Origin of the sequence: Janthinobacterium sp. SUN073, from assembly GCF_030397665.1 — a bacterium.
Classification (GTDB): domain Bacteria; phylum Pseudomonadota; class Gammaproteobacteria; order Burkholderiales; family Burkholderiaceae_D; genus Janthinobacterium.
Genome location: NZ_JAPUBT010000007.1, coordinates 1 through 57,671, shown reverse-complemented (window position 1 = coordinate 57,671; position 57,671 = coordinate 1). Strand labels below are relative to the sequence as shown.

The 57,671-nt window shown below is 57.4% G+C and carries 47 protein-coding genes (1 of these 47 running past the window's edge); 14 read left to right on the top strand and 33 right to left on the bottom strand.

Annotation, left to right across the window (positions count from 1 at the left end):
- The 10 genes from atpA to mnmG form a co-directional block, all read right to left on the bottom strand.
- Window positions 1-1,014 carry the 5' portion of a F0F1 ATP synthase subunit alpha gene (gene atpA, locus O0882_RS18855; RefSeq protein ID WP_071080007.1) on the bottom strand. Its footprint begins 528 nt before the window's first position, so 1,014 of the gene's 1,542 nt are visible here — the first part of the coding sequence; it begins with the start codon at window positions 1,012-1,014; its stop codon lies beyond the left edge, outside the window.
- 78 nt (window positions 1,015-1,092) lie between these two features.
- Window positions 1,093-1,638 (bottom strand): F0F1 ATP synthase subunit delta, encoded by a 546-nt coding sequence (locus O0882_RS18850; protein ID WP_010393786.1) that lies wholly within the window; start codon window positions 1,636-1,638, stop codon window positions 1,093-1,095.
- Window positions 1,639-1,640: 2 nt separating this feature from the next.
- Window positions 1,641-2,111, bottom strand: a complete 471-nt coding sequence (locus O0882_RS18845) for a F0F1 ATP synthase subunit B (RefSeq protein WP_034752697.1) — start codon at window positions 2,109-2,111, stop codon at window positions 1,641-1,643.
- Between the two features lie 43 nt (window positions 2,112-2,154).
- On the bottom strand, window positions 2,155-2,433 hold the full coding sequence (gene atpE, locus O0882_RS18840; RefSeq protein WP_034752695.1) for a F0F1 ATP synthase subunit C: 279 nt from the start codon (window positions 2,431-2,433) through the stop codon (window positions 2,155-2,157).
- A gap of 59 nt (window positions 2,434-2,492) precedes the next feature.
- Complete coding sequence (gene atpB / locus O0882_RS18835) at window positions 2,493-3,302, bottom strand: F0F1 ATP synthase subunit A (RefSeq protein WP_289950428.1); 810 nt, start codon at window positions 3,300-3,302, stop codon at window positions 2,493-2,495.
- A gap of 51 nt (window positions 3,303-3,353) precedes the next feature.
- Window positions 3,354-3,722 carry an ATP synthase subunit I gene (locus tag O0882_RS18830; protein WP_289950426.1) on the bottom strand — a complete coding sequence of 123 codons (369 nt, stop codon included), beginning with the start codon at window positions 3,720-3,722 and terminating at the stop codon, window positions 3,354-3,356.
- A gap of 269 nt (window positions 3,723-3,991) precedes the next feature.
- Window positions 3,992-4,876 carry a ParB/RepB/Spo0J family partition protein gene (locus O0882_RS18825; RefSeq protein ID WP_071080012.1) on the bottom strand — a complete coding sequence of 295 codons (885 nt, stop codon included), beginning with the start codon at window positions 4,874-4,876 and terminating at the stop codon, window positions 3,992-3,994.
- A gap of 130 nt (window positions 4,877-5,006) precedes the next feature.
- A complete protein-coding gene (locus O0882_RS18820) occupies window positions 5,007-5,777 on the bottom strand; it encodes an AAA family ATPase (protein WP_071080013.1) in 771 nt (256 codons plus the stop codon).
- Window positions 5,778-5,945: 168 nt separating this feature from the next.
- On the bottom strand, window positions 5,946-6,590 hold the full coding sequence (gene rsmG / locus O0882_RS18815; RefSeq protein WP_289950423.1) for a 16S rRNA (guanine(527)-N(7))-methyltransferase RsmG: 645 nt from the start codon (window positions 6,588-6,590) through the stop codon (window positions 5,946-5,948).
- Window positions 6,587-8,524: a tRNA uridine-5-carboxymethylaminomethyl(34) synthesis enzyme MnmG gene (gene mnmG / locus O0882_RS18810; RefSeq protein ID WP_289950421.1), complete on the bottom strand. Its 1,938-nt coding sequence runs from the start codon at window positions 8,522-8,524 to the stop codon at window positions 6,587-6,589. Before mnmG ends, rsmG begins: the two co-directional genes overlap by 4 nt.
- 316 nt (window positions 8,525-8,840) lie before the next feature.
- Here mnmG and sugE point away from each other — a divergent pair, with 316 nt between their 5' ends.
- The 3 genes from sugE to O0882_RS18795 all read left to right on the top strand — a co-directional run bounded on the left by sugE (window position 8,841) and on the right by O0882_RS18795 (window position 10,764).
- The gene (gene sugE, locus O0882_RS18805) at window positions 8,841-9,161 is read left to right on the top strand and encodes a quaternary ammonium compound efflux SMR transporter SugE (protein WP_289950420.1); all 321 of its coding nucleotides are present in this window, start codon (window positions 8,841-8,843) and stop codon (window positions 9,159-9,161) included.
- Between the two features lie 11 nt (window positions 9,162-9,172).
- The gene (locus O0882_RS18800; protein ID WP_289950419.1) at window positions 9,173-9,532 is read left to right on the top strand and encodes an NADH-quinone oxidoreductase subunit A; all 360 of its coding nucleotides are present in this window, start codon (window positions 9,173-9,175) and stop codon (window positions 9,530-9,532) included.
- 74 nt (window positions 9,533-9,606) lie between these two features.
- Window positions 9,607-10,764 (top strand): iron-containing alcohol dehydrogenase, encoded by a 1,158-nt coding sequence (locus O0882_RS18795; RefSeq protein ID WP_289950418.1) that lies wholly within the window; start codon window positions 9,607-9,609, stop codon window positions 10,762-10,764.
- Between the two features lie 3 nt (window positions 10,765-10,767).
- On the opposite strand, the gene O0882_RS18790 is transcribed toward O0882_RS18795, so the two are convergent.
- The 7 genes from O0882_RS18790 to O0882_RS18760 all read right to left on the bottom strand — a co-directional run bounded on the left by O0882_RS18790 (window position 10,768) and on the right by O0882_RS18760 (window position 19,502).
- Window positions 10,768-12,837, bottom strand: a complete 2,070-nt coding sequence (locus O0882_RS18790; RefSeq protein ID WP_289950417.1) for a 3-hydroxybutyrate oligomer hydrolase family protein — start codon at window positions 12,835-12,837, stop codon at window positions 10,768-10,770.
- Window positions 12,838-12,913: 76 nt separating this feature from the next.
- Complete coding sequence (locus O0882_RS18785; RefSeq protein ID WP_099761176.1) at window positions 12,914-13,894, bottom strand: branched-chain amino acid ABC transporter permease; 981 nt, start codon at window positions 13,892-13,894, stop codon at window positions 12,914-12,916.
- A 31-nt stretch (window positions 13,895-13,925) separates the two neighbouring features.
- Window positions 13,926-14,810 carry a branched-chain amino acid ABC transporter permease gene (locus tag O0882_RS18780; RefSeq protein ID WP_219134119.1) on the bottom strand — a complete coding sequence of 295 codons (885 nt, stop codon included), beginning with the start codon at window positions 14,808-14,810 and terminating at the stop codon, window positions 13,926-13,928.
- 161 nt (window positions 14,811-14,971) lie between these two features.
- Window positions 14,972-16,180 carry an ABC transporter substrate-binding protein gene (locus tag O0882_RS18775; protein WP_289950415.1) on the bottom strand — a complete coding sequence of 403 codons (1,209 nt, stop codon included), beginning with the start codon at window positions 16,178-16,180 and terminating at the stop codon, window positions 14,972-14,974.
- A gap of 70 nt (window positions 16,181-16,250) precedes the next feature.
- Window positions 16,251-16,973, bottom strand: a complete 723-nt coding sequence (locus O0882_RS18770) for an ABC transporter ATP-binding protein (protein WP_219134121.1) — start codon at window positions 16,971-16,973, stop codon at window positions 16,251-16,253.
- Entirely contained in the window at window positions 16,973-17,743 is a 771-nt protein-coding gene (locus O0882_RS18765; RefSeq protein WP_100875064.1) for an ABC transporter ATP-binding protein, read from the bottom strand. Before O0882_RS18765 ends, O0882_RS18770 begins: the two co-directional genes overlap by 1 nt.
- 133 nt (window positions 17,744-17,876) lie before the next feature.
- Window positions 17,877-19,502 (bottom strand): GMC family oxidoreductase N-terminal domain-containing protein, encoded by a 1,626-nt coding sequence (locus tag O0882_RS18760; protein ID WP_289950408.1) that lies wholly within the window; start codon window positions 19,500-19,502, stop codon window positions 17,877-17,879.
- 1,460 nt (window positions 19,503-20,962) lie between these two features.
- Between O0882_RS18760 and O0882_RS18755 the strand changes: the two genes are divergently transcribed.
- Window positions 20,963-21,739 (top strand): 5'-methylthioadenosine/adenosylhomocysteine nucleosidase, encoded by a 777-nt coding sequence (locus O0882_RS18755; protein WP_289950406.1) that lies wholly within the window; start codon window positions 20,963-20,965, stop codon window positions 21,737-21,739.
- Between the two features lie 75 nt (window positions 21,740-21,814).
- Here O0882_RS18755 and putA read toward each other — a convergent pair whose 3' ends face one another.
- Entirely contained in the window at window positions 21,815-25,468 is a 3,654-nt protein-coding gene (putA, locus tag O0882_RS18750) for a trifunctional transcriptional regulator/proline dehydrogenase/L-glutamate gamma-semialdehyde dehydrogenase (protein WP_289950403.1), read from the bottom strand.
- A 208-nt stretch (window positions 25,469-25,676) separates the two neighbouring features.
- Between putA and O0882_RS18745 the strand changes: the two genes are divergently transcribed.
- On the top strand, window positions 25,677-26,132 hold the full coding sequence (locus O0882_RS18745; RefSeq protein WP_010393827.1) for an Lrp/AsnC ligand binding domain-containing protein: 456 nt from the start codon (window positions 25,677-25,679) through the stop codon (window positions 26,130-26,132).
- A gap of 203 nt (window positions 26,133-26,335) precedes the next feature.
- Window positions 26,336-27,895: a methyl-accepting chemotaxis protein gene (locus O0882_RS18740; RefSeq protein WP_289950400.1), complete on the top strand. Its 1,560-nt coding sequence runs from the start codon at window positions 26,336-26,338 to the stop codon at window positions 27,893-27,895.
- A gap of 50 nt (window positions 27,896-27,945) precedes the next feature.
- Here the strand turns inward: O0882_RS18740 and O0882_RS18735 are convergent, their stop codons facing one another.
- Window positions 27,946-28,926 carry a LysR family transcriptional regulator gene (locus tag O0882_RS18735; RefSeq protein WP_034752642.1) on the bottom strand — a complete coding sequence of 327 codons (981 nt, stop codon included), beginning with the start codon at window positions 28,924-28,926 and terminating at the stop codon, window positions 27,946-27,948.
- Window positions 28,927-29,118: 192 nt separating this feature from the next.
- Here O0882_RS18735 and O0882_RS18730 point away from each other — a divergent pair, with 192 nt between their 5' ends.
- Window positions 29,119-29,424 (top strand): hypothetical protein, encoded by a 306-nt coding sequence (locus O0882_RS18730; protein WP_070218913.1) that lies wholly within the window; start codon window positions 29,119-29,121, stop codon window positions 29,422-29,424.
- Window positions 29,425-29,498: 74 nt separating this feature from the next.
- Here the strand turns inward: O0882_RS18730 and O0882_RS18725 are convergent, their stop codons facing one another.
- From O0882_RS18725 to O0882_RS18705, 5 genes are all read right to left on the bottom strand, one after another.
- Window positions 29,499-30,095, bottom strand: coding sequence for a chalcone isomerase family protein (locus O0882_RS18725; protein WP_289950396.1), 597 nt, complete (start codon window positions 30,093-30,095; stop codon window positions 29,499-29,501).
- A gap of 101 nt (window positions 30,096-30,196) precedes the next feature.
- Entirely contained in the window at window positions 30,197-30,460 is a 264-nt protein-coding gene (locus tag O0882_RS18720) for a YfhL family 4Fe-4S dicluster ferredoxin (protein ID WP_070303217.1), read from the bottom strand.
- Window positions 30,461-30,474: 14 nt separating this feature from the next.
- A complete protein-coding gene (coaD, locus tag O0882_RS18715) occupies window positions 30,475-30,972 on the bottom strand; it encodes a pantetheine-phosphate adenylyltransferase (RefSeq protein WP_034752633.1) in 498 nt (165 codons plus the stop codon).
- A gap of 100 nt (window positions 30,973-31,072) precedes the next feature.
- Window positions 31,073-31,732: a 16S rRNA (guanine(966)-N(2))-methyltransferase RsmD gene (rsmD, locus tag O0882_RS18710; RefSeq protein ID WP_289950393.1), complete on the bottom strand. Its 660-nt coding sequence runs from the start codon at window positions 31,730-31,732 to the stop codon at window positions 31,073-31,075.
- A 69-nt stretch (window positions 31,733-31,801) separates the two neighbouring features.
- Window positions 31,802-32,707, bottom strand: a complete 906-nt coding sequence (locus O0882_RS18705; protein WP_289950391.1) for a DUF6279 family lipoprotein — start codon at window positions 32,705-32,707, stop codon at window positions 31,802-31,804.
- Window positions 32,708-32,732: 25 nt separating this feature from the next.
- Between O0882_RS18705 and glmU the strand changes: the two genes are divergently transcribed.
- Entirely contained in the window at window positions 32,733-34,109 is a 1,377-nt protein-coding gene (glmU, locus tag O0882_RS18700) for a bifunctional UDP-N-acetylglucosamine diphosphorylase/glucosamine-1-phosphate N-acetyltransferase GlmU (RefSeq protein ID WP_289950389.1), read from the top strand.
- A 527-nt stretch (window positions 34,110-34,636) separates the two neighbouring features.
- On the opposite strand, the gene O0882_RS18695 is transcribed toward glmU, so the two are convergent.
- Complete coding sequence (locus O0882_RS18695) at window positions 34,637-36,643, bottom strand: sensor histidine kinase (protein ID WP_289950388.1); 2,007 nt, start codon at window positions 36,641-36,643, stop codon at window positions 34,637-34,639.
- Between O0882_RS18695 and O0882_RS18690 the strand changes: the two genes are divergently transcribed.
- Window positions 36,599-36,802 (top strand): hypothetical protein, encoded by a 204-nt coding sequence (locus O0882_RS18690; protein ID WP_289950386.1) that lies wholly within the window; start codon window positions 36,599-36,601, stop codon window positions 36,800-36,802. The genes O0882_RS18695 and O0882_RS18690 overlap by 45 nt on opposite strands.
- A gap of 463 nt (window positions 36,803-37,265) precedes the next feature.
- Here the strand turns inward: O0882_RS18690 and O0882_RS18685 are convergent, their stop codons facing one another.
- Complete coding sequence (locus tag O0882_RS18685; RefSeq protein ID WP_289950384.1) at window positions 37,266-37,739, bottom strand: Lrp/AsnC family transcriptional regulator; 474 nt, start codon at window positions 37,737-37,739, stop codon at window positions 37,266-37,268.
- Between the two features lie 161 nt (window positions 37,740-37,900).
- Here O0882_RS18685 and glmS point away from each other — a divergent pair, with 161 nt between their 5' ends.
- Together glmS and O0882_RS18675 are read left to right on the top strand one after the other, a co-directional pair.
- Entirely contained in the window at window positions 37,901-39,730 is a 1,830-nt protein-coding gene (gene glmS / locus O0882_RS18680) for a glutamine--fructose-6-phosphate transaminase (isomerizing) (RefSeq protein WP_289950383.1), read from the top strand.
- Window positions 39,731-40,249: 519 nt separating this feature from the next.
- Window positions 40,250-42,115, top strand: a complete 1,866-nt coding sequence (locus tag O0882_RS18675) for a DUF262 domain-containing protein (RefSeq protein WP_289950381.1) — start codon at window positions 40,250-40,252, stop codon at window positions 42,113-42,115.
- 200 nt (window positions 42,116-42,315) lie between these two features.
- Here O0882_RS18675 and O0882_RS18670 read toward each other — a convergent pair whose 3' ends face one another.
- Together O0882_RS18670 and O0882_RS18665 are read right to left on the bottom strand one after the other, a co-directional pair.
- Window positions 42,316-44,916 (bottom strand): phospholipase D-like domain-containing protein, encoded by a 2,601-nt coding sequence (locus tag O0882_RS18670; protein ID WP_289950378.1) that lies wholly within the window; start codon window positions 44,914-44,916, stop codon window positions 42,316-42,318.
- Window positions 44,913-46,535, bottom strand: a complete 1,623-nt coding sequence (locus O0882_RS18665; protein WP_289950376.1) for a hypothetical protein — start codon at window positions 46,533-46,535, stop codon at window positions 44,913-44,915. Before O0882_RS18665 ends, O0882_RS18670 begins: the two co-directional genes overlap by 4 nt.
- A 700-nt stretch (window positions 46,536-47,235) precedes the next feature.
- Between O0882_RS18665 and O0882_RS18660 the strand changes: the two genes are divergently transcribed.
- Window positions 47,236-49,002, top strand: a complete 1,767-nt coding sequence (locus tag O0882_RS18660) for a TnsD family Tn7-like transposition protein (RefSeq protein WP_289950374.1) — start codon at window positions 47,236-47,238, stop codon at window positions 49,000-49,002.
- 170 nt (window positions 49,003-49,172) lie between these two features.
- Here the strand turns inward: O0882_RS18660 and O0882_RS18655 are convergent, their stop codons facing one another.
- The gene (locus O0882_RS18655) at window positions 49,173-49,664 is read right to left on the bottom strand and encodes a helix-turn-helix transcriptional regulator (RefSeq protein ID WP_096232893.1); all 492 of its coding nucleotides are present in this window, start codon (window positions 49,662-49,664) and stop codon (window positions 49,173-49,175) included.
- A 417-nt stretch (window positions 49,665-50,081) separates the two neighbouring features.
- On the opposite strand from O0882_RS18655, the gene O0882_RS18650 reads away from it, so the two are divergent.
- Both O0882_RS18650 and O0882_RS18645 read left to right on the top strand, forming a co-directional pair.
- Entirely contained in the window at window positions 50,082-50,309 is a 228-nt protein-coding gene (locus tag O0882_RS18650; RefSeq protein WP_289950368.1) for a helix-turn-helix transcriptional regulator, read from the top strand.
- A 141-nt stretch (window positions 50,310-50,450) separates the two neighbouring features.
- Window positions 50,451-51,830 (top strand): TniQ family protein, encoded by a 1,380-nt coding sequence (locus O0882_RS18645; protein WP_289950366.1) that lies wholly within the window; start codon window positions 50,451-50,453, stop codon window positions 51,828-51,830.
- On the opposite strand, the gene O0882_RS18640 is transcribed toward O0882_RS18645, so the two are convergent.
- The 4 genes from O0882_RS18640 to O0882_RS18625 all read right to left on the bottom strand — a co-directional run.
- Window positions 51,827-53,083 (bottom strand): AAA family ATPase, encoded by a 1,257-nt coding sequence (locus O0882_RS18640; RefSeq protein ID WP_289950364.1) that lies wholly within the window; start codon window positions 53,081-53,083, stop codon window positions 51,827-51,829. The genes O0882_RS18645 and O0882_RS18640 overlap by 4 nt on opposite strands.
- Window positions 53,080-55,143, bottom strand: coding sequence for a transposase (locus O0882_RS18635; RefSeq protein WP_289950363.1), 2,064 nt, complete (start codon window positions 55,141-55,143; stop codon window positions 53,080-53,082). Before O0882_RS18635 ends, O0882_RS18640 begins: the two co-directional genes overlap by 4 nt.
- A gap of 152 nt (window positions 55,144-55,295) precedes the next feature.
- A complete protein-coding gene (locus O0882_RS18630; RefSeq protein ID WP_289950361.1) occupies window positions 55,296-56,195 on the bottom strand; it encodes a TnsA endonuclease N-terminal domain-containing protein in 900 nt (299 codons plus the stop codon).
- 1,304 nt (window positions 56,196-57,499) lie between these two features.
- The coding region (locus tag O0882_RS18625; RefSeq protein ID WP_289950838.1) for an IS3 family transposase at window positions 57,500-57,671 on the bottom strand (172 nt) is incomplete at its 5' end.

Below are 57,671 nucleotides of genomic sequence, written 5' to 3'. Positions count from 1 at the left end.
GGACACGTCGCCAGCTTGCGTTTCAATGATCGGCAGTGCCGTCAGGGAACCGGTCTTGCCTTTGACGGCGCCGTCGGTGAACTTCTCGACGTAGTCGGCATTCACGCGTGCTGCGCGTTCCAGCAGGCGGCTGTGCAGGTAGAACACGTCGCCTGGGTACGCTTCGCGACCTGGTGGACGGCGCAGCAGCAGCGAGATTTGACGGTATGCAACAGCTTGTTTGGACAGATCATCGTAGACGATCAGTGCATCTTCACCGCGGTCACGGAAGTATTCGCCCATGGCGCAACCGGAGTACGGCGAGATGTATTGCATGGCGGCCGATTCCGAAGCGGAAGCGGCGACAACGATGGTGTATTCCATCGCGCCGTGCTGTTCCAGCGAGCGCACGATGTTCTTGATCGACGAGGCTTTTTGGCCAATCGCGACGTAGATACATTTCATGCCCTGGCCTTTTTGATTGATGATCGCATCAATCGCCACAGCCGACTTGCCGGTTTGACGGTCGCCGATGATCAGTTCGCGCTGGCCGCGGCCAACTGGAACCATCGCATCGATCGACTTCAGGCCGGTTTGCATTGGTTGCGAAACGGACTCACGGGCGATCACGCCCGGAGCGATTTTTTCAATCGCGGCCGTCAGTTTCGTGTCGATGGCGCCTTTGCCGTCGATTGGCTGACCCAGCGCGTTGACAACGCGGCCGAGCAGCTCAGGACCAATTGGCACTTCCAGAATGCGGCCGGTGCATTTCACCGTGTCGCCTTCGGAGATGTGCTCGTAGGCACCCAGAATCACGGAACCGACGGAGTCGCGTTCCAGATTCATTGCCAGGCCAAACGTGTTGCCTGGGAATTCCAGCATCTCGCCTTGCATCACGTCCGACAAACCGTGGATGCGGCAGATACCGTCGGCGACGGAAATAACCGTGCCTTGATTACGCACTTCAGCGCCGCCGTCAAGACCTTGGATCCGGCTCTTGATCAACTCGCTGATTTCAGATGGGTTGAGTTGCATACTAACTCCTAAAAGTGTTTCTCTCAGCTTGCGCGAGGGGTAAGGGTCTGTCTTAGCTGGCCTGCCGAAGCGCGTGTCTTACGACACCAGTGCAGCGTGCAGTTGCTGCAGCTTGGCGCGCACCGAGGTATCGAGCACTTGGTCGCCAACAACCACGCGCACGCCGCCGAGCAGCGATGGATCCACTGTGACGGCAGGGTTGAGCTTACGACTGAATTTCTTTTCCAGCGTTGCGACCAGCTCGGCCGTTTGGCCTTCGCTCAGATCGAAAGCGCTCGTGATCTCGGCGTCAGCCGCACCTTCCAGACCATTTTTCAAGGTATGGAATTGCGCGCCGATTTCCGGCAGCAGGCTGATGCGGCCATTTTCGATCAACAACGTGACGAAGTTTTTGACTTCTTCATTGAGCGGCGATTTCAACAACGACAGGATGGTGGCGGCGACGTCGCTTTCCGAAACTTTCGGATTGCGCGCGTACGCCTGTACCTCGGGGTGGCTACCGATCTGTGCCAGTTCGGACACCAGTTCGGACCACGCCGCGAGGTTGCTTGACTCCTTACCAGCTTGGGCTACGCGGAACAAAGCTTCCGCGTAGGGACGGGCGACGGTTGCGAGTTCTGCCATGATTACAGCTCGACAGCAAGACGCTGCAACATTTCGGCGTGAGCCGTAGCGTTGACTTCACGCTTCAAGATCTGCTCGGCACCCTTGACAGCCAGGTCAGCCACCTGAGCGCGCAATTGTTCGCGTGCTTTCGACAGTTGCTGTTCGGCGTCCGACTGGGCTTGCGCAATGATACGCGCAGCTTCAGCTTGTGCATTTTGCTTGATCTCTTCAGCAACCAGCTGCGCGCGCTTTTCAGCGTCCGCAACGCGTTGCGACGCTTCTTCACGTGCACTGTTCAATGCCTCTTGCGCACGCTTTTCAGCGACAGCCATCGAAGCCTGACCTTGATCGGCCGCAGCCAATCCATCCGCGATTCGTTTGGCACGCTCATCCAACGCATTATTCAGCGCTGGAAATACGAACTTCATCGAGAACCAGACCAACACCGCGAAGGTGATCATCTGGCCGATGAGCGACATATTGATGTCCATACCTTTGCTCCTAACTAAAAGTTTCTCCTAGGGTTGGAGCGAATTACTGAGCAACAGCCGTCAGAGCGGACAGGAACGGGTTAGCGAACGTGTACAGCAGAGCAACACCAACGCCGATCATCGAGATAGCATCCAGCAGACCAGCGATAACGAACAGTTTGGTTTGCAATTGTGGCATCAGTTCTGGTTGACGTGCCGAAGCTTCCAGGAATTTGCCACCCAAGATAGCGAAGCCCAGAGCGGTGCCGATTGCGGCCAGGCCGATGATGATTGCTGCTGCCAGAACGGTCATGCTTTGTACTTGTGCGATCAGAGCTTGCATAAAATTCTCCTAAATTTAAAAACGAAAGATACTAAAAAAACAAAATATAAAGTTGCTGATTAATGTTTCTCAACCGCAAGGCTCAGATACACAACCGTCAACGCCATAAACACAAAAGCTTGCAAAGTTACAATCAAGATATGGAAAATTGCCCATGGACCACCCAACGCCCACTGTGCCCACCAAGGCAACAACGCGATCAAGATGAAAATCAGTTCGCCGGCATACATATTGCCGAACAGTCGCAGCGACAGGGAGATCAGTTTTGCAACCAGCTCAACCATTTGCAGCAAGAAATTGACAGGTGCCAGGGCGATCGTGGCGACCAGGCCATTCGCATGGAATGGTGCCGTGAACAGTTCCTTGATCCAGCCGCCCAGGCCCTTGGCCTTGATCGAGAAGGCGATCACGCACAGCACGACCGACAGCGACATGGCGAAGGTGTGGTTGACGTCGGCGGTCGGCACGGCGCGCAGTTTATGCACGCCAAACCAGCTCATAATCTTCGGCAACAGGTCGACCGGCAGGAAGTCCATCGCGTTGAGCAGCCAGACCCACACAAAAATAGTGATGGCCAGCGGCGCGATGACCTTGCTTTTCGCGTGGAAGGCCCCATTAATAGTGTCATTGACGATTTCCATGACCATTTCGACGAAGTTTTGCAACTTGCCAGGGACACCAGCCGTCGCGCGGCGCGACGCCATATAGAAAACAGCCAGGAAAACGAAGCCCAGAATGGCCGAAATCCAGAATGTATCCAGATTGATCATGCCGTCGGCACTTCTCAGGTGGGCCAGATGGTGACTGATGTATTCGGTGGCGTTGGCCGGGGCAGCATAGCCCGCTTCAATAGCGTGTTCTGTGGTCATAATGAATTTAGATTTGTCGTTTCAGAGCACAACAGGCCCCAAAACCAATGATTAAACAGCGAGCAATGAAAACCAGTATGCTAAGGTTGCCACCGCGAAACCCAAGATCAGCCATAACCAGGCGGCCGACTGAAACAACACCAGTGCTAATATAAACAGCACCGCTGTGATAAATATTTTCATCACTTCTGCGCGCAAATGCGCCCGGAATGCCTTATTGGCGTCGCTAGAACCGCGAACGACCAGCAGGGCATACACCAGGCTACCGATGACTGCGATAGCACCGCCGTATGCGGCGGACCAGCCTCTGACACTGCCACCGAAAAACAGGGTGACTGTGGCAAAGCTGATAGCGATTGCTAACTGCAATGCAACTACTTTGTAGACGGGTTTGGCAATACTTTGTTGTGAATCACTCAATTGCCAGGTTCCCAGAAAAATCTACACACGCAAAGACACGGGATTATAGTTGGCTTTGATCTATAGAGTCAAACGTTGCTGCACCGCAGCAGGGCGATTGCTGCGTGAAACTGACGCTTTACCGACTATTCGCCGCCATTTGCACCACTATATGGCAAAGTCGCTTGTCTGGCCGCTTCCAGCCGTGTTATCAAGGAATTACGTGGTGCATCTGGAAAGCATGGCCGGATTGTCCACACCGCACTCCCCATGTCTTTGCAGCTTGCTATTTAACCACGCAAGCGGGTCAACAAGCCATCGAGCACGTCAAGATCGGCAAAATCGATCACCAATTGGCCACGGCCTTTGTTGCCCATTTTGAACACCACGGGCGTGGCCAGCGCGTCGGACAACTCTTCTTCCAGGCGCGCGATGTCGCCGGACTTTTCCTTTTGCCGCGGCTCGACCGGGTTGGCCGCTTCCTCGACCGTGCGGGTGACGAGCTTTTCCGTTTCGCGCACCGACAGGCGCTTGGCCACCACCTGGTTGGCCAAGGTGATCTGGCTGGCCGCATCGACCGCCAGCAAGGCGCGCGCATGGCCCATGTCGATATCGCCGGCCATCAGCATGGTCTGCACGGGACTGGCCAGGTTCATCAGACGCAGCAGGTTCGACACCGCGCTGCGCGAGCGTCCCAGCGCAGTGGCCGCTTGCTCATGCGTAAAATTGAAGTCGGCGATCAGGCGGTGAATCCCCTGTGCCTCTTCCAGGGGATTCAAGTCTTCGCGCTGGATATTCTCGATCAGCGCCATGGCGGCGGCGGCCAGGTCGTCCACATCGCGCACCAGCACCGGCACTTCCGTCAGGCCGGCCAGCTGCGAGGCGCGGAAACGGCGTTCACCGGCAATGATTTCATATTTGACAAGTCCGCTCAGGGTGTCTTGCCCGATCGGGCGCACCAGGATCGGCTGCATCAGTCCTTGCGCCTTGATCGAGGCGGCCAGTTCATTCAAGGCCCCTTCGTCCATGCGCGTGCGCGGCTGGTATTTGCCGGCTTGCATTTGCGACACGGGCAAGCTGGAGGGTTGATGCGTGTCCGGGCTGGCAAAGTCGCCGCCGCCACCCAGGAGGGCGTCGAGTCCGCGACCCAGTCCTTTTAATTTTTTCGTAGCCATGCTGTCCTAACTAACTAAGGGGTCAGACCCTCCGGGTCCGACCCCAGTATTTTTCTTGGGGTTGGCAGTTTTTTAGCCCAACCGCTAAAGCCGGGGTCAGACCCAAAGGGTCCGACCCCGATACTGCTGTTTACATATGTTTGATGCGCTCGACCATCTCGGCGCCGAAGGCGATATACGCCTGGGCACCTTTCGAGCTGGGGTCGAAGGTCACGCCGGGCAAACCGTACGATGGCGCTTCGGCCAGGCGGACATTGCGCGGGATGATGGTCTTGAAGACCTTGTCGCCGAAATGCTGTTCCAGCTGGGCCGATACCTGTTGCGATAATGTCATGCGCGGATCGAACATCACGCGCAAGAGACCAATGATCTTCAAGTCCGGGTTCAGGTTGGCATGCACCTTCTTGATGGTGTTGACCAGGTCGGACAAGCCTTCCAGCGCGTAGTACTCGCACTGCATCGGGATGATCACGCCATGCGCGGCGCACAGGCCGTTCAGGGTCAGCATCGATAATGCCGGTGGGCAATCAACGAGGATGAAGTCGTATTCGCCGTCCACTTCGGCCAGCGCATCCTTCAGGCGGCGTTCGCGGTTGTCCAGTTCGACCATCTCCACTTCGGCGCCGGCCAGTTCGCGGTTCGACGGCAGGACATCGAAGCGCCCCGCTTCCGAACGCTGGCGTGCCGTCTTGACATCGGACTCACCCAGCATGACTTCATAGGTCGACGCCTTCAGGCCGGCCTTGTTGATGCCGGCGCCCATGGTCGCATTGCCTTGCGGGTCGAGGTCGACCAGCAGCACGCGCTGGTTCAACTTGGCCAGACCGGCGGAGAGGTTGACGCTTGTTGTGGTTTTACCAACACCACCCTTTTGATTTGCTACACAAAAAATTTTGGCCATGTATCTTCTAGTTGTAAAGAGATGCAAACTTCATCGTGCGCTCCGGCACCCGACCGAAACGATTTATACTATTTATTTCATTTATACGATATAAATCGTTTATACGGTTTATATCATTTATACCGTATAAACTGTTTATATGATTTATACCGTTTAATTGTTTGGCCTTTACATTCTTGCTATAAAGACCAGATGACGCTCTGCATTTAGCCCTGGCACCTGGATTGCGCGTAATTGGGTCACTTTCCAGTCTGCCGGCAGTCGCTCACGCTCGTCTGGCGGTGCCACCCCTTTCAAGGCGATGAATTGCCCGCCCTCGGCCAGCACGTGGTGCGACCAGTTGACGAAGTCGGACAGGTCGGCAAAGGCGCGCGAGGTGATCACGTCGAATTTCTGCGGCACTTCCAGCTGTTCCACGCGCTTGGTGTACACGGTGACGTTGCTCAAGCCCAGTTCCGCTTTCACTTGCGTCAAAAATGCCGTCTTTTTATGCACCGTGTCGATCATCGACACCTTCACATCGGGCCGCGCGATGGCCAGCACCATGCCCGGCAAGCCGCCACCGGCGCCCACGTCGAGCACGTTTTTGGCATCCGCGAACGCGGGCACGGCGGCCAGCGAATCGAGCACGTGCAGGGTCAGCATCTGCATCGGATCGCGCACCGACGTCAGGTTGTACACGCTATTCCATTTGGCCAGCAAGGCCAGGTAATCGAGCAGTTTTTCCGTCTGATCCGCGCTCAGGTCCAGCCCCAGCGCGGCGATGCCTTCATTCAAAATGGGGGCCAGTGCGGCCCGGTCAAACTGCTTCATTCAACAACCTCGTCCTTTAAAGTGGTGGTCTGCGCGGCACCGAAGCCGCGCTTTTTCAAATGCACCAAGAGCAGCGAAATCGCCGCTGGCGTCACGCCTGAAATGCGCGAGGCCTGGCCCAGGGTTTCCGGGCGTTGCTTGTCGAGTTTTTGCCGCACTTCGACCGACAGCGCGCCGATATCGAGGTAGTTGAAACCGGCCGGCAAGGCCAGGTTTTCATAGTGTTCGTGGCGCTCGATTTCCTTGCTCTGGCGCTCGATGTAGCCCGCATATTTGAGCTGGATTTCCACCTGCTCGCGCACGGCGGGGTCCTGCACGCCGGGGCCGGCCAGGGCCTGGCCTTCGATGCCCGTCATGCTCATCAGCGTGTCGTAGGCGACGTTCGGACGGCACAGCAAGTCCGCCAGCGAATACTCGCGCTCGATGGCCTGGCCGACGATGCGTTCCGATTCGGCGGCCGCCAGGATGCGCGGATTGACCCACGTGGAACGCAGGCGCTGCAGTTCCAGCGCCACCGCTTCGCGCTTGGTTTCGAACGCTTGCCATTGGGCGTCGCCCACGCAACCGAGGGTGCGGCCGATTTCCGTCAGGCGCATGTCGGCATTGTCTTCGCGCAGGCTCAGGCGGTACTCGGCGCGGCTGGTGAACATGCGGTACGGTTCCTGCACGCCCTGGGTGATCAGGTCGTCGACCAGCACGCCCAGATACGCCTCGGAGCGGCCCGGTACCCAGGCTTCCTTGTCCTGCGTCAGCAGGGCCGCATTCAGGCCCGCCAGCATGCCTTGCGCAGCCGCTTCTTCGTAGCCCGTGGTGCCGTTGATCTGGCCGGCGAAGAACAGGCCAGCCACGGCCTTGGTTTCCAGCGAGGCTTTCAAGCCGCGCGGGTCGAAATAGTCGTATTCGATGGCATAGCCGGGACGCAGGATGTGGGCGTTTTCCATGCCCTTCATCGATTGCACCAGGGCGATCTGCACGTCGAACGGCAGGCTGGTGGAAATGCCGTTCGGATAGAACTCATGCGTCGTCAAGCCTTCCGGCTCGAGGAAGATCTGGTGCGATTCCTTGCCCGCGAAACGGTGGATCTTGTCTTCGATGGAGGGGCAATAGCGGGGACCCACGCCCTCGATGATGCCCGTGTACATGGGGCTGCGGTCGAGGCCGGCGCGGATGATGTCGTGCGTCTGGCTATTCGTATGCGTGACCCAGCACGGCACCTGGCGCGGGTGCATGGCCGTGTTGCCCATGACGGAAAAGACGGGCACGGGATCGAGGTCGCCTGCCTGTTCTTGCATCACGGAAAAGTCAATCGTGCGGCCATCGATGCGCGGCGGCGTGCCCGTTTTCAAGCGGCCCTGCGGCAGTTTCAATTCCTTCAAACGGGCGGACAGCGAAATGGCGGGCGGGTCGCCGGCGCGGCCGGCCGAGTAATTATTCAAGCCCACGTGGATCTTGCCGTCGAGGAAAGTGCCGGCCGTCAGCACCACGGCGCGCGACAGGAACTTCAGGCCGATCTGCGTCACGGCACCGATGACCCGGTCGCCTTCGACGATCAGGTCATCCACCGCTTGCTGGAACAGCCACAAATTCGGCTGGTTTTCCAGGCGCGTACGGATGGCGGCCTTGTATAAAATACGGTCGGCCTGGGCGCGCGTGGCGCGGACTGCCGGGCCTTTCGAGGAGTTCAGGATGCGGAACTGGATGCCGGACTCGTCGGTGGCAATCGCCATCGCGCCGCCCATGGCATCGACCTCCTTGACCAGGTGGCCCTTGCCGATGCCACCGATGGAGGGGTTGCACGACATCTGGCCCAGTGTCTCAATATTATGCGTGAGCAATAGCGTCTTCTGCCCCATGCGGGCGGAAGCGAGGGCCGCCTCGGTACCGGCGTGACCACCACCGACAACGATGACGTCGAATTCTGTAGGAAATAACATGATAAATAGGTAACAGTGCAAGTAAAAATGCGGGAAGAGAGCTCCGATTATAGAGTCTTTTTGCGAGCGCAACCTTCCTCGGGCCAATTTTTGCTTAATTTTTACTCAGCATGGGCGAGTCAACGGGGATTTCTGTTTCACGTGGAACACTTACCGGACTCGCGATGGGGCTGCAGCGGCGAGCAATGTTTGCTACAATTGCCGCATCGTCCGTATCCGTGGTCACGCCAGTGGCCATAGTGACGATCATCCAGGAGGACGGCCTCCCCCATCATGGGCACACACCGGGACGGCCCGCTCTGTATAAGGAGCCGCCATGGCCTGGATACTGTTACTTATTGCCGGCATGCTTGAAGTCGTGTGGGCATACTCGATGAAACTCTCCGAGGGTTTCACCAGACTCACTCCCTCCGTGATTACCGTGGTCATGATGATCGCCAGCTTCGGCTTGCTGTCGTTCGCCATGCGCACCCTGCCGCTGGGCACGGCCTATACGATCTGGACCGGCATCGGCGCCGTCGGCGCCTTTATCGTCGGCGTCGTCTTTCTGGGCGAGCAACTCAACACCATGCGGGTGTGCGCCGCCGTCCTCATTGTGTGCGGCATCGTGCTGATGAAACTGTCATCCAGCCACTGAGAGGAATCCCCATGCTCCTCGAAAACTATTTTCCCGTCCTGCTGTTCATTCTGATCGGCATCCTGGTCGGCATCGTGCCCATGCTGCTGGGGCGCGTGCTCGGTCCGCACAAACCCGATCCGCAAAAACTGTCCCCGTACGAATGCGGCTTCGAAGCGTTCGGCGACGCCCGCATGAAATTCGACATCCGCTTCTACCTGGTCGCCATCCTCTTCATCCTGTTCGATATCGAGGTGATCTTCCTGATGCCGTGGGCGGCCAACGTGAACGAACTCGGCTTGCCCGGCTTCTGGGCCGTCATGGGTTTCTTGAGCATCCTGGCCATCGGCCTGGCATATGAATGGAAACGCGGCGCGCTGGAGTGGGAATAGCGTTCCACGTGAAACATGCGCACGGCGGGAAAGCGGAGTAAGCTTGGCTACTGTCCTCACTGTCAGGAGTCTGCATGTCCGCCTTCCAGTTCCGCACCGTGCCGCATCTGATCGTTGAACCAGGCGCCGCCACCCAACTGGGCACGCACATCGCCCATCACTTCCCCACGGTGCGCCGCGCCCTGCTCGTCACCGACGCGGGCTTCCTGCGTACGGGCCTGGCCGATGCTCCCCTGCACAGCCTGCTGGCGGCGGGTATCGAAGCGCACGTCTTTGCCGACGTGCAAGCCGATCCCTCGGAAGCCATCGTGCTGGCCGGCGTGGCCCACGCGCAGATGTTTCACGTGGAACTGATTATCGGCCTCGGTGGCGGCAGCTCGCTGGACGTGGCCAAGCTGATCGCCGTGCTGGCGCCGGGCCACCAGGAACTGGCGCAACTGTATGGCATCGGCAATGTGCATGGCCAGCGCCTGCCACTGGTGCAATTGCCGACCACGGCCGGCACGGGCTCGGAAGTGACGCACATCGCCATCGTCACCACGGGCACCACCAGCAAGATGGGTGTGGTCGCGCCGCAACTGTATGCGGACCTGGCCATCCTCGACGCCAGCCTGACCCTGGGCTTGCCACCCGCCGTGACGGCCGCCACCGGCATCGATGCCATGGTGCATGCGATCGAAGCGTACACCAGCCGCCTGCAGAAAAATCCCCTGTCCGACATGCTGGCCACCCAGGCGCTGTCGCTGCTCTCCAGCAACCTGGTCACCGCCTGCCGCGATGGCAGCAACTTGCCGGCGCGCCAGGCCATGCTGCTCGGTGCCATGCTGGCCGGCCAGGCGTTTGCCAATGCACCCGTGGCCGCCGTGCATGCGCTCGCCTATCCCATCGGGGGACTGTTTCACGTGCCACATGGCTTGTCGAATGCGCTGGTGCTACCGCACGTGTTGCGGTTCAATCTGTCCCACGCGGCACCGCAGTATGCGCAACTGGCGGCCGTCGTGCAGCCCGGCATTGTGGGCAGCGAGGAAGCGCGGGCCGTGGCCCTGATCGACGCCATGCAGGCGCTGACGCACGCCACCGGTATCGCGCGTACCCTGCGCGAGGTGGGCATCGCGGCCAGCGATCTGGATAGGCTGGCCGACGACGCCATGCTGCAGACGCGCTTGCTGGGCAACAATCCGCGCGTCGTCACGCGCGAGGATGCCCGCGCCATCTATGCGGCCGCGCTATGACACTCAGTCGGGCACATCCACCACCGTCCCCGTCACACTGATCGCGTTGCCGGCCGCTGGCGTCGACGCTATCGCCGGCACGTTGACAGTCGTGATCAAGGTTGACGCATCGGCGCGCGTCACCGTGCGCACCACCTGCGATGGCGGCAAGGCTTGCTTGGCAGACAAATGCGCATACATGGCATCGAGCGCCCGGTTCAGGTACACGTGTAGCGGCACGATCAGTGTCGGCAAGGCGCTGCTGAAGGAATCGAAGTGGTTGGCATGGGTCACCTCGATATAGCGCAGTTTGCTATTGCTCCCTTCCACTGCGGCGTTCAGGCCAAGATAGGCGCGCGAAGCGTGATTGACGGGAATCAGAGTATCGCTGCGGCCGTGCACGATGATGGCCGGCTTGCCGTTCAGTTTGCCGCTGGCCGCGACCTCGGCCATGCCTGCCCGCACGCGCACGCTCTGCCCTGCCAAAGTGCCTTCCAGGTTGGCACCGCTGATGGCATCGCGCCCCGTCGCCAGGCTGCGCAGGCACAGGAAGCCATCGAGCGACTGGTCCGCCAGGCTGGTCGAGGGTGACACGCCGGCCGTGTAGCCCTTGGCGCCGCCCACGCTGTTCTCGTACACGACACTGCCGAGGATGCCGTTTTGCGCGGCAAAGCTGGCCGCCTTTTGCGCCGAGGTGAACGCGATGGGGTTGCCGCCGCCATCCGTCTGCGCAAACGTGAAACCGCACACCTTGTCCGTCACGGAAAATTTTCCGTAGGCATACGCGTACGTGACGGCCACCAGGATATTCGTGCCCGCGTGCGCCGCCTGCAGGGGATCGGAATCGACCAGCCAGCCATACGCGCGCAAACGCTGCTTCGCATCCGCCTGCTGCGCCGCCAGGTCCGCGCCATTCAGCAAGCCTTTCGCCACCAGCGCCGTACAGCGTCCCGCATTGCCCGCCACGGAAGCGATGCATGGCTGGTACAGCGCCGCATAGGTGGCGTAGTCGAACAACGCACGCCCCGGTGCATTCACTACCACCCCACCCTGGCGCACGCTGTAGGCACTCGACGCCGCCGGCTGGACTTGTGGCTCGCTGGCGGCCACGCCGCTGATCAAGCCTTGCGTATCCTGTTCCGCCGCCAACAGGGCCGAGCCGGCGCCGTTGGAAATGCTCGAGGCGATCGTGATGGTGTTCTTCGGCGTCAGGCGCACGATGCGCGAACTGCCATCGCGGGCCAGCACGCCATAGCGCTCGTTCAAGACGTAATACGCCATCTCGACCGCCTGCAAGGTCACCTTGCCCCAGTCCTTCTCCGGGTTCTGCTGCGAGTGTGCATGCTTGAAGGCGATGCGGTTCGGTTTGGCCCCGCCCCAGGCGAGGCGATCCGCATCGCTCAAGTCCGGTGCGAAGAGCGCGTTCTTGCCGGCGGCCACCCTGCCCGCGCGCACGCCGTTCTGCAGATTGACGCTGTCGTCTTCAAACACATACAGGCCCGTGCCGGAACCCTTGTCCGCATACGCCACGGCGCAGCCCTTTTTCAAACCCCATTCGCCCGAACTGCCGATGGCGCCGTAGATGCCGCGCGAGCCGCTCGATGTGCCCGTGACGATGCAGGCACGGTCCGGGTCGAAGCTGGCCGGCACCTGCACCATCAAGGTGACATTCTTCCTGCCCGTACCATCATCGGCATAGGCGATGTATTCGCTGCCCGCCACCAGACCCTCGCCCGTGCCCACGTTTCCGGACGCATCCACGTTCGGTCCGTACAGGGTGCCATAGCCGCTGTTGGCGGCAATGTCGAGCACGGCGCGGTAGTTGGCGTAGATCGCATTGCGGCGCAGTTCGAGCGGCGTCGGCTGCTCCGTATTCGCATACGCGGGCGTGGCGCCCGCCAGCCCCGTCTTGCCCAGGCCGGCCGTGAGTAAATCATTCGTCTTGCCATCGTAGTCGGCGCGCGTGATGGTACCCAGGTAGCCGGGCATCTGGTTCAGCTCTTCCGGTGCATGGTTGCTGCCGCAGGCTGCCAACGCCAGCAGGGTGCACAGGCTCATGCCAGTCGTGCCCGCGCGCGTGATCGTCATTTGCATGGTGGTTCTCTCCGTTGAGGTAACAGTGGACGCACAATGAAAAACGCCGGACGAATCGTCCGGCGTTGCTTGAAAATCAGACAGCGGCTTTGGCTGGCCTGCCGCCGAAGCGCGCGATGGCTTCGCCGACAATGCCGCGCCGGAACAGCAGCACGCAGATGACGAAAATCACGCCCGTGACCATGCCCACCGATTCGCCCAAGGTGCCGAACCACTCGATGCCCGTGTGCGTAGCCAGATAGGTGCCGACATCGCCCAGCTTGTTTTCCAGCGCGATGATCAGCACGGCACCGAGGATGGGACCGGACAAGGTGCCCATGCCGCCCACCAGGGTCATCAGCACGACCAGGCCCGACATGCCCCAGTACACATCGGTGAGGGTTTCAAAGCCCAGCACCAGCGTCTTGGTGGCACCGGCCAAGGCGGCCAGCGAAGCGGACAGCACAATGGCCATCAGCTTGTACTTGTTGACGTCGTAACCGAGCGAGATGGCGCGCGGTTCGTTTTCCTTGATGGCCTTGAGGACCTGGCCGAACGGCGAGTGGATGGTGCGCACGATCAGGGCGAAGCCGGCGATGAAGATGGCCAGCACGAAGTAATACAGTACGGTGTCATTGCCCAGGTCTATCATGCCCAGCAAGGTTCCACGTGGAACACCCTGCAAGCCATCTTCGCCGCCCGTGAACGGCAGCCGCAAGGCGAGGAAGTACACCATCTGCGCCAGGGCCAGGGTGATCATCGTAAAGTAAATGCCCTGGCGGCGGATCGCCAGACCACCAATCACCAGGCCCAGCAAGGCACCCGTGGCGACGCCGGCCAGCAAGCCCAGTTCCGTTGGCCAGCCCCAGGTGCGCAGCGCGTAGCCGGTGACATAGCCGGCGCCGCCGAAGAAGGCCGCATGGCCAAATGACAGCAAGCCCGTGTAGCCGATCAGCAAGTTAAAGGCACAGGCAAACAGGGCAAAGCACAGCAACTTCATCAGGAAGACGGGATAGCCGTAAAACGGGGCCGCCAACGCCAGCAGCAGGGCAATGGCGTAGCCTACATTCTTATTCATCGTGGTAGCTCCAATACATGACTGATGAGGATTACTTTTCTTTGCCGAACAGGCCGGCGGGACGCAGCAGCAGCACGATGACCATCACCACGAAGACCACGGTGGCTGAGCCTTCCGGGTAGAACACGCGGGTCAGGCCCTCGATCACGCCCAGGCCCAGGCCCGTCAGGATGGAGCCCATGATGGAACCCATGCCGCCGATCACCACCACGGCAAACACGACGATGATCAGGTTCGAGCCCATCAGCGGCGAGACCTGGATGATCGGTGCCGCCAGCACGCCGGCGAAACCGGCCAGCGCCACGCCGAAGCCAAACGTCAAGGTCACCATCAGCGGCACGTTGATGCCGAACGCTTCCACCAGTTTCGGGTTTTCCGTGCCGGCCCGCAGGTAGGCCCCTAATTTGGTTTTTTCGATGACGAACCAGGTCGCCAGGCAGACGGAGAGCGAGGCGATCACCACCCAGGCGCGGTAGTTCGGCAGGGTCATGAAGCCCAGGTCCGTCGCGCCGGCCAGCGCTTCAGGCACGGCATACGGCTGGCCCGAGACGCCATAGAAGGAGCGAAACACGCCTTCCATGATCAGGGTAATGCCGAAGGTCAGCAGCAAGCCGTACAAATGGTCAAGCTTGTACAACCAGCGCAACATGGTCTTTTCGATCAGGATGCCGACCAGGCCGACGAGAATCGGGGCGATGACCAGCATGGCCCAGTAATTGATGTCGAAATAGCTGAGGCCCATCCAGGCCAGGAAGGCGCCCATCATGTACATGGCGCCGTGCGAGAAATTAATAACGTTGAGCAAGCCGAAGATGACGGCCAGACCGAGGGACAACATGGCATAGAACGAGCCGTTGACGAGACCCAGCAGCAGCTGGCTCATCATCGCTTGTATTGGAACGCCGAAAATTTCCATGGCATCACAGTATAAAAAGCACCGCCGGGTAGCGGTGTGGTATCAAGGGAAACGCGCCGCCGCAAACAAGTGCGGCGGCGCAAGGCGAACCCTGCGAGCGAAGCGCGTGCAGGACAGAGCGCCCGCGCGGCGGCGGGCACTCTATGGATGTTGCTACAGCCTTACTTCCACAGCGAACACTTCGATTCAGCCTTGGTCACATACGCTTGCGCACCGGGCACGGTGGCAACCACCTTGTAGTAATCCCATGGGTATTTCGACTCGGACGGTTTCTTCACTTCCATCAAATACATATCGTGCACCATGCGGCCATCGGGGCGCACTTCGCCATTCTGGGTAAACATGTCGTTGATCTTGGTCTTTTTCAGATACGCCATGACTTTCTCGGTGTCATCCGTGCCGATCGCCTTGACGGCTTTCAGGTAGTTTGCCGCGGCCGAATAGTCGGCCGCCTGCAGCATCGACGGTTCCTTCTTCATCTTGGCAAAATAGCGTTTCGACCAGGCGCGCGTTTCCGCATTCAAGTCCCAGTACCAGCCATCGGTCAGGTACATACCTTGCGTCAGGTTCAGGCCCAGCGAATGGATGTCGTTGATGAAGATCAGCAGACCGGCCAGCTTCATCGATTTCGTCAAGCCGAACTCGTTGGCCGCCTTGATGCTGTTGATGGCGTCGCCACCCGCATTGGCCAGGCCCAGGATTTGCGGCTTGGCTGCCTGCGCCTGCAGCAGGAAGGAAGAGAAATCCGAGGCGCCCAGCGGATGCTTGACGCTGCCCAGCACCTTGCCGCCGGCCGCCTTGACGACCTCGGCCGTGTCTTTTTCCAGCGAATGGCCAAACGCGTAATCGGCCGTCATGAAATACCAGCTCTTGCCGCCCTGCTTGACGATGGTGCCGCCCGTCCCGCGCGCCAGCGCTACCGTGTCGTAGGCGTAATGCACGGTGTAAGGTGTGCATTCTTCATTCGTCAGGCGCGAAGAGCCAGCGCCGATGGCAATGAAGATTTTTTTCTTTTCCGCCGCCACCTTGGCCATGGCCAGGCTGGCGCCGGAATTGGTGCCGCCGATCAGCATGTCGACGCCTTGCTGGTCGAACCATTCACGCGCCTTCGAAGCGGCGATGTCGGCCTTGTTTTGATGGTCGGCGGAAATGAATTCCACCTTTTTGCCGGCCAGTACCACGCCGGCATCGGCGATCGCCATCTTGATGGCTTCCGCGCCACCGAGGCCGTCGACGTCGGAATACACGCCCGACATGTCGGAAATAAAACCGATCTTGATGGTGTCGCCCGATACCTGGGCGTGCGCGGCAGCGGAAAAGCCCAGGGCGCAAAGAGTGGCGGTGGCAATGGCGATAGCGTTACGTTTCATAGTGTCTCCGTTGGGATTATTGTTTGCTATTTAAACGATTGCTCGACGACGATACAGAACTACATGGGCATTACACGCCAAGCAGCTCGGTCAATACCGGCATCTTGGCTTCCAGTTCGGATGCAGCAAAAGTCTCGACGATCTGACCGTGCTCCATCACATAAAACCGGTCTGCCAGCGGTGCGGCAAACCGGAAATTCTGTTCCACCATCACAATGGTGTATCCCTTCGCTTTCAGGGTGGTGATCATGCGCGCCAGCCCTTGCACGATGACGGGCGCCAGGCCTTCGGAAATTTCATCGAGCAGCAGCAGGCGCGCGCCCGTGCGCAGGATGCGCGCCACGGCCAGCATCTGCTGTTCCCCGCCCGACAATCGCGTGCCCTGGCTGTGGCGGCGTTCCTGCAAATTCGGGAACATGGCGTAGATTTCCTCGACCGACATGCCCTTTTCGCCGCTGGCCAGGGTCGGCGGCAGCATCAGGTTTTCCTCCGTCGACAGCGAGGAAAAAATGCCGCGCTCTTCAGGACAATAGCCGATGCCCAGGTGGGCGATTTTGTGCGTGGGCAAACCTATCGCTTCGACGCCATTGACTTTGATGGAACCCGTGCGCGCCCCCGTCAGCCCCATGATGGCGCGCAAGGTGGTCGTGCGGCCGGCGCCGTTGCGGCCCAGCAAAGTCACCACTTCGCCCTGCTCCACTTTCAAATTCACGTCATGCAAGATGTGCGATTCGCCATACCAGGTGTGCAGTTGTGCAATTTCCAGCGCGGGTGCCTTGTTGCTAGCGGTCATCAATGTGCCCCTTCCAGTTCGGCGTGGGTGGTGCCCATGTACGCTTCCATCACTTGCGGATTGCGCGACACTTCCGCGTAACTGCCTTCGGCCAGCATGGCGCCGCGCTGCAGGACGGAAATCTTGTCGCAGATGCCAGAGACCACACTCATATTGTGTTCCACCATCAAAATGGTGCGGCCGACCGAGACTTTCTTGATCAGTTCGGTGACGCGGTGCACGTCTTCGTGACCCATGCCCTGGGTCGGCTCGTCGAGCAGCATCATTTCCGGCTCCATCGCCAGGGTGGTGGCAATTTCCAGCGCCCGCTTGCGTCCGTACGGCATGTCAACCGTGATGGTGTCGGCAAACTCCGTCAGGTCGACTTCGGCCAGCAAAGCCATGGCGCGGTCATTGAGCTGGTTCAAGGCACGTTCGCTTTGCCAGAAGTGGAACGAGGTACCCAGTTGGCGCTGCAAGCCGATGCGTACATTTTGCAGCACGGAGAGATGCGGGAAGACGGCGGAAATCTGGAAGGAACGGATCACGCCCATGCGGGCGATCTGCGCCGGTTTGGCTGCCGTAATATCTTTCCCATTGAACAGGATCTGTCCACCGGTGGGGACCAGGAATTTGGTGAGCAAGTTGAAACACGTGGTCTTGCCGGCGCCGTTAGGACCGATCAAGGCGTGGATATGGCCCCGCTCTACCTTCAGGTTCACCTCGCTCACTGCGGTGAAACCCTTGAATTCCTTGGTCAAATTTCTTGTTTCCAAGATTACGTTTGACATCGTGTCTCCTAGTTGTACTTTTTGTACTACTTAGTCATTTTTATAATACACAACTTAAATTTAACGCACAATACAGTATAACTACGGGGATTTTTCACCAGCCCGAATAGCGCAAACCCGCGCTTTGCCGCGGTCATTTCCAGGCCGCATGTATCATTTGCGCCGCTTTTTCCGCAATCATCACGGTGGGCGAGTTCGTGTTACCAGAAGTAATGTACGGCATGATGGAGGCATCGACAACGCGTAAGCCATCCACGCCGAGCACGCGCAGCTGGCTGTCGACCACGCTCGACGCATCGCCTGCCACGCCCATGCGGCAGGTGCCCACCGGGTGAAAGATGGTGGTGCCGATCTGGCTGGCCGCCTGCGCCAGCTCTTCCTGACTCTGAAATTGCACGCCAGGCTTGTATTCCTGCGGCGCAAATTTTTTCAAGGCCGGCGCGGCGGCGATGGCGCGCGTCAGGCGCAAGGCGTCGGCCGCCACGGCGCGGTCTTGCTGGGTACTGAGATAGTTAGGGACGATCTTCGGCGCCGCATAGCTGTCGGCCGACGCGATCTGCACGTGGCCACGCGAGGTGGGGCGCAGATTGCAGACACTGGCCGTAAACGCGGGAAACGCGTGCAGCGGTTCGCCAAATTTGTCCAGGGAGAGCGGCTGCACGTGATATTGCAGATTCGGCGTGGCTTGCTGCGGATCGGACTTGGCGAACGCGCCCAGCTGCGACGGCGCCATCGACATGGGCCCGCTCTGAAATAGCGCATATTGCAAGCCGATCTGCATCTTGCCGACAATATTGCTGGCCATCACGTTCAAAGTCTTGACGCCCTGCACTTTAAAGACCATGCGCAGCTGCAAGTGATCTTGCAAATTGCCGCCCACGCCAGGCGCATCCAGCACGGGCGTAATGCCGTGTTCGTGCAGCAAGGCGGCCGGGCCGATACCGGACAGTTGCAGCAATTGGGGCGATCCGATGGCGCCTGCCGTCAGCAGGGTTTCCCGTTTGGCCGTCGCCTGCCACTGCGTGCCGCCGCCCGTAAACACGATGCCCGTGCAACGGGGCCCCGATTCTGTCGTCTCCAGCAGCAGACGTTCCACGTGGCAACCCGTCATGATGGTCAAATTCGGGCGCCGCGATGCCGGTTTCAAAAACGCTTTGGAGGTATTCCAGCGGATGCCGCGGCGCTGGTTGACGTCGAAATACGCGCTGCCGCTGTTGTCGCCACCGTTGAAATCGCTGGTTTTCGGAATGCCGACCTGCTGCGCCGCGTCGCGGAAAGCATTCAAAATATCCCACGACAGCCGCTGTTTTTCGACGCGCCATTCACCGCCCGCGCCATGGTTTTCCGAGGCGCCGCCGTAGTAATCCTCGCTTTGTTTGAATAGCGGCAAGACTTTGTCCCAGCGCCAGGAGGCGTCGTCCGTCAGGTCCGCCCAGTGATCGTAATCGCCGGCCTGGCCGCGCATGTAGATCATGCCGTTGATGGAGGAGCTGCCCCCGAGCACTTTTCCGCGCGGATACATCAGGCTGCGCCCGCCCAGGCCCGCGTCCGCCTGTGTGGAATACAGCCAGTCCGTGCGGGGATTGCCGATGCAATGCAGATAGCCGACGGGGATGTGTATCCACACGTAATCGTCCTTGCCGCCCGCTTCCACGAGTAAAACGTTGGCATCCTTGTCGCGTGTGAGCCGATTGGCCAGCACGCAACCTGCCGTGCCGCCGCCCACGATGATGTAATCGTATTCGCCTGCTGATTCCAATGAAGCTCCTTTCGGTATGCCATCAAGCTGTCGCGCGGCGTGTCTCCCCGCCGCGTCCCGTTACCAGAGTCTGTCTTTCTTCATGCATGCATGGCTGTTGAGCCACATTGAGATTACCACCAGTGCTGGGCCAGGGCGACATTATTCGTGGCAAGCCTCGCGACAAGCTAAAAACTGGGAAAAACAGGGACTGCAAGCTGTGGATAACCGTATGGATATCCACAGGGACGATATGTGCGTAAACGAAATTTTTTCCGGCGGCGTTTTTTTGTCCAGAAACCGTCCCAGGCAGATACAACGCTTACTCAGCGCTTATCCGCATGCCAAGCGATTGTTTACAAGGATAAATCTGGACTTATCCACAGAAGATGGCGCCGTTAACTACTATTACTATTCTTGTATACGATCTTGTTAAGGTAAACCCGACAACGCGTGCTTTGCCTGTGCTTCGCCTTCCAGAAGGTTCACAAACCTGTCCTCAAAAAAGCCGACGAGCTGCTTTGGCCGACAAAAAAAAATCCAGCCAACAACTGAGCGACGAAAACCGGCACGGCCGGCATCACGCGCACTGCCAAACCGTTTTACAAAATGGGAACGTCAACAGACCTGGTCAGGCACAGGGCCAGCAAGCCATTCGATATCGAAAAGAAGGGGAATTTGAAGCGATTGTGGATAAGTCACTTGATATCCACAGGATGACTTGTGAGTAAACACGAACTTTTGCGCAGACCCGCATTTTATACAAATTTGCTCCTCGCGTGATACAGCGATTATGCACGCTTTATTTTGCGCGTAAACGATTGATCCTGTTGAAAAAAAGTGACTTATCCACAGAAAAAACCGCGTTTACTATTACTACTATTTTTATATATAGATCTATTGTAAACCGACAAAAAAAGCGGAAGTCCGGGGATATTTTCAAAAAGCATGCAAAAAGCATCCCAAAAAAAAAGCCAACGGCGACAGCGCGACCCACTGCCAAACCGCCTTCCAGGAATCACCTGGATGCCAACGTTCGCGAAAGAACAGCGCCCGTGGTCGCTCAAGCTTAATTGCCAAACTTGATTGCCAAACAGGGATCTGAGCGTACGAAGCACGTCAAACATGCCACTACAGCAAGAAAACCCGTGATTTTTGCTTGCTGCTGTGGATAAGTGCCTGCATATCCACAGGATGAGATGTGGGAAAAGTCGATCTTTGTCCACAGCCCGATTTTTATCCCAAACAAGTCCTCCGTAGATACAATGCTTGTGCGCCTACTTTTTTGTGCGCTAAGTCGATGATTTTTCGGCGGTATACCGACTTATCCACAAAAAAATGGCCGTTTACTATCACTACTATTTTTATGTATACATCTTTATTTAAAACACAGAAACAAACGCGAACGGTGGAAAAGTCGCCGAAACGGCTGTTTTCACCCTGTCAACCGTCTGGCAATTCAAAAAACCTGTAAAAACAGCATGAATTCACACAAAAAAATGCGTTTAGGCATCATCAGTGCCTTGCACGAAGAACAGCAAGGGCTGGTAGAAGCCATGCAAGGCCCCCAGAGGCGCTCGCACGGCATGCGCGACTACACCCTGGGGACCCTGTGGAATATCGACGCTGTGTGCGTCCTGTCGCGTCTGGGCAAGGTTGCCGCTGCCATGACGGCTTCTATCCTTGTGGAAAAGTACGGAGTTACCCACATCGTCTTCACCGGCGTGGCCGGCAGTGGGGATAAACACGTGAAAGTCGGCGACATTGTGGTGGCCGAAGCGCTGCTGCAGCACGATATGGACGCCCGACCTTTATTTCCCCGCTTCGAAGTGCCGCTGACGGGACTGCAGCGCTTCGCCACGGACCTGGAACTGAGCACGCAACTGGCAGCTGCCGCGGAAGATTTTCTGCGTGACGATGTTTCCAGCGTGCTCAAGGCGGCCGATATCGCGGCGTTTGGCTTGCAGCACGCGCAAGTCCACCGCGGCCTGATCGCCAGCGGTGACCAGTTCATCAGCAGCGCCGCGCATCTGCACCAGCTCAAAGTGGATATCCCCGACCTGCTGGCCGTCGAGATGGAAGGCGCTGCCGTGGCGCAAGTATGTTTTGAACTGGGCGTGCCATTTACGGTCATGCGCACCATTTCCGACAACGCCAACGAAGAGGCGGCCGTCGACTTCATGCGTTTCGTGCAAACGGTCGCTTCGCCGTATGCGTTCACGGTGATCCAGCAGCTATGCCAGCGCCTGGCTGGCTGATTTTCATTCAAGCGTGCATAAAAAAAGGGCAGAACCACTGGTTCTGCCCTTCCGCGCTAATTGCCTGCTTAAAATTTAGACACTTAACATCATTAAACTGGCGTTACCGCCGGCCGCCGTCGTATTCACGCACAGCGCCCGCTCAGCGACCAGGCGCCACAGGGGGATGATACCCTCCTGCGTGGTGGCGATGGTGCCCACCAGGGCACCTTCCCGGGCCGCCAGCAGCGGTTTGAGCTGGCCATCGAGGCTCGGCTCGATCATGGCGATCTGGAAATCATGCTTGACCGACTCCAGGCTGCTGACGACCTGGATGCGGTCCTTCAGCGCCGCAGGCAAGTCGCCCGGGATCAACTCCGGCGATTGCGCCAGCACCAGGGCCTGGTTTCCGGTGGCCAGGACTGCCGCCAGCTGGTTCATCAAGGTGCCGGAGGTGGCCGCCGCGCACAGAATCGTGCCCCGTGCCGCAAAGCTCAGGGTATTGCGCTCGCCTGTCGGGCCTGGCAAGACGGTGGTGCTGCCCAGCAAGGTCGTGCGTGCGTATTCCTGCGCCAGTTGCTCGACCTTGTCGTGGCCATGCATCTTGGCCCACACGGTCAGCGCATCGAGCGCTGGCGGCGCCTGGCGCTGGTGCTGCGCACCGGCCGGTGCATTGCGCTGCAGGCGTTTCAGGTACAGGGGGCCGCCCGCTTTCGGACCTGTCCCCGATTTGCCTTCGCCGCCGAACGGCTGCACGCCGACGACGGCGCCGACGATGTTGCGGTTCACATAAATATTGCCCACATGCGCGCGTCTGGTAATGAAATCGATGGTTTCATCGATGCGCGTATGGATGCCCAGGGTCAAGCCATAACCGCTGTCGTTGATCGATTGCACCAGTTGCGGCAGTTCGGCCCGCTTGTAGCGGATCACGTGCAGCACGGGGCCGAAGACTTCCTGCGTCAATTGCGCCAGCGACTTGATTTCCAGCACGGTCGGGGCGACGAACGTGCCTTTGACGGTCGGCAAATCGAGCGAATAGTGATCGATGGCCACGGTTTTCATCTTGTTGATGTGCGCCAGCAGATTGCTTTGCGCTTCCGCATCGATGACGGGACCGATATCGGTGGCCAGGCGGTCAGGATTGCCAACGCGCAATTCCTGCATGGCGCCTTTCAGCATGTGGATGGTCTTGTCCGCGATTTCCGCTTGCAGGAACAGCACGCGCAAGGCCGAGCAGCGCTGGCCAGCGCTATCGAAAGCGGACGACATCACGTCTTGCACCACTTGCTCCGGCAAGGCGGACGAATCGACGATCAGGGCATTCTGGCCACCCGTTTCGGCGATCAGGGGAATGTCGATGCCTTCGGCCACGGCCCGCGCTGCCAGGTTGCGGTTGATCAATTGCGCCACTTCCGTCGAGCCCGTGAAAATCACGCCTTTCACGCGCGCGTCATTGCACAGGCCGGCGCCGACGACTTCTCCGCTGCCGGGAAGGAATTGCAGCGCACCGCGCGGCACGCCCGCCGCATGCAGCAGTTGCACGGCGCGGTGGGCGATCAGCGGCGTTTGCTCGGCCGGCTTGGCCAGCACCACGTTGCCTGCCGCCAGGGCGGCGGCCAGTTGGCCTGTAAAAATGGCCAGCGGGAAATTCCACGGGCTGATGCAGGTGACGGGACCGAGCGCCAGGGTCGCCGGCGCGTGTTCCACCTGCGCCGCGTAGTAGCGCAGGAAGTCGACGGCTTCGCGGATTTCCGCGATCGCGTTCGGCAAGGACTTGCCCGCTTCGCGCACGGCCAGGGCCATCAGCTCGATATGGTGTTCTTCGAACAGGTCGGCCGCGCGTTGTAACGCTTGCGCGCGGACCGAAGGCTCGGTGGTTTGCCACTCGATGGCATACGCGCTGGCGCTGGCCAGGGCGGTTTCCACGTCGGCCGGACCTGCTTCCATGACCTTGCCCACGACATCGTCGTGCTGGGCCGGATTGTGCAGCATGTGCGTGGGGCCATTCAGGCTGACGGCGCCATCGATCAGCGGCGCTGCCTGCCATTGTTGCTGCTGTGCCAGACCGGTGGCCAGGGTGCGCAAGGTGTCTTCATTCGACAGGTCCAGGCCGGCCGAATTCTTGCGCTCGCTGCCAAACATGTCCAGCGGCAACGGGATCGACGGGTGCGGCAAGCCGCCCTGCAGGCGCGCCTGTTCCAGCGGATCGCGGATCAGGCTATCGATGGCCACGCTTTCATCGACGATCTGGTTGACGAACGATGAATTGGCGCCGTTTTCCAGCAGGCGGCGCACCAGGTAGGCCAGCAGGGTTTCATGCGAGCCGACGGGTGCGTAGATGCGGCACGGCTTGTCGAGATTGTCGGGGCCGACGACCTGGTCGTACAGGGTCTCGCCCATGCCGTGCAGGCACTGGAATTCGTAGTCGCTAATGCCGTCGCGCTTCGCCCAGGTATAGATGGTCGCCAGGGTTTGCGCGTTGTGCGTGGCAAATTGTGGGTAGATCAGGCTGCTGGCGGCCAGCAGTTTTTGCGCGCACACGAGGTAAGAGACGTCCGTGTAGACCTTGCGCGTGTAGACGGGATAGCCTTCCTGGCCATCGACTTGCGCGCGTTTGACTTCCGCATCCCAATACGCGCCCTTGACCAGGCGCACCATGAACTTGCGGCCGCTGCGGTGCGCCAGGTCGACCAGGAAATCGATGGCGAAGGGGCAGCGTTTTTGATACGCCTGCACCACGTAGCCGATGCCGTCGAAACCGGCCAGGTCCGCATCGAAAGCCAGTGCTTCCATCAGGTCGAGCGACAGTTCCAGACGGTCCGTTTCTTCCGCATCGATGTTGAAGCCGATGTTGTACTGTTTGGCCAGCAACAGCAGCGCTTTGACCTTCGGCAGCAATTCTTCCATGACGCGGGCGCGCTGGGCGCGGCTGTAGCGCGCGTGCAGGGCCGACAGTTTCACGGAAATGCCGGGGCCGTTGCGGATACCGCGCCCGTTCGACGCCTTGCCGATGGCATGGATCGCCGTTTCGTACGAGGCATAGTAGTTGGCCGCGTCGGCTTGCGTCAGGGCCGCCTCGCCCAGCATGTCGTACGAGTAACGGTAGCCGCGCGTTTCATTCTCGCGGCTGTTCTTCAATGCTTCCTCGATGGTTTGCCCTGTCACGAACTGGTTGCCCAGCATGCGCATGGCCAGGTCGACGCCTTTGCGGATCAGCGGTTCGCCGCCTTTGGCGATGAGCTTGGTCATGGCCGAGCCGAGACCCGATTCGCTGCTGGTACTGACCAGTTTGCCCGTAATCAGCAAGCCCCAGGTGGCCGCGTTGACGAACAGCGACGGCGATTCGCCCAGATGCTTCTTCCAGTCGCCCTTGCTGATTTTGTCGGCGATCAGGCGATCAGCCGTTTGACTGTCGGGTATACGCAACAGCGCTTCAGCCAGACACATCAATGCAACACCCTCTTCCGACGATAGCGAGAACTCGTGCATCAGCGCATCGACGCCGGAGGCGCGTGTGCGTTTGTGGCGCACGTTCGAGACGAGGCGGTGTGCCAGCGCTTGTCCCTCGGCCGTCGTTTCGGTACTGCTGGGGCGCACTTGTTGCAACAGCCACTGCACGGCGGAAACCTCATCGCGCCTATAGGCGGTGGTGATGGCGGCGCGTTGGGGTGTCGCTTCGGGCAGGATTTCTGCCTGGAACGCAGCAAAAGGAATCGGGGTAAAAGCCGAGGGGCCTGCAGGGTGCATAAGTGCTCTTTACAAGGAAAAGGGGGACGAAAACTGACGCAATTCTTGCTCTTTTTTGGTGCAAAAAAATACAGAAAGTCGGACGTTAAGATGATTCGATTGTAAAGGGGATTCTTATGGATTAATTCTGGTAATACAGGGGGCTATCAATAGATAGTTTTTGATGCGACAATTTAACCAAATAATATTAATTTGGGGGGTGATAGGAATGCTGGACAAGATCAGTAAGAAAATCTTGATGGAATTGCAGAGCGATGGACGCATCAGCAATGTGGAGCTGGCCGCGCGCGTGAACTTGTCGCCGGCCGCCTGCCTGGAGCGCGTGCGCAAATTGCACGAATCCGGTTACATCATGGGCTATACGGCCCAGTTGAACCCACAGCTGCTCGACGTCTCGCTGCTGGTGTTCATCGAAGTGGTGCTCGATCGCACGACACCGGAAGTGTTCGACGCCTTCAAGCATAGCGTACAAATCATTCCAGAGGTATTGGAATGTCATATGGTCGCTGGCGGTTTCGACTACCTGGTCAAGGCGCGCGTCAAGGACATGGCCGCCTACCGCGAATTCCTGGGCAAGACGCTGTTGCAGAAAGGTGTGCGGGAAACCCACACTTATGCCGTCATGGAAGAGGTCAAAAACACCACCAAATTGCCAATTAAGTGACCTTGGTGTAGCCGCCCCACTTTTCTGATTGAGCTATCGGAACAAATGTTGTAGGGTAGAACTACACACTGCTATCCAGTAGCCGCCTGAAACGCCGCGCAGACGGTCACTTCAGGGTGCAAGGTGGGCAATCGTGCCCACCCGCATACGGCTACAGCACGTCCCTTTCGCGGGACGTGACGGGTTCGCGCAGCGGGGGACAAATGAAGCAGTTGCAGCATCAGCTGGTGCGTTTCTTTGCATTCACGATCCTGGCCATGGCCGTGGCCTGTTGCCTGGCCTATCTGCTGCTGCTGTCGGGCGGCGACCATCCTTATCTGATTGCCTGCGTGGCTGCCGCCATCGGCGCGGCGCTGCTGGCGTTCGCCAGCCGTCCGCGCGGCGAGCCTGGCTTGCACCAGTTCGCCGACACGGTGGGCAATGCCATCGACGCCATCATGATCGGCGCGGCGGAAACCTCGTATTTTGTCGATTCCGTCAAACAGAAGGTGGAACTCGATGTCCGCACGGCCAGCGACATCGCCGACAGTTCCGCACAAAATGCCGTGATGACGGAAAAGATCGCCGCCAATGCGGAACGGGCCGCCAAGGTGGCCGCTGGCGTGCGCGTGGAAAGCGTGGCGGCGCGTGCCGAAGTCGATCAGGGGCTGCGCCGCATCAATAAGGCCCGCGAGGAAGCGCAAGGCGCCTCCAGCACCATGCTGAGCTTGCAGGATAAATCCAAACGCATCACGGGCTTTACGGAAGCCATTTCCGATATTTCCGCGCGCACCAACTTGCTGGCGCTGAACGCCGCCATCGAGGCGGCGCGCGCCGGCGAACATGGGCGTGGTTTTGCCGTGGTGGCCGGTGAAGTGCGGCAATTGGCGCAGCGCACCAAGGAAGCTTCCGATGAAATCAGCGTGATGGTGCGCGAAATCAATGAACAGTCGGAAAAAGCTGCGCGTGGCATGAGTTCGCTGGCGGCGGGCGTGACGGAAGCGGCGCGCAATGTGGAAAGCGTGCATGCCTCGCTCAGCCATATCGAGGAATCGTCGGGCGAGTCCGAGGACGCGATCGGGCAAATCGCCCGCGCCTCGCGCGAACACGTCGAGACGACGCAGCTGATCGCCGACGCCATCGAGCAAATCCGCGACAGCATGCTGTCGACGAATGTCGAATTGCCGCGTGCCACGCAGTCGGCCATGGCCCTGGCAGAGCGGGCCGAGGCGATCGCCGGCGCTTTGGGCGAATCGAGCGTGGCCACGCCGCACGATGAAATCCGCGAGACGGCCCAGCGCGCCGCGCGCGAGGTGGGCAAACTGTTCGAGCAAGCGATCGCGTCGGGGCGCATCACGCGCGAAGCCCTGTTCGATCGCCACTACCGGCCCATCCCGAACACCAATCCGCCCAAGCACAACACGAAATTCGATGCGTTTACGGACAAGGTGTTGCCGGACCTGCAGGAAGGCGTGCTGGCGGCATTACCCCATCTGGCGTATGCGGGCGCCGTCGACAACAATGGATACTTTCCAACGCACAACAAGAAGTTTTCCCAGCCGCTGACGGGCGATTACGCCACCGATATGGTGAATAACCGCACCAAGCGCATCTTCAGCGACCGCACGGGCAAGCGCTGCGGCAGCAATACCAAGGCCTTCCTGTTGCAAACCTATAAACGCGACACGGGCGAAGTCATGCACGATTTATCCGTGCCCATCCACGTCGATGGCAAGCATTGGGGCGGTTTCAGAATCGGTTACCGCTCCAGCAACCATGCATAGCAAAACGCCTGATGAGAGATCATCAGGCGTTTTTTTTAGCAGGCTACGGTTTATTCAATATGCGGCTTGGGCGCCACGCCGCCGCCGGCCGCCGTGGCCGTCCGTAAAGTGGGCGTGTTCATGCTTTCCAGATGATTACGCAGCCATTTGTGGGCGGGGCTGCGGGCATCGCGTTCGTGCCACAGCATGTCCAGGTGGACGGCCGGCAAGGTCAATGGCAAATCCTTGTACAGCAGCGACTCCGTCATGCCCGTCGAGGCGATCAAATGGCGCGGCAAGACCGTGATCAGGTCGGAATTGGCGACGACTCTGCCGGCCGTGAAGAACTGGTTGACCGTCAGCAAGATGCGTCGTTCGCGGTGGATCTGTGACAGCGCTTCGTCGATCAAGCCATGCGCGCGGCCGGAAAAGCTCACCAACAAATGGTTCGCCGCGCAGTAGTTATCCAGAGTCAATTCCTTGTCGGCCAGCGGATGGCCGCGCCGCATCACGCACACATACTTGCCGGAATACAGGCGCTCATGGCGGATGGGCGAACCCGTTTCGCTCGACAATTGTGCCGCCACGCCGGGAAAGAAGCCCACGGCCAGGTCGATATCGCCACGCAGCAGCATCGGGCGCGGCTCGCGCGTGGTCAGCGGCATCATGCGCACGTTGACGCCCGGTGCCTCCCGTTCGATCGAGCGCATCAGCGAGGGCAGCCAGAAGGCGGCCGTTGCATCGGCCATGGCCATGCGGAAAGTGGCGTGGGTCTTCGACACGTCGAAGGTTTCCGGCGTGACAGCCGCTTCCAGGCTGGCCAGGGCTGAGCGTACGGATGGCCACAGCGCTTCGGCGCGGGGCGTGGGTTTCACGCCATATGCCGTGCGGATCAGCAATTCGTCACCAAGGCTCTCGCGCAGGCGTTTGATGGCGTTCGATACCGCCGGCTGCGTCATCGCCAGGTGGCCAGCTGCGCGCGTCAGGTTTTGTTCCGTCATGACGGCGTCGAAAACACGCAGCAAGTTCAGATCCAGCGTCAGAAAACTCATGGAAAGCCCAAGATAAAAGTTGAATTGATTACGTAAGAGTGTAAACCGCGCCGCGCACGAATATTTTCACTCGTCAAAAAATATTACCGTTTTCCATTCACGATTCATATAATTGGTATCAAGAAATGGAATTAGATTTATATGTTGCACTGCACTATAGTACTGGCAAATTCTATAATGCACTGGAACAGTATGTCTACCTTCGCCTCCGCCCTGTACGCAGTATCCGCACCCGTGCTGGAGATTTCCCTGCTGAACGCCCTGCAACTCGTGCTGGTGATCGTCGCCGTGGGCGCGTTCGCCCTGCTGTTCAAGCCTTTGCTGGTGGGCATTGCCCGCGCCATGGTGCTGGTGGTGCGTCCCAAGCTGAGCCGCGAAGAGCGCCTGGCGCGCCAGCAGATGCGCGAAGCGCAAGCCTTGCAGCGCACCTTGGGCAAGATGGATGGCGTGTCGCCCAGCAATGCCGCTGAATTGCGCGCCCTGTCGACGCGCGCCTGAGCGCTAATTTGTTGCAGCATGACCAGCCGGCCTGCGCCGGCTTTTTTTACGCCCGCGTTTTGCTTCAGGCCGCTTTAGGCCATATCGCCCAGCAAATGCGCGCGCAACAAGCTGTCGGCCGGATGGGCGCCGATCCAGATCTTCAGCAGCGCATTGTAAAAGGCCAGGTCCGGCACCATGTCGCCCACCTGCTTGCCGTTCAGCTTGCACAACGTTCCCTCTTCCGGCAGCCAGTCCACGGTCAGGATGTCGCCTTTTTTCAGGCCGGGCACCATGGCGAACATGGCGCCGAACTGCATCGTCTGGCTCAGCAGGCGCGTGCGGTCGGCCTGGTCGGAGCTGCGCTTCAAGCCCTGCATGAAGGCTTGCCCCAGTTCGTCGGAAGTGATGTCGCGCAGCATGACGATTTCCAGACGGCGCGGCCCGGGCAGGGCCAGGATGTCGGCCAGCTGGGTTTTCTTTTCCGGCAGGTACAGCGCAATCGTGTAGACCTTGAAGATGACCTTGTAGCGCACGCCGGCGCCGTTGAGTTTCAGCTCGCGGCTGGCCAGCTGCACGGTCTCGTCCAGTTTGACGCCGCCTACCTCGACGGCCAGCGCTGCTTGAGCCAGGCCGGCGCACAGGCAGGCGCAAGCCAGGGAGCGGCCCAAACGGGATGTGCTTATTTGCATCTTCTACCTCCGTGGAAACCATGTGCTGTGGATAAGTCAGCACACAGTGTAGAACAGTTGGCAGAAGCTGGCGCCACGCAGAAGTGGCGCGGGAGAAAGGCTTAAGGCTTGGCGGGCAGTTCCGCCTGCAGGCGTTCGTACTTGGCCATCAATTGCTCCGGGCTTTCGCGCCAGGCGGGATTGAAGGGGATGCAACTGACGGGGCACACTTGCTGGCATTGCGGCTCGTCAAAGTGACCCACGCATTCGGTGCACTTGTTGGGATCGATCTCGTAGATTTCCGCGCCCATGTAGATCGCGTCATTCGGGCACTCGGGCTCGCAAATGTCGCAATTGATGCATTCGTCGGTGATCAGTAATGCCATGATTTCACTCTTACTTATTGCGATGATGCAGCGTTGGCGGCAATCTTGTTTTGCAGCCAGCGGTTCACCGAGGGGAAGACAAACTTGGAGACGTCGCCGCCCAGCGCCGCGATTTCGCGCACGATGGTGCCCGAAATGAACTGGTACTGGTCGGACGGTGTCAGGAACATGGTTTCGACATCGGGCAGCAGGTAGCGGTTCATGCCCGCCATCTGGAATTCGTATTCGAAGTCGGAGACGGCGCGCAAGCCGCGCACGATGACGCGCGCTTCATGCTTGCGCACGAAATCCTTGAGCAAGCCGGAAAAGCTTTCCACTTGCACATTCGGATAATGACCGAGGACTTCGTTGGCGATTTCCAGGCGTTCGTCGAGCGAGAAAAACGGTTGCTTGTTCTTGCTGTCGGCCACACCGACGATCAGCTTGTCAAACAGGCCCGATGCGCGGCGCACCAAATCTTCATGACCGCGCGTGAGCGGATCGAATGTTCCTGGATAAACGGCTACAACCATTGCGGCTCCCTGATGATGCACCAATATAGACGCGCATTATGCCTGAATTTGGTGCCGCGCCTCGGGCCAGGGAGCCTTTTTGCCTCATTTATAGGCAGATTCAGGCAGTTGCCGGCACTTTGTTGTAAGTTAGCAAATGATAATAAACGGTGCCTGCCTTGTCGGCGCGGATGACTTCCCACGGCGCCATCCACTCGGGTTTGTCCAGTTCGCTGCTCTCGTCGAAGACCAGCGGCAAGCCCGATTCCGCATAGACCATGCCGCCTTCCTTGAGCAGGTTGGCGCACAAGGGCAGCACTTTGGCCAGGAAATCCTGCTGGTAGGGCGGATCGAGGAAGATCAGGTCGAAACGCTGGCCGCGCGATGCCAGGCCTTGCGCCGTCAGCAACGCGTCGCCGCGCAGCAGTTGCACATTCTCGGCGCGCAATTTCGCCTTGTTTTCTTCCAGCTGGCGGATCACGGGCGTGTGTGTGTCGACCATGGTGACGGACGCCGCACCACGGCTGGCCGCCTCGAAGCCCAGTGCGCCGCTGCCGGCGAACAGGTCCAGCACCTGGGCGTTGGCCCAGTCGCCGTCGCGCAAGTGGTTGATCCAGTTGAATACGGTTTCACGTACGCGGTCCGGTGTCGGGCGCAGGCCCAGTGCCTGCAAAACAGGCAGCACGGAACGCTTCCACTGGCCGCCGATGATGCGCACCTGGTTCGGTGGCGGCGCGTGGTGGACGGGGACTTTGGCGGGTTTTTTAATCTTTTTTTGCATGGGGATTTCTTCAATTCGGTGGCGGCCACTATAGCATATGGCCCCACCTCCCCTGCTGGCGCTGCCTGTCTATTTGGGTTGCGCGGCCAGGGAATTGAAATCATCGATCCAGCCCTGCATGCGCTTGACGGCGTGGGCTTTTTGCGCCGGCGTGGCGATCTTGATCACCGTCAAGACCATCTGCGCCGTGCTGCTTTGGTAGGCATCGAAGAAGGCCTTGCGCTCGGAATGTTCCAGGCGCTCGAAACTGTCCTTGATCAACGTCGTGATCAAGGTTGCGGCCGCTTCCTTGCCGAGTTTTTCCTGGTGGACTTTCTTGACCAAGTTCAACACATTCTGCTGGCGCCGCATGCGTTCGTCGAGCCAGATCTCATTGTTCAGCGGCCGCGCGTCGGACGCCTTGCGGATGATCGCTTCCTGCTCGCTGCTGAAGCTGCCGAACCACAGCTCGAATTGCTCCATGGCTTTCTTGTAGCGCAGTTTCTGGCGCTTCTCCTGGTCGCCGCTCAGGTATTTCTTGCGGTAATCGTCATTGTTCGACTTGAACTTCTTTTCCATCTGGGCGATTTGCTCGGGCTTGAGCGAGCGCGCCAGGTCGGCCAGTTCGGGCGCCGCCTTCAGCAGCAGCGCCTGGGTGCGCTGCTTGACCTCGCCGTAGTCGGCCATCAGGTCCGCCTGCGTGATATTGCCTTGCAGCTGCTTCTGGCCCGTGCGCAGGATGTCCACGTAATCCTTCAATTGCGTCTTGCGGTGCCAGTCGAACAGCTTGTCGATGTCGTCGCGCACCCAGCCCTTCTGGTCGCGGTCCAGATCGACATACGCATTCAGCCACCAGTACAGCACGGTATCGCCGTTGTTGTAGGCCAGGCGCAAGCCGCTGCAGCCGGCCATGACGACGAGCATGAGGGCCAGCACGGCATATGTAAAACGCCCAAAGGGCGTGGAAGTGGGGGCCTGCATGTTAAACTTTTTCATATTCTTAACTTATAAAAGACGGTCTATGAACGTTGTCATTCTCGCTGCCGGTATGGGCAAACGCATGCAGTCGGCACTGCCCAAGGTATTGCACCCGCTGGCTGGCAAGCCGCTGTTGTCGCACGTCATCGACACGGCGCGCGGCCTGGCGCCGTCCCGATTATGCGTGATTTACGGGCATGGGGGCGCCGCCGTGCTGAAGTTGCTCGACGGCTACAAGAGCAGCCATGCCCTGACGATCGACGCCGCCGAGCAAACGCAGCAGCTGGGCACCGGCCATGCGGTGCAGCAAGCGGTGTCCTTGCTCGATGACAGCGTGCCGACCCTGATCCTGTACGGCGACGTGCCGCTGACCAGCGCCGCTTCCCTGCAGCAACTGGTGCAGGCGGCCGGCAACGACAAGCTGGCCATCTTGACCGTGGAACAGGACGATCCCTTCGGCCTGGGCCGCATCGTGCGCGACAATGGCGCCATCGTGCGCATCGTCGAGGAAAAGGATGCCACGCCAGAAGAGCGCGCCATCCGCGAAATCAACAGCGGCATCATGGTCGCGCCCACCGTGCAGCTCAAACAATGGTTGTCGGCCTTGTCGAATGACAATGCGCAGGGGGAATACTATCTGACCGATATCGTCGCCCAGGCCGTCGCCGATGGCGTGGCCGTCACCTCGGCCCACCCGGCTGCCGTGTGGGAAGTGGCGGGCGTCAACAGCAAGGTGCAACTGGCGCAGCTGGAACGCATCCACCAGAACAATATCGCGCAAGCGCTGCTGGAACGGGGCGTGACCCTGCTGGACCCGGCCCGCATCGACGTGCGCGGCGAACTCATTTGCGGCCGCGATGTCACCATCGACGTCGGCTGCGTGTTCGAAGGCAGCGTCGAACTGGGCGACGGCGTGCGCGTGGGCGCCAACAACGTCATCATCAACGCCACGGTGGCCGCTGGCGCGCACATCAAGCCGTTTTGCCATATCGAGGACGCCGTCGTCGGTGCCGCCTCCATCATCGGCCCCTACGCGCGGCTGCGCCCCGGCACGGTCCTGGCGGAAGACGTGCATATCGGTAACTTCGTCGAAGTGAAAAACAGCCAGATCGCCGCGCACAGCAAGGCCAACCACCTGGCCTACATCGGCGACGCCACCATCGGCTCGAAGGTCAACATCGGCGCCGGCACGATCACCTGCAACTACGATGGCGTGAACAAGTTCCGCACGGTGATTGAAGACGACGCCTTTATCGGCAGCGACAGCCAGCTGATCGCGCCCGTCACCGTCGGCAAGGGCGCCACCCTTGGCGCCGGCACGACCTTGTCGAAAGATGCGCCGGCCGGCAAGCTGACGGTCTCGCGCGCGCGGCAAGTGACCATCGACGGCTGGACGCGCCCCGTGAAAATCAAGAAGTAAGCGCCACGTTCCATTTTGCACACAGGCAGGCCGCGCGGCCTGCCTTTTTTATTTGTGGATAACTATGTGGGTAAGCGGCTGCACAAGTGGCGGATAAGTCTGTGTGCAAGCCCGTGCATAAGCTGTTGGCAAGTTGCTTCCTACCGCCTGGCATGCGCCTGTCGCTGCCTTTTTCTTCGATTGCCGCTCGCCGCAAGCACCGCAGCGGCATTTATCCCCGTATTGTGGATAAGTCTGTGCGTAAGCCTGCGGATAAGCGCTGGATAGTCTGGGTACAAGTGGGGATAACTGTCTTTTTGCCACCGGCTTGTCTATTGTTGTTGTGGGTAAGCCTGTGGAAAAGCGCGTGAATAGGCGGTGGATAGCATGTGTGCAAGTACTGCCATTGATCAGGGCAGGCCTGGCCCGGCATCGGGATACACGGCGTTGCGCTGGTCCAGGTGTTGCAGGCGTAGCAGAAGGGAAGAATGTGAGGTTGGGCAAAACCTGAGCGATTCCCGACTGATGCAGTCGGGAATGCGGAGCCATCAGGCGGGCAGGCGCAGGGCGAAGCTGATGGTGCCGTTGTTGCCGGCACTGTCGAGGGTGACCTGGCCGCCGTGCAATTCGGCGATGCGCTGAACCAGGTACAGGCCCAAGCCTGCGCCAGGCTTGTGCTGGGCGATGCGGCCGCGGAAGTATTTCTGGAACAGGCGCGGGATTTCATCGGCAGGCAGGGGCTCGCCCGCATTGCTGACGACGATTTGCACGCGGCCGTCCCCGAGCGTGGTGGCTTGCACGCGAATCGCCTGGGTCTGCGGCGCATGCCGGTCAGCATTGCTGAGCAGGTTGCGCAGGGCCACGCGCAGCAGGCTGGCATCGGCCACGACGCTGTCGGGCAGCGCCTGCACGCTGGCATCGATGCGGCCATCGGGCCATTCGGCCAGCACGGCGCGCAGCAGGGCGCGCAAGTCGCATGGCTGGGGACGGAACGTCGCCGCGCTCGTTTCCATGCGGTCGGCGCTCAGGTATTCATCCACCAGCGCCGTCATGCGGCCGCTCGCTTCGCGCAAATTCTGGCAGCGCTGCAAGGTTTTTTCCCGTGGCGCCTCCGTGTTGCGGGCAATTTGCTGGGCCGTGGTGTTGATGATGGCCAGCGGCGTGTGAAATTCATGCGACACCATGGCAACGAAATCCTGCTGTTCTTCGCGCGTGCGGGTTTCCACTTCCAGGGCGGCACGCAATTCGCCTTCGAGTGCGGCGCGCCGGCCGATTTCCTGTTGCAGCGCCAGCGTGCGTCGCGCCACCTGCTCTTCCAGGCGTTCATTGAGTGCGCGCACGGCACGCACGGCGTCGGCCTGTGCCCTGTCCTTGGCGCGGCGCAATTCCGCGTAGCGGCGGTTGAGGCGCAGGCTCATCAGCATCATGTGGACAAAGGCGCCCAGGGTGGCCGCATGGTTGGTCCAGAAATTCGGCGGCACCACGGCCATGTTGCGCAGGAAGCTGATGATGACACCGGCGTAGAAGATGCCGAAAATGAACAGAAAGGCATGCGCCGGGCGATGGCCGCGCAGCGCCAGCCAGCTGGCCAGGCCGATGAACAGCACGATCAGCGGCAAGGCCGTCATTTGCACCACCAGCACGCCTGCAGCATAGTCGCCGCGCAGCACCAGCAGCGCCCCGAACAGGGCGGCGGCGGCCGTGATGCCCACCACGGCACGGCTGAAACGGGGATACAGGGCGGGCAGCTCCAGTTGCAAGGTGGAAAAACGCGCGCCGACGGCAATCGACATGGCCATCGATACGCCCAGCATGGGGTCGGACAAGCCGTTCGGCATGGCGAAGATTTGCTGGGGAATGGCGATCGTCAGCGCTTCCGTGGTGGCATTCGTCAACACATACAGCAGGTACCAGCCGCTGTGGGCTTCGCGTGTCATGCGCCAGAAAAAGATATGGAACAGGATCAGCAGCAAATAACTGCCAAACTGCAAGCCGTAATACAGGTATTCGCGGCGCGAGGAAGCGTCGAAGCTGGCGCTGGGCAATAACGTCAGCTCCGTCGACATGGCTTTCTTGGTGTGCAGGCGCACCAGCCAGCGCTGTGGCTGATCCGCTTGCAGCTGCACGGGAAACACCACCTGGCGCGCATCGATGGGCCAGGCGTCGCGGATCACATCGGCGCCCGCCTCTTGCCGCAGCCAGTGTCCGGCCTGATCCTGGCGATACAGGCGCACGTCATCGAGTACGGCGTTGCTAAAACGCAATACCCATTCATCGGGCGACTGCGCCGCGCGCGTCACCTCCAGGCGCAGCCAGATGGCATCCTGCGTGTAGCCGGCACTGACGGCGCCAGGCAGGGTGCGCCAGCCGGGTGCGCTCAGCGCGGCTTCCGGACCCAGCTGGCCGGAAGTATCGCGCAGCATCTGCATGTGGCCGCTGGCCGACACGGGCTGCCCGCTGGCTGGCAGCAGCAGTGGCGCCGATACGGGCGCGGCCACGCCGGCCAGCGCTTGCAGGGTGGCGAAGAACAGAACAATGGCGAACAGGATTTTCATGGCGCAGGAGCTTACCATGCGGGGCATGACGCCCCTGCGGCTTGCTATTACCTGCCCAAGAGCGCCGACCTGGATGAACTGGCGGCCACCCTGAGCGCGCTGGCGCGGCGCCTGGGTGAACCGGCCGCTGCTGCCATCGCAGCGCCCGTCACGGCCTGAGTGCTGGAACTGGGGCCGCGCCGCCTGCTGCCGCCCGGAGGCGACGCCATTGCGCTGTCACAACAGGATGTGACGGTGCTGCACGTCCTGATGGCCGAACCGGAGCGCATCGTCAGCCGCCAGCAGATCGTCCAGTCGCTGGGCGAGAATTTCCTCTTGTTCCCTCCGCGTGCGGCTGTGGATAAGCCTGTCGACAAGTGGTGCAAAAGCCTGTTGGCAAGCTGTGTGAAAGCGGTGCAAAAGTCACCGTGGCAATGCCTGGCTCGTGGGTATGAAAGAGTGGCAGCACGCTTGCCGGGGCACGGCCCCGTCCAGTCTGACGATGGCTGGAGAAAAATCGTCCCGCCATCGCTCATAGAGCCTGGCCTGCTTGTGTATAAGCCTGTGCAAAAGTGCCGTATAAGCGGTGCGCAAGACGCGTATAAGCATGTGGGCAAGCGGTGGATAATCGGCACATGGAAAATCAGACAGCGATGCGCGTCTCGAACTTGCTGCGAAACGTGGAAAAATAGCTTTTCACGTTGCGCACATTCGCATGCGCGGCAAACAGGCGGTGCGCCAGCGCGTGATACGCGGGCATGTCGGCCACCTGCACCATCAGCACGAAGTCGGGCCCGGGCGAGACGCGGTAGCATTGCAGCACCGCCGCTTCCTGCGCCACCAACTCTTCGAATTCCGCCATGCGTTCCGCCGCTTGCACGTCGAGCGTGATTTCCACGATGGCCGTCAGGCGCGCACCCACCAGCTGCGGCGCGACGATGGCCACTTGTCGCTCGATGACGCCGCTTTCCCGTAAATGTTTGACGCGTCGCAAACACGTGGGCGCCGAGACATGCACCGAGCGCGCCAGTTCACTGTTGGTTTGCGATGCATCAATTTGCAAGGCGTTCAGGATGCGACGATCAATCTCGTCTAGGGTAATGTTGTGTTCGCTCATGATTTTGATGAATTGAGAAATATATCGAGTTTAAATGAAATAATATTTCATCGTAAAATAGTCGTGAAATATTCAGTCAAAAATATACGGATTTAGAAAGCATATTTCATGCACTCTGCATTAGCATGCGTGCATTGATGAATTTTTAGACAGAGGTTTCCATGTGCGGCATCGTCGGCGCGGTAGCGCAACGTAATATCACTCCCATCCTGCTCGAAGGCTTGAAGCGCCTGGAATACCGTGGCTACGATTCCTGCGGTATCGCCCTGCACGCCGACGGCCGTTTGCAGCGTTCGCGCTCCACCTCGCGCGTGGCCGAGCTGGAAAAGCAGATCGCCGAAGAAGGCTTGAGCGGTTTTACGGGCATCGCCCACACGCGCTGGGCCACGCATGGCGCCCCTGTCTCCTTCAATGCCCATCCGCATTTTTCCCCAACGGAGGAGAACGCCCGCGTGGCGCTGGTGCATAACGGCATCATCGAAAACCATGACGAACTGCGCGCGGAACTGACGGCCCTCGGCTACGTCTTCCAGAGCCAGACGGATACGGAAGTGATCGCCCACCTGGTCGAGCACATGTATAACGGCGACCTGTTCGAGACCGTGCAGCAGGCCGTGAAACGTCTCGACGGCGCGTATGCGATCGCCGTCTTCTGCCGCGACGAGCCGCACCGCGTGGTGGCCGCGCGCCAGGGCTCGCCCCTGATCGTCGGCCTGGGCAATGGTGAAAACTTTGTCGCCTCCGACGCCATGGCGCTGGCCGGCACGACGGACCAGATCATCTATCTGGAAGAAGGCGACGTGGTCGACCTGCAACTGTCGCGCTGCTGGATCGTCGATGTCGATGGCAAGCCTGTCGAGCGCGAAGTGAAAACCGTGCATGCGCACACAGGCGCGGCCGAGCTGGGTCCGTACCGCCACTACATGCAGAAGGAAATCTTTGAACAGCCGCGCGCCATCGGCGACACGCTCGAAGGTGTGACGGCCATCATGCCGGAACTGTTCGGCGACAAGGCCTATGCCATCTTCAAGCAGATCGACCGCGTGCTGATCCTCGCCTGCGGCACCAGCTCGTATGCGGGCATGACGGCGAAATATTGGATCGAAGCGATTGCGAAAGTGCCCGTCAGCGTGGAAGTGGCCAGCGAATACCGCTACCGCGACAGCGTGCCGCACCCGAACACGCTGGTGGTGACGATTTCGCAAAGCGGCGAGACGGCCGACACCCTGGCCGCCCTGAAACATGCGCGCAGCCTGGGCATGCATCACACCTTGACCATCTGTAACGTGGCCACCAGCGCCATGGTGCGCGAATGCGCGCTGGCCTACATCACGCGCGCCGGCGTGGAAGTGGGCGTGGCGTCCACCAAAGCCTTCACCACGCAGCTGGCGGGCCTGTTCCTGCTGACCCTGTGCCTGGCGCAAGTCAATGGCCGCTTGAGCGAAGAACAGGAAGCGGCGCACCTGAAAGCCATGCGCCACCTGCCCGTCGCCATCGCGTCCGTGCTGGCGCTGGAACCGCAAATCATCGCCTGGTCCGAGGAATTCGCACGCAAGGAAAACGCCCTCTTCCTGGGCCGCGGCATGCACTACCCGATCGCCCTGGAAGGCGCGTTAAAGCTGAAGGAGATCTCGTATATCCACGCCGAAGCGTATCCGGCCGGCGAGCTGAAGCACGGCCCGCTGGCTCTGGTGACGAATGAAATGCCGGTCGTCACCATCGCGCCGAACGACGCCCTGATCGAGAAGCTGAAATCGAACATGCAGGAAGTACGCGCCCGTGGCGGCCAGCTGTACGTCTTTGCCGACGTCGACTCGCGCATCAGCTCCGGCGAAGGCTTGCACGTCATCCGCCTGCCCGAGCACTACGGCGACCTGTCGCCGATCCTGCATGTGGTCGCGCTGCAATTGCTGGCCTACCACACGGCACTGGCGCGCGGCACGGATGTGGACAAGCCGAGGAATCTGGCCAAGTCGGTGACGGTGGAGTAAACGTCACATGGGAGGACACCAGTATTCCTGCTCAATAAAGTCGTAAATGGTTCATTAAAGTCGTAAATTAGCCATTAAAGTCGTAAATTGAGTAGGAGGGCGGGAGACTTGATCGAACATTGACGTACTTAGTTTTGGAGCCAAGTTCTAATTTACTCATAGATGACATAAGGATTGAAAATCCTTGTGTTGGTGGTCCGATTCCGCCCCGAGCCACCAAGAACAGTGTCAAACAGAACGCCAACCCATGCAGGTTGGCGTTTTTGTTTTCAGGACAGAAAGTCCTCACGTCCGGTCTATTTCCGGAACCACATCCCTCCCTCTTGCGAAGTCACTGTACACCCCTCTTTACAAAGCCGAGAAACCTTTGCGCTCATTCAAAGCTGTCACCAGTGGACATGTATAGTCTTCGAGCGGTAAGCTGAGGAAATTATTGTTTTCACATGTACCAGTATCGCTATTTCGGCTTCAGCGAAAAGCCTGCTTTTCCCCTAACTTGCGAAACACTTACCTTGATCAATGGCCTACATTAATCCGCAGACCCAGAGTCTGAAGCTTTGCTTCCAAAGTCACTATTCATTGCCGTATTTCCAACGCGAATATAAGTGGGAGTCACGGCATATGGCCGAGATGTTGAATGACATCCAAAATGCCTTCCTACTGAATTACGAGCCAACGCACGCCAGAAAAGAGGTATCTGGTTACTCGTCATACTTCTTGGGATCGATCATTACTTCGGCTGAAAAGGATGGCAAGAAACCGCTAATCGACGGCCAACAGCGCCTTACATCGACATTCCTGCTGCTTGCGTACCTTGAACGCTACCGCCGCGACAACCAAGTACAAAATGCTTTAGATCTCTCCACACTCCTCGGAAGTGTAAGCTTTGGGGCCATGGACTATTCAATTGAGTTCTCGGCGACGCGGAAATCCATTTTCGATTGCTATTTAGATAACTCAAAACCGGTCGATGATGCAATGCGCGATGCAGAGGAGGTCCCAGACCTGAACGATGGGGATAGGAAATTGCTCGATGCACTCCGAACAACTGAAGGCCTCCTTGATCAGAAAGTACGCACTGCCATCGCGTACTTCATAGACTACGTCGTAGAGCGTGTACTGTTAATCGACATTTCGGTCGCGAGTGAGTCGGAAGCACATCGAGTGTTCGTCACTATGAATGATCGTGGCCTGCGCCTGGGCCCGATTGACCTGCTAAAAGGTCAAATTCTATCCAAAATACCAGTCGCCGCAGATGCCCAATCTTGCCACACCGCTTGGGTGCGAACGATCAATCAACTTCGCGCACTAGACCCAGAGGAAGATTCGCTTTTCTTCCGCAATCTGTTCCGAGCAAAATGGGCAGACACAATGCGCGGAAAATCCAAGGGTGATGCAGCTGGAGACTTTGACATCATCGGCGAGGCTTACCATCGCTGGTTTGAATCAAATACTACTCGAATGGCGATATCAACTGGAGATGATTACGTCCGTTTTGCTAGAGATGACATTCCAAAATTTGCTGATATCTATGCATTTATCAAGAATGCAGAGATGGAGCTCAAACCAGGATTCGAATGTATCTATTTTAATGCCGCTCGAAAGTATAGTTTCCAATCCATGGTCCTCCTTGCGGTCGTAAAGGTTTCCGATAACACAACAGATTGGCAGAAGAAAATCGCGCTTGTTGCAAGACTCATTGATGTCATTCTCACGACCCGCACGATCGAAGGCAAGGAAAACAACTACGACAACTTGAAGGAACTATCGTTTGTCTTAGCTCGTGATATCCGCGATAAGGATTACGCTGCGCTGTTGGCCTACGTGCAGGCAGAGTGGCCAAAGTACATATCTCTCCTGCCGGATCTCGCCAAGCTGAAATATGCAAGGGCAGATCGATCAGACATCCTGTACTTGCTGGCAAGGATCGCATGCCATCTTGAGGATGCTTTCTCGCTTACGAACCGCGTTGGCTTCACAACATATTGGCAACGCGACCGAGGCATGAAAACGTTCGATATCGAACATCTCTTGAAGGAACCATTCGACACAGCAGCCTTGCCGGCCATACATGGTTTTTCGGATGCAAAAGACTACGACGGGTCTCGGAACTTGTTTGGCGCGCTGGTGCTCTTGCCTCGATCAAGAAATCGCTCGCTGCAAGACAAAGCATATCGCGATAAATTGGCCGCCTATGCCACAGAAAATGTCCTTGCACAGACCTTGTGTGATGCTTTGTATCAAAACAATCCAAACGTGACAGCGTACATTCAAGCAAATTTGAACATAGGTCTTGCCGCCATCTCAGATTTCTCGAAGGATAATATTGTGCATCGTGCCGACGCTTACGTTGCAGTCGCACAGCAGGTCTGGCAAACGCCGTAAGTAGTACCCTTGTCAGGGCGCGAGAGCAACATCCCGACTAACATCGATTCATGAATCGACCGTGCCTTCCGGTATATATCATTTTGATGGTTGAATCCAGCCAAAGCCCAAGTCCTCACAAGGTCTTGGGCTTTTTTTATGACTACAGAGAAAGGACTTCCAGCAATGATGAACCGCGGTGCAGTCACGCCAATCGTGATTTACGCCATTCGCAATGATTTGACGCTGATGATTTTGGCCATCATAGCCTGTAGCAGTTCCTCAATCAGATTTCTGAGAGCGGAATTCCGTTGGCAGAGCTCGGAAACGTTAACATAGAAACCACCCATCACATCTTTCTCGATGCCCCGGAGACGTACTCTGATCGGTTGCCCCAGCTTCGCGTCCGAGGCAATCAAGCAGACCGCCCAACCAATGTTTTCACGCCATAGGAAATCACCAGTTTTATGGCCGATCGATCGAGCCACCTGATCGCGCAGGCATGCTTCCCACACCGGGACGAGGACGATGTCGATCTCGGTAAGCAATCGCGTTACAACGGGCGCTATCTCGGTAACGTATGACCGGGCTTCATCGATGCAGATCTTCCCGAGAAGATCTACGACCCGGCTTTGCTGCGCAGAAGCCAGCAGTTGCGGTGCGCTGAATACCTCCCTTAACGCAACCGCCTTGTCGATACTGGCGCCAATCCCTTGCCAGTTCGCGTTGCCCAAGGTTGCAACGAGCACCATCCACAGCGTGCCATCACCTACCACATTATCGAACGTCAACCGCCGATCGTTCGAGTAACGCAGTTCGACGGCACGCAATAGTCCGCCTGATCCAGCCCTCTTCCCACGGAAGAGTATGTTAAACACCTTCAGAGCCCACTTCTCTGCGACTTCCTGGCTTACCCAGCCCCTACGTTGACCTCGCAGGGCCACAGCAAGCGGGAACGATACCGCCTGAACCATTTGCGTCGCAGAGCATCGCTCTGCAAATTGCGGCGATGACATCTCGGTCAAGAAAGTGGTGATCTGTGCTGCCAACCGTTCCCGGAGGCGATCTTCAATTTGTGCAGATTGAGACTTGTCCACCAACCTCTCAAAATTTTTCTTGGAAGCGCCTTTGTCGTTGTCGTGCTGTGGCTCCTCGTAGGTTTCCTCGTCTTGAAATGCCGGTGAATCCACAATGTTGCGCTCATCGGAATCGAATAGCAGACGAATAATGCCAGTAAGCGACAACGAGCCTGCACCAGCCTTACCGAGATTTGGCAAGCCGTCGTGGGACGCCTTCATGTGTACGATCAGGTCTGCCGGATTGACGGGCGTAGCGGGAGTGTCATCCTTGGACTTGTCGATGCGCCCATATCCAAATCCGGGGTCAGGGAAAGCTGCGGCATCATTGAATAGAGCGAGCGCAACTTCTTGCAGATCGTCGAGCATCTGACGCTGCTCTGAGGAGGTCGCGCTTCGCTCCAGCCCTTTGAATGGCTCAAGCAGCCGAGCCGAGTGGCTCGCATGCTCCAGGGCGGCAACGTCATTCACCCACAAGGACAGTGTTCTCCATTGCTCAGTTCCACGAGAAATTTTCACAAAAGCAAATATCGTTGCCGTCGCAATAGTCTCTGGAAGTTCACACCCCCAAGACCCTACTGCTCCCTGCAAACGCTCCATAGGAAGACGAAGGTCACCGAGGAGGAGTTCAACAATCATGTCCGACTCGGGGGCCGGGGAGATTACCGCATGCAAAAGCCGGAATTCACGATCCAACAACAATGTCTTTAGTCGGAACACCAGTTCAATGGCATCTGGCTTGATCATATTGACCGACTTTGGCAAGAGCACATCCACCGGATCATGTGCTGGTGCGGCGAAGACACTGAGCACGCTTTCAAAGTCATTGAAATTGGGTTGGTCGTATGCGACCAGGGCCTCGATGTTGCCGCCATTGTCGGGGGCCTGTAGCCAGGCTGCAGCAGAACAGTTGGCAGAGCCCATGACAGCAGCCGGTCCACCAGGCCCGTCGAACCAGTAGAACTTCGCATGCATGGATCGATCTGCTGTCGCAGGAATAATGCGCAACTCAAGTGGAAGATCCTCCAGTTGGTCGGGCGCAAAACTGGCGTTCGCTGGTGTAAGCACCACCGTCGCCCGCTTCACACCGAAGGTCGAATGTGCCCAGCGTAAGAACGCACCAGATTCATCTGTCGATCCAGTGAGGATTTTCACTTCGTCAAACTGCCGACCGGCCCACCGTTGCGCGAGCGCTGAGGCCAAGGAAAGGCCCTGCCGACAGTACAACACGGCACTATCCGATTCCGAAGTTGCTGGTGTCAGGCTAAGCCATGGTATGTCCTTCATGCGACGTACAGCGTCTTGCTCAAGCCCATTACTGCTCCAGGACAGTACACTGTCGAGGAAAGAATGCAACCAGCCACCCTTATCGGCGTGACCAGGTCCCACTATCCAGGTAGAGCCTAATTCCTGGTTGCCCCCCCAACCCGAACTAGTGACATTGCCGCTACCCAGCATCACCAGCCCATCCTTCGGTCCAAGCCGCAAGAACACCTTCGGGTGAAATGCTCCCGAGTGGTTCGCGCCTGCAAGCAGGTAGTTCCTACCAAGGTGCCAGAGTTGCCCAGCCGCCAACTCCATTGAAACGGCGATTTGAGTTCGGTCCGCGAGCACTAGGATGTCGCTCGACCGCCCGGCCCAAAGATCAGGTAACACCACTTGTTCGAAGAATATGGGATCGAACGAATAGGTCAGCAACAAGGTCTTGTGAAACGACTGCTCGCGGCAAAAAAGACGTGGGTTCATATCCGTACTCCCTCGGACAACACCTTAAAGGCCCGTTTGAGGACCACGTCACCATCTGTAGTAATGCCGTCAGCATCGATCAACTTCAGCTGTCCGAGCCAGCCCAAGGCTTGCTGAATGCGTGATGCCGTGCGCCCAGCGGTGAAGCCCTTCCGCCGGGAATACCAATGGGCCCCCTCGGCTGTAAGCAGAGCGCCGTCCCGGCTGATATCGACTTGCAACCGCGACCATGTGATCTGTAAGTGCTGCTGCACCGTTCGGTAGGCGAGTTCGGCAGCGACCTCCCGGATTGGCCGATCCTCACGTTGGAAACGCTCTAGTTCGGGTAAGATAACATCACGCAGGCCCATCCGCCGCCAGCCCTGGTAAGAGAGGCTGCCGGACTCTTTATCACTCTCGCGCACAGTCGGGCCAACTCGAATGACTGCCAGAATCCAGGCAACGACGGCAAGGGTCAATGCGCCAGCGCCTGAAGTCAAGGCGCGCTTGCACAGCAGCGGCTCAATTAGGTTTTCACTCCAGCGGTTGATGCCATTGATGGTCACGCTATCAGCGGACAGGCGATCCTCGATGCGTCGATAAATCTCGCGGAATGACAGCGACGCGACTGATTCGACGGCGCCCAGCAAACCCAGATCACGCAAGACCAAATCGTGCTCGTCACTACGCTCCATCAGCCCCCCGACGATCACATCGCGCGTCACGCCGCCCGAGCCACCTTCAGGACTTGCCATGATCTCGTCCATCACTGCCGCGAGTACTGCCTCCTGTGTAACAGCGATGGCGTCCCGCACACAATAAGAAGTCCAGCCATCGGCCACTTGATCGAGCAGGGGTTCGCCAAAACGATTCATCGAACAAGCGGTATCGAACAGGTCGCTTTCGGTGGGGCGCGCCTTTAGTTTGGAGGCAAGCGACAGCAGCGCTGCGTAGGTGCTGATACGAGCACGCTCCTTGGCCAGAGGTCGAGCGGGAACGATGGCCGCCAGCAGTAGCTCGCGCTCGTCATCAGGAATTTGATCGATGCGCGTGACGGCTCCCAATTCACGTACGTCGTCGATCGATACCTGCGTCAGGTTCGGCTCGGCCATTAAGCGTTCGATCAGCGGAACACGCGCCAGCCGCTGATGCACCGTAAGGGCTAGGGGGAGGCCCCGTGTATCGACCAAAGCTGGTACCAGGTTTTCCCGCCTACTGCTCAGTCCGAGTTGATCAGAGGGACCCGCGTAGATCGTGGACGCCGGCGATTTTACGAGAGCAGAGACTTGCACTTGCGGTGTATTTTCGTCGAGGCGCGCCTGTGCCTGATCTGCCCCGATGAGGCCACTTATCGAACGATCTTGGGTCAGATTCCCGAGCACCAATGCAGACTCGATTCGGGCGGCGAAATCCGTGAAGGCTTGCCATTGGTCAGCCTTACCGCTCTGTCCGTAGCAATGGATGAGCCATGCTCGAAATGAGAGATATCGGATCGACGGCGTCACCGTGGTGACGCCGTCCAGCAAAGTACCACCGATGAACTGAACCGGTAGACGAAGACCGAGTAGGTCTAATCCACCAGTGATAACAGCTCCGCTATTGATCCAATCGGGCGCCTGGAGGCTTGTGGTGATAGTCATCTAATCCTCAGTCTTCATCTTCAGATGTCCCGTGTTCGGATGTGGTGAAGTTTCCTATATACATCCCATCGTAATACTGACACCTACAGAACCAATGGCACCTACGGCACCAACGGTGTGTATGAGCTTAATCACATCACTATCCTCGGCGCAGCAAAAAATGGACGATCCAATCCTTCGCTAGGTCACCGTACATTGTCCAACATGGAAATGTACTGATACCGCCGGCCGTCTTGACCGAGCAGTCAGTGCGAAATGGACGCGCATCCCGAGACGGCTTGCCAGTTTTTTGACCGGTAGCTGTTGATACCGACGTCGAATTACCCCAAGCTGCCAGAAATTTCTGCCCCACCCGAATGTTTGTAAACGAAGGCTTGGCGCAGAACCCGGCCGAGCGTGCATGGGGCAGTCAAAGTCGGCAGGGTGGATCAATATTCAATCGGCGCCAACATCATAGCTCATAAGCAACGTTCAATCTGATGTTTCCCTACTCATGCTTCATTCAAGAAAAGTTGCCTGAGCTCGGCAAAATAAAATAGATCACTGCACGGGCTTCATGATGTATCGTCGTAGGGAGTCGCCAAATGCCGGCGGAATTAAATAGACGATTCTTGTCCAGCAAGATGTCGCAAGCTCAACGCATGGCTCAGGAATTTTTTCATCGACGTTCTTATCTTGACGCTCAGATAGAAAGAGTCTAATGACCGACACCGCCAGTCTGTTCGAGGGAACCGGGACGCTAACCTGGCTTCCCGACGAGACACTATTTAGCCTTTGTAGCCGACACCATTACTTCTGGGGACGTCGGCTGGGAAGCGACACAAACACCATGTTGTTCGGTCACAGGCGCGGTGGTGCGCAGCATGATCTGCCGAGTTGTATCGATGAGTTCGTGGCTCGTACCAATGGGCAATTTGGCACCGCTGGGTATGTCTGTTCTGATCGAACTTTGCTGCGCTACTATCGCAAATTTATTGATCAGAGCGATGAAGACCGAGTGGTCGTCGTGCTACGCAGCGTATCAGTGGCGAACTTGAAATTTCAGATGGGAATTTTGACTAGCCGATTTCGTGCGAATCACCCACTCAAGGCTTGCGTCGACTGCATGGAGATCGACCGACACGCAGTTGGTTGGGCCTACTGGCATCTGGAACATCAATATCCAGGTGTATGGGTATGCCCTGTACATGGGCGCCTTCTTAATGAGTCAAATCTGAAGGCTAATGGCGTTGAGCGGTTTCTTTGGCATCTGCCAGATGTAGCTCATTTTCGGACTTTTGGTAGCGGGTTGGGCGCTGATATAGCACCGACCGGCACTTTGTTTCGAATATCCAAGCTAACGGTGGATCTGCTTCGAGACGAAACGTTGGGTCGCCTCGATGTGGCACAGTTGCATAGACTCTATCGAGCAGAACTCGATGGGAGAAATTTGCTGACCGCCAAGGGCGGGTTTCGACTTCGAGAGATTGCCAGTCAGTTTGAGGCTCATGTCCGGCCACTACGTCAATTACCAGAGTTTGCTGCGCTGCCAGCGACAGTTGATGAGGCCTATCATCAGCTTTCGCGTCATTTAAGAACCCCGAGAACTGGAACACATCCCCTGCGCCACATCGTGATGATCGATTGGTTAGTTGGAGATTGTGAGCGTTTCCTTGAGCGCTACGCTCAGGTCGTATCGAAGTGGCAGGTTCACGCTTCCCAAGGAAAACATGACGAATTTGAGCCGCACCTGGCTCTTCTACATGGCGACAAAAAGGAAGATTTGGCCGCACTTATCGAAGACCATGGCAGTTCCGTCCGTGCTGCCGCTGCTGAGCTCGGTATCGATACTGCGACTGCGATGGCATGGGCCGCACAAATGGGTATCCAGGTTTCACGTCGGCCGAAAAAGCTCAAACACGAGATTCGAGAATCCTTGATCACCCGGTTACGCGGAGGCGCCGAAAAGGCCGCCGTAGCAATAGAATTTTCGATATCCGTCGAAACCGTCACGCACGTGCTTCGTACTGAGATTGGCCTCCACTCGGCATGGAAAGAAGTACGTTTCCAGCATGCCTTGAATAATGCCCGTGCCTTGTGGGAAGGGCTGACGAGCTCGCACGCGCACCTCGGCATCAAGCTTCTACGGCGTATGCATCCTGCTACGTACGCTTGGCTCTATCGGAATGACCGGACGTGGCTTGTGGCACAGTCGCCAGCGCATGTGACTCGAACCTCCAAAGACTCTACATCAGTGCGATGGGACATGCGAGACGTGGATTTGAGCGCTGCGGTCGAGCGAGTCGCGTTGGCATTATCTTTGTCGCTGGGGACAAAAAAATTAATGCTCTGGCACCTCTATCAGGAGATACCGGAATTGAAGGCGAAGCTATCGTCTCTGAGTCGTTTGCCGCTGACTGTTTGGGCTATAGAGCGAGCTTTAGACCGGCGGGATCTGAAAGGTAGCCAAACACCCTTGGATTTCTGAGATTGTTCGCTCTGACGCCGGATTAACCCACGTGGGTGGGATTCTGTGGCCAAGTTGTAGATCTTGATGATGCCGTCAGAAATCGCATATAGACCGAGTCTTCGTGTTTTCAACCACCCTCACCAAGTATGAGCATGCCCGTTTTAGAACACGAGCCGCCGCAGCTACGGCTACAGCCAGAGATCGCTACGCACACTTCCGAGTTGACTGGCCAACTGGGCGACGCATGCCCAAATGCGTGCAGGTGGGACGGCTTCCAGATGAGCGGTTTCCTCGACCGCCATCACAACCACCTGCAGGGGCGTTTCGTCTAGGAAGTGTAGTAAATGGGATTTGTGGTTAGCCGGTACTTGGCCGGTAGCCAAAGCATGCTGTAACTGGTCGCTATGCAGTTCGCCCCTGTAACTGACACTAGCGTTCTTTGCCGCCATCCACAAGCCGCGCTTTTTCTCCCTGGCTTCGATCGATGGCGGGGAAAAACTGAGTCCGAGTACCCCGAGCAGCTTAACCACGCGCCCGAAACTCAAGTCACTAATAGTTCCAGCTTCCAGCTGCTGCACCGTCTGGCGCGACAGACCAGCCAACTTCGCTAAGCGTTGCTGCGTCAAACCGAGTGCCAGGCGACGGGCGCGGACTACTTTGCCGACTTCGTAGATATGCATGAGCTACCGTTCTGTGAATGTACAAAATATTTTACATCTGTTTGCAACATAGGCATAAAGGACATGCCGTCTTGAGCCCGGCGCCGAATCGCTCAATGATGGCATCATCCCCCTGGGAAGCGGCGTATTTTTTAAGCTGGGGCGAGCTGCGCGGCGCAGTTTCAGGGATGGAGGTAGTCGAGTCGGTTGACCTGGAGCTCTGTGATACTTGCCGGCCCATGGCGGAGCCAAATTACGCCGGTAGCGACATCCGCCCTACAGCCGGTGCAGGCTTCACGCTTACCTGCTCGCTGCAGCTCTCTATACGTCTATTTGACAAAAAGAACCTCGACTTCATAGTTTTAAATTACCAATATATTGTGAAGACTTCACGGTCTCCAACACGGAAGATTCTTACCAATATATTGGGAGAATTGCTTGGATCCAGCGATCGCTTATGGTCAGGTACTGCGTGTGCTCAGAAAAGAAGCGGGGATGTCGCAAGAGCAACTTGCATTCGCTGCAGACATTGAGCGAAATTTTGTGAGCTTGATCGAGCGTGGAATCAATCAGCCTACGGTTCGCGTCATTTTTAAACTGGCTTCTGCACTTCAAGTCTCACCTTCAAAGATGATTGGCTTAGTTGAGGAAAAACTTGCAATGTGACGTAATGGTAAATGTAGTTATTTAGAGCATTGCATTGGATAAGTTTTCGTGAAAAATCGTTGCGCTAAGATACCTCAAAACGCCGGTGATAGGACGTAACTTAATTTTCAAGATGTAGGTTAAAAACAAGAACGGCAGTTGATGATCGCGCTTTTCCCATTGCCCGACGAGCTGGATCGCTCATATTTAGGTCGCTTACTTCGTACCAATGGGCTAAGAACTGAAGCGGAAATTATAAGCTTGCTAGCGCAGTGGGCGAGCGTCGCAGAACCTTCAATTCAGGGAATTTGCTGCATCGACTTACTCGGCCGGGCTGCCCACATGGAGCTAATGCAATTCGTCCGTAGTCATAGCACGCTACCGCTGCGTAGAGCGATCACTTCCTATATGCCAGATCTGGCTCACGGAAATCCAGAGAGCCGATCAATGCTAAGGTTGACCGGCATGCGGTTGGCCCGCCCAGCAGCGTATTTTTGCGTTGATTGCGTTGACTCCGACCAAAAAACACACGGAATGAGTTACTGGAGACGGGATCATCAGTTACCAGGCGTGACATCTTGTTGGGAACATCGAACACCATTGCGATATGTTGACGACACCGAAGCATTTTTAAAGCCCCCATCACGATTTGAGAAAAATAGCCATGTCGTAGATGAAGTGTGGGCCAGATCGGACCTGGAACACGACGGAATCCAGCGCTTCTTGGCTATTTCACGCAAACTGATAAGCTTCGAGAAGCCCATAGCCGTAAAAATAGCGCGAGAAGTGCTGCACGAACGTGCATTGGATCGAGGGTGGAGTACGCACGCTGGGAGCTCCGAAAAAAAGCTATTGAGTGACCAAATTTTGATGGAGTTTCCGAGAGACTGGCTTGCGACAGTAGTGCCAGCGCTCGCCGAAAAGGCATTCGGGATTCCACTGAATCAAGTCGATGGCGTCTTGTATTTATCCACTTCGGCGTCCTCAGTTGCACCCTATATTTTGGCATGTTGTGTCTTGTTCGATTCAGCGGATCATGCGATTTTGGCTCTAACAACTGGCTCACCAGTCCTCCGGAGACGAAGGCCTCGCGAACCAAGTGTTCTCATGGATGACATTGAGCTTAAAAAATTATATGTACGCGCAAAAGGACAGTATAAATCTGTAATGTCCTATATATTGGGTAACAAGAATTCCAATACCACATTGACTCGCTTGCGGGTATTGGGTCTTCCAGATATCTCCTCCCAAGACGATCAATCGGTGCTGTTTTCAGCGGCGATTTCTTTCTTTTTGGATAAAAAATCGCTTGCTGAAAGTGCTTCGCTTGCCGGTGTTGATCTAGAGAAATTTGAGAATTTCATTCGACAAAGCGGCAGTAATCTGACAGCACTGCTGATGGAGATGAAGTCCCCTCGGCGCGGTCCGGGGACCGGTGTTCTGCGCATCAAACAACGTACACCGCGCGAAGTTCGAGCACAATACATCGTACACAATGACGATGAACTGTGCCTTACGGCATCATCTAAATGTAAAGTTTAAATTTCAGTTATGCCGCTCCAAAAAAGCGCCCAATAGCCATCGTCACGCGGCATGAGATCTTCAAAGCGAGACATCCGTTTTGGATCATTCGACAACAGCGCTGCGATGGCGGGTGCAAGAGGGGCAAGGTATGTGAGTGATGCTTTCCTGAAATCCTCCATTCTGAGGTCGTCGTCCTTACGTTCGAATGCGACGCGATGAGCTGCGATCCACAGGGCGATAATAATGCGAGGAAGGCCGCCCGTCAGTTCGATGATTAGTTGTCGGAATCCGACAGTCGAAGGCAGCTTCTTGAGAACGTATTGATATTCGCAAAGATGGGGGAAAAATACGTCGCAAAAGCTTGGGTCATCTGCATTTCGGAAGTGAGGAAAATGGTGATAGCCAGCCGTCACAATTCTCTGCGTTGTTGCTAATCGTTTTGTCAGCGCACCAACTCCGTCAGGAGTACCTGATAGAAATACGGGCATCTGCCACATGTTGGTGAAGTTCAATATCGATTTCAAGGCGGCATCTTCGATAATACGCAGTTCGCGACCCTCTTCGGTTTTCTTTGATTTGGCTCGCTGCTCAAGGGTTTGAATTTTGAACAGGTTTTGTATTTCGTCCAGGTGCAAGGCTCCAAGAAAATGGCTTAAGGCTACTTGTCGCCATTCATCTAGCATTTGAATGCCATTGCGGCGATTTTTGGAAAGCGCGGCGGCAAAGCGTGTGCCGTTTGTGGCACGGTCCCAGCTCATCATTAAATTTGCTGCCAGGTCTGCGGATCGGCCGGTCGCTGGTACATCAGTAGAAAGCCACACAACTTGTTTTAATCCGTTGGCCATATGAGGAAATGTGTCATGATGAATTACTTGGCGAGGATATAAATTGAAGCTGCGCAGTGCTGCTTCGGTCTTCCCAGCTCCAGATAAACCGACTGCAAGGGCTGCGCTTGCAGGCGCTCTTGGTGTGTTATAGGCGCCTGGCTCGCCACCGACCATGCGCCAAGTGTCTACCAAATCTGGATTACGATAACGATAGCTTTGACGAAGCATGAGATCGATGGTCGTGTGTAGTTTTGCTCCTTCAAGTGACGGGATGTGCAAGTCACGAAGACGCATCAAGTAATGTAAGCGTATATGAACCGGAATCTCCTTGAGGTTAGCCGGCCTGGGCGGCAATTGTAGAAGCTTCGTGAGAATTTCTGAACGCGACAAGATGGGCCCCAGACCTTGCGTCAGTCGATTACCTTCGTATGGGTCATAGATCATGAGCTCTCTCCTGCGGCGTTGACTGCCGCGAAGACATCTTTCATATGCTCCAAATAGGTGAGCTGCGCCTCGTCAACGGTGGCAGTCACTGCGGCAGACGGTACCGTGGGGGAAGTCACTGAGGTCTGGTTTTCTATCTGTCTGGATTCCATCATGGTGGGCACTTCTCCGCTGTACCGTTCAATTGCTTCCTCAGTAAGAGATCGGGCGTTGGCGATAAGTGCTTCAACCCTCTGATGCGATTTCATAGCTTGTAAAACTCTGGCGTGCTCGATGTCGGCGGCGTTCAGTTTCCCAACCATGAATGCGTCGAGCACTTCGTCGAATGTTTGTTCTCTGGACGCAATGGTCTGTTGAGAAAGGCGTAAATCCAGCAGACCAGAGCCTGCTAGGTTCGGTGTCCAGATGCGCGAGACGGATCCAGGAAAATGGCTAATATCAATATTCCAACTGCCGAAATTTCGTGCGTGCGCTGTCCATTGCTCATCGTTGATTTTTTCCGACTCATAGTGCAAACCGCAAAACCGAACACCGTTACTGGAGACTAATCCACGCTGTTGCGGCAGAAGTTCGCTGATGAGTTCTGACTGTGGAAACGCTCTGCGCGTACCGATTCCTACTTCGTGACCCCAGCGCCAAAGGCCCGCTGGGCTGGGCATCACACCTGCCGATGCCATGTGGGTATCGATCCGCTTTGTGCGGTTTGCCGTTAAATTATATTCTGCAAAAACAGTGTGCAAATATTCGGTGTATTCGCGCACCGTCAAGACGGCTTCGCGTGGATCAAAGCGCCGCAGTTCGTATTCTTTGCGACGTGCATCGATAGCTCCAGGCAGCCATAGATGTTGCCTGTCTTTTTCAATACGGTGCAGCACTTCGACTAGTCCCTTCAGGTCTGGCCGATATGGTGGTGCATAGCTCAGACATGGAATTAGCTTTATGCCGGTCTGGCGGGCGGCATGCGATAAATATTCCCCTCTGTCACACATCAGTACTGCGGGCATCGTCGGCGCGGGATACAGACTTAACATTGGTTCGTATTGCCATAGGTCAGCCAACAATGCAGGATCCGCAGCGGCGCTGAACAGGCTTACCTTGGCAGTATCCCAGCTTGGCCCGGTTAAACACACGTAGAATCCGACGATCGCAGTCGACCAAACATCCACGATAATGTAGACCACAGGACGACCAATGATCCAGGCTCTATTGACACTCGACCTGAGATAAATATCGCCGATTGTTGAGTCGATCGCCCAAGTATGGCCAGGACCTGCGACGCCTTTCCAGTTGCGACCGGTCATACCTCTTAAGCTGCGTGCGTAGTGGCCAGAGGTAGTCCGATCCAATAGTCGTTGGAGTCGCGGTACGTCGGTAGTCAGAACCCGCTTCACCTGACTACGGTTAGGATATTCTCCTTGCTTAAGTTCAAGAGGAACATGCAAGCCATTCTCCATGCGGTATCGCTTAACAAATTGACTGTCCAGGATGAATTTATAGCGGGCGGGAAAATCGGGCTTTGGACTTGGGATTTTTTTGTCAGCGATCATAATCCACTGACGCCATTCTGTACTCATTCCGGGCTGCGTGGGAGGTAGCATATTTCCGGATGCTTTAGCTGCATACTCCCCGATCGTTTTTCGTCCAGCTTTCTGACGCCCGTTCGGATCGCAAGGACGTGCGACCCCAGGAGCACCGCATCGATATCGGCGCGGCTTTAAGCTTATGGCAGAGAAGCCCAAGCGGCACAGAAGTGACCAGAGTTTGTAGATTAGCGACTTGCTTGCTCCCGTTCTTGCGGTTGCAGCATTAACTAAGCTTGCCACACCGCCGTCTTTTAGAATTGCGGAGCTCAATGTGTCAAAATCGAGAAAATCTGACATGACCGCGACTCGATGAACATACCGATCCTGATCTGACTTTGAGAGAGTGAATTGCTCGCGCTCGATGTCAACTACTTTGATCATATTGTCGCTTCTGAGGTCATCGAGCTGCGCATGGCCCACCCAGATCAGTTCGCCGACTAAGGGAAGTGGCGCCTGCTTTCTAGGAGACTTAGTCACGTCTTGCTTTTTTCTTCCCCGAGTTTTCCCATTCGGGGAGGTAGAGCCTGAGAGTCTCGCGAGAATGGTCTGGTTTATGCGCGGCGCGTCGAGCACAACGCGATATATGCCTTCCCACGCTCCCGACGTGATTTCAATGACTTGATTGTGGATTAGCATGACCAAGCTGACCTCCCCGAGGTGATAGGATTCAGTAGCCGAAATTCTGCCGGATCCAGCAGAGCGAGCGGTTCGTGCGGGCGCCAACCTCTACGCAGATCGATTGGCAGGCGGCCAGACCAGACCGCCTGCCAAAGGGCGAGTTGGGCTATGTTCTGGCTCCCAAACTCCGCAGCCAAATATTCCAGCGCAGCGGTCATAGATTTTCCGCGTAACCTATCAGCTGCCATGGCGACGAAGTCAATTCCTGGCTCATCCGCTTGAGGTCCCAGTGCCCAAGGCACACAATTACGAAGCGTATCCGCCACCAGCCCGTCATAAAGATCGGGTGTGACAAGTAACCACCGGACACCCCGTGCTTTCCAATACATATATTCGATAGCGAGCAGTTCCTTGGTACGTTTCTTATCAGCCGCACGATTGGGCTTGACGGCGACGGCCAGAAGCGTAAGTTTGCCGTCTGGTTGCCTTATGGTGAGCAGCAGATCTGTCGTCATCACCCAATTGACAGAACGTCCAGCACCGTTCACCTTGGGATGTTTAACCTGCAGCTCCATTGCAATGTTGAGTGAGCCAGCGTATTGACCTGCAATTGTCGAGTCATCGGGGGGCGATAGCTTGTGCTCACTTTCTTCCAAACTCAAAGGAAATTGCTCTCTGATGTCGGCTATGCCGACGATCATAGTGCAGAATAGAAATGTCACCCACTCAAGGTCACTGAGCAGCTCCCGTTGCCTACCTCGCCAATGTTGAAGATGAGAGCGGCCGGAACTGGCCGGGTCGCTGCGACCGACGCGATGCCAAGGCACATAATGTTCATTGGTGCCTTTGCCTCGTCCAAGGCGCCGGTAGCGGTCGAGCAAATCAGGGGTAAATCGTTTTTGGGTTTTCATCAAGGTTCCTATCGTCCAAAGAGCTGTTCGCGAATCACCGCTAAGTGCGGGAAAGACGAGCGCAGGTTCGCTACAAGCGTATTGCTGCGCAGGCCAATGAGTCGCGACGTAGCCGCAAACGTAAAGTGAAGGAAGAGGACGCACGAACCCACCCGCCCCGTGAAAAGAAGGGGCAAGGGTGTTGACAGTGGGTTCGGGAGAGACGATACTTGACGCAGGATGAGCCAATATCCATGCAGCAAATACAAAGCCCGAGAGTTGACGCTCTTGGGCTTTGGTCATTTACGGCCCCGCTTTTTTTGCTAAATCTGCGTGGCTAGGTCATAGGCCGCCTCCGGAATTAGGATCTTTATAGTCATTATGGGGAACAGACCCCGTTGGTTCGCCGGCCCTCGCAATAAAAGCCCGTTCCCTTTGTGCTGCGAGCCAAAGGGCAACGTCCCTTACGAGGGCAAACTTCCCTTTTCTGTGCTCAATTTCGAACACTGCGATGGGCACCGTTTTCCGTGACACCGCTTGCCTGAAGGCGTCTTTTGAGGCGTAACCAAGCACCAGCCGCAAGTTGTCGTTTGACACGATGGGGCCGTACCGATTCATCAGTTCTCGTTCAAGGACAACTGCGAGTGGTTCGTCAAAGAGAGGTTGGTGCATTTCACCTTCGTTGTTACGGTTGGTCACACCAAATACGGTTTTGGTTATACCAAATGTTAGCGTCACCCCTCAAAAAATACTAGGTCGTATATTTCAAGTAAAAGTTACTCTAGTTTTCTTAGAAAAAATAACGTAACTCATTGAAATAAAATGATTTAATGAAGATACTCTCCAATTTTGCTACAAGGTGCAAAACCAATGATGGAGGAAAATATAAGACGTATGCGCGCCACCATCAAACGAATCCGAACCATATATTGGTTTCAAGGTGTTCGGATACGCTTGGGAGCTCCGACGGCCTACGCCGTCGAACGTTTGATTGAGCCGGAAGGTTTCAGACAGAACAACGCAGGGAAATATTTCCATTCGAACAAGTGGGCATCATACCGACATGGTCTGACTACCCCGCGCGCAGCTCTGGTGGTTCGAGCGAATGACCTCGTACCTGGATCGGCCAAAGAACTCAACCACGTCCTATGGAAAGCCTTGGATGTCTCCTCCAATGCCTTACTTGACGGCCCTGGATGGTTACGGCAACTTGCTCCCGGACTGCAGCTCCTGATATTTACCGAAGATGATGAGGTTTGCACCTACGGTGGACGACCATTTTTCGCAAAACTTGAGGTGTACTGTCAATAGCGGACACTCTTGTTTCAAGCCGCCCGTAGCTGTTTGCTGAATTTTTCAGCGAACAATGCGGGCGGAACATTGCCGAGGCGCGAGTGGCGCCGCTGGCGGTTGTAAAAGCTTTCGATGTATTCCTGTATTGCAGCTTTCGCATCGGCCCGGGTCGCGTAACGTTGATGGTGCACCAGCTCGTTTTTC

Coding starts and splice junctions, on each gene's coding strand:
- O0882_RS18800 (WP_289950419.1), top strand. CDS start 9,173: ATGCTCCTCGAAAACTATTTTCCCGTCCTGCTGTTCATTCTGATCGGC.
- atpB (WP_289950428.1), bottom strand. CDS start 3,302: ATGACCACAGAACACGCTATTGAAGCGGGCTATGCTGCCCCGGCCAAC.
- O0882_RS18645 (WP_289950366.1), top strand. CDS start 50,451: ATGATCGCGCTTTTCCCATTGCCCGACGAGCTGGATCGCTCATATTTA.
- O0882_RS18755 (WP_289950406.1), top strand. CDS start 20,963: ATGAATTCACACAAAAAAATGCGTTTAGGCATCATCAGTGCCTTGCAC.
- O0882_RS18770 (WP_219134121.1), bottom strand. CDS start 16,973: ATGACCGCTAGCAACAAGGCACCCGCGCTGGAAATTGCACAACTGCAC.
- putA (WP_289950403.1), bottom strand. CDS start 25,468: ATGCACCCTGCAGGCCCCTCGGCTTTTACCCCGATTCCTTTTGCTGCG.
- O0882_RS18655 (WP_096232893.1), bottom strand. CDS start 49,664: ATGCATATCTACGAAGTCGGCAAAGTAGTCCGCGCCCGTCGCCTGGCA.
- mnmG (WP_289950421.1), bottom strand. CDS start 8,524: ATGTTATTTCCTACAGAATTCGACGTCATCGTTGTCGGTGGTGGTCAC.
- atpE (WP_034752695.1), bottom strand. CDS start 2,433: ATGCAAGCTCTGATCGCACAAGTACAAAGCATGACCGTTCTGGCAGCA.
- O0882_RS18850 (WP_010393786.1), bottom strand. CDS start 1,638: ATGGCAGAACTCGCAACCGTCGCCCGTCCCTACGCGGAAGCTTTGTTC.
- O0882_RS18665 (WP_289950376.1), bottom strand. CDS start 46,535: ATGACTATCACCACAAGCCTCCAGGCGCCCGATTGGATCAATAGCGGA.
- sugE (WP_289950420.1), top strand. CDS start 8,841: ATGGCCTGGATACTGTTACTTATTGCCGGCATGCTTGAAGTCGTGTGG.
- O0882_RS18660 (WP_289950374.1), top strand. CDS start 47,236: ATGACCGACACCGCCAGTCTGTTCGAGGGAACCGGGACGCTAACCTGG.
- O0882_RS18730 (WP_070218913.1), top strand. CDS start 29,119: ATGTCTACCTTCGCCTCCGCCCTGTACGCAGTATCCGCACCCGTGCTG.
- O0882_RS18745 (WP_010393827.1), top strand. CDS start 25,677: ATGCTGGACAAGATCAGTAAGAAAATCTTGATGGAATTGCAGAGCGAT.
- rsmG (WP_289950423.1), bottom strand. CDS start 6,590: ATGAAGCAGTTTGACCGGGCCGCACTGGCCCCCATTTTGAATGAAGGC.
- O0882_RS18785 (WP_099761176.1), bottom strand. CDS start 13,894: ATGAATAAGAATGTAGGCTACGCCATTGCCCTGCTGCTGGCGTTGGCG.
- O0882_RS18790 (WP_289950417.1), bottom strand. CDS start 12,837: ATGCAAATGACGATCACGCGCGCGGGCACGACTGGCATGAGCCTGTGC.
- O0882_RS18705 (WP_289950391.1), bottom strand. CDS start 32,707: ATGAAAAAGTTTAACATGCAGGCCCCCACTTCCACGCCCTTTGGGCGT.
- O0882_RS18795 (WP_289950418.1), top strand. CDS start 9,607: ATGTCCGCCTTCCAGTTCCGCACCGTGCCGCATCTGATCGTTGAACCA.
- O0882_RS18720 (WP_070303217.1), bottom strand. CDS start 30,460: ATGGCATTACTGATCACCGACGAATGCATCAATTGCGACATTTGCGAG.
- glmU (WP_289950389.1), top strand. CDS start 32,733: ATGAACGTTGTCATTCTCGCTGCCGGTATGGGCAAACGCATGCAGTCG.
- O0882_RS18735 (WP_034752642.1), bottom strand. CDS start 28,926: ATGAGTTTTCTGACGCTGGATCTGAACTTGCTGCGTGTTTTCGACGCC.
- glmS (WP_289950383.1), top strand. CDS start 37,901: ATGTGCGGCATCGTCGGCGCGGTAGCGCAACGTAATATCACTCCCATC.
- O0882_RS18685 (WP_289950384.1), bottom strand. CDS start 37,739: ATGAGCGAACACAACATTACCCTAGACGAGATTGATCGTCGCATCCTG.
- O0882_RS18630 (WP_289950361.1), bottom strand. CDS start 56,195: ATGAAAACCCAAAAACGATTTACCCCTGATTTGCTCGACCGCTACCGG.
- O0882_RS18675 (WP_289950381.1), top strand. CDS start 40,250: ATGGCCTACATTAATCCGCAGACCCAGAGTCTGAAGCTTTGCTTCCAA.
- O0882_RS18845 (WP_034752697.1), bottom strand. CDS start 2,111: ATGGACATCAATATGTCGCTCATCGGCCAGATGATCACCTTCGCGGTG.
- O0882_RS18820 (WP_071080013.1), bottom strand. CDS start 5,777: ATGGCCAAAATTTTTTGTGTAGCAAATCAAAAGGGTGGTGTTGGTAAA.
- O0882_RS18640 (WP_289950364.1), bottom strand. CDS start 53,083: ATGATCTATGACCCATACGAAGGTAATCGACTGACGCAAGGTCTGGGG.
- coaD (WP_034752633.1), bottom strand. CDS start 30,972: ATGGTTGTAGCCGTTTATCCAGGAACATTCGATCCGCTCACGCGCGGT.
- O0882_RS18825 (WP_071080012.1), bottom strand. CDS start 4,876: ATGGCTACGAAAAAATTAAAAGGACTGGGTCGCGGACTCGACGCCCTC.
- O0882_RS18670 (WP_289950378.1), bottom strand. CDS start 44,916: ATGAACCCACGTCTTTTTTGCCGCGAGCAGTCGTTTCACAAGACCTTG.
- O0882_RS18775 (WP_289950415.1), bottom strand. CDS start 16,180: ATGAAACGTAACGCTATCGCCATTGCCACCGCCACTCTTTGCGCCCTG.
- O0882_RS18695 (WP_289950388.1), bottom strand. CDS start 36,643: ATGAAAATCCTGTTCGCCATTGTTCTGTTCTTCGCCACCCTGCAAGCG.
- rsmD (WP_289950393.1), bottom strand. CDS start 31,732: ATGCAAAAAAAGATTAAAAAACCCGCCAAAGTCCCCGTCCACCACGCG.
- O0882_RS18765 (WP_100875064.1), bottom strand. CDS start 17,743: ATGTCAAACGTAATCTTGGAAACAAGAAATTTGACCAAGGAATTCAAG.
- O0882_RS18780 (WP_219134119.1), bottom strand. CDS start 14,810: ATGGAAATTTTCGGCGTTCCAATACAAGCGATGATGAGCCAGCTGCTG.
- O0882_RS18725 (WP_289950396.1), bottom strand. CDS start 30,095: ATGCAAATAAGCACATCCCGTTTGGGCCGCTCCCTGGCTTGCGCCTGC.
- O0882_RS18740 (WP_289950400.1), top strand. CDS start 26,336: ATGAAGCAGTTGCAGCATCAGCTGGTGCGTTTCTTTGCATTCACGATC.